Here is a 57671-nt window from a genome sequence, read left to right as displayed (position 1 = left end):
CGCGCGCGGGCGGCATGCGGCTGGCGTACGTCACCAACAACGCGCTGCGCACGCCCGACGCCGTGGCGGAACACCTCACCGAGCTGGGCATACCGACCGGGGCGGACGAGGTCATCACCTCGGCGCAGGCGGTCGCCCGGCTGATCAGTGAGCAGGTGCCGGCCGGTGCGCGGGTCCTGGTCATCGGTGGCCAGGGGCTGCGGGTCGCACTGCGCGAGCGCGGGCTGGAGCCCGTCGAGTCGGCGGACGACGATCCGGCGGCCGTGGTGCAGGGGTACGGCGGACCCGACCTGGCGTGGGGGCGGTTCGCCGAGGCGTCGTACGCCGTCGCGCGCGGGGTGCCGTGGTTCGCGTCCAACACCGACCTGACGATTCCCAGCGGGCGGGGGATCGCGCCGGGGAACGGCGCAGCGGTGCAGGTCGTGCGGATCGCCACCGGTGCCGAGCCGCAGGTCGCGGGCAAGCCGTTGCCGCCCATGCACCGGGAGACGATCCTGCGGACGGGCGCCGAGCGGCCGTTGGTGGTCGGTGACCGGCTGGACACCGACATCGAGGGCGCGTTCAACGGCGGAGTGGACTCGCTGCTCGTGCTGACCGGGGTGACCGACGGGGCGCTGCTCCTCGCGGCCCCGCCGCAGCACCGGCCGACGTACGTGGACGCCGATCTGCGCGGCCTGCTGACCGGGCAGCCGGAGGTGGTGCAGGAGGGCGGTGGCTTCCGGTGCGGAGGATGGACGGCGTCGGCGGGCGCGACGGAAGTCCGCCCGGGGGAGCGCGGTCCCGTGTCGGGGAGGCTGGAACTCGACGGTGACGGTGCCGTCCTGGACGGGCTGCGGGCGCTGTGCGCGGCGGCCTGGACCGCGGCGGGCGAGGGATCGTGCGGCCTGGACGGCGGGAAGGCGCTGGCCCGGCTGGGGTTGTGAGCGCGGCGGTGTGGGCCGCGGTGGTGACAGGGGTCGTCGTGCTGGTCGCCCGACGGCCGTGAGAGGCGGCGCGTAGCCGTGACCAGGGATCGGGGCGGGATGGCAGGGTAGGCTAACCTAACCGCGTGTTGGTCGACAGTGTTCCCGAACAGCGCGCGGAGACCGCCCCCGCGCCCCCAACCCGCCGGGCGATACGTTCCCTCGGGTTGCTCGCTTCCCTCGTGGTCCTGCTACTGGTGGCGCTGGCGAGCATCGCCATCGGCGCCAAGGAGCTGTCCTTGGACCAGGTGTGGCACGGGCTGTTCCAGGACACCGGGACGTACGGCGATGTCGTCGTCGGGGAGCGCGTGTCGCGGACGGTGCTCGGACTGCTGGTCGGTGCCGCACTGGGGCTGTCCGGAACCGTGCTCCAGGCACTGACCCGCAATCCGCTCGCCGACCCCGGACTGCTCGGCATCAACGCGGGCGCGTCGGCCGCGGTGGTCACCGCCATCACCTACTTCGGCGTGACCAGCCTCAGCGGCTATGTGTGGTTCGCGTTCTTCGGCGCCGCGACGGTCGGCGCGCTGGTCTGGTTCCTGGGCGGCAGCCGGGGGGCCACGCCGGTGCGGCTCGCGCTCGCCGGGACCGCGCTCAGTGCCGCGCTCTTCGGGTACGTCCAGGCCGTGATGATCATGGACAAGGCGGCGCTGGCCCGGATGCGCTTCTGGACGGTCGGCTCGCTGACCTCGGCGACCGAGGACATGATCTGGCAGGTCCTGCCCTTCCTCGCGGCCGGCACCGTCCTCGCGTTCGCCCTCGCCCGGCCGCTGAACGCCATGGCCATGGGCGACGACACCGCCAAGGCCCTCGGCGCGCACCTCAACCGCACCCGGGCGCTGTCCATGCTCGCCGCCACCGTGCTGTGCGGGGCCGCGACCGCCGCCTGCGGGCCGATCGTGTTCGTCGGCCTGATGGTCCCGCACGTCGTCCGCTCCTTCACCGGGCCCGACCTGCGCTGGATCATGCCGTACGCGGCGATCCTGTCGCCCGTGCTGCTGCTGGGCTCCGACGTGATCGGCCGGGTCGTCGCCCGCCCCTCGGAGGTCCAGGTCGGGATCATCACCGCGATCATCGGCGGCCCGGTCTTCATCTTTCTCGTACGACGGCGGAGGACGGCCCAGCTGTGAAGACCGCACCCAAGTCCACATCCGAGTCCACATCCGAGTCCGCATCGAAGACCGCACCCGGCACGGCGCCGGGGACCGCGCGGACCGGTCCTGCCGTCACCCGGACCGTGGGCACCCGCCGTGCCCTGCGCACTCCCGGCGGGCTGTCCCTGCGGATGGACACGCGCGCGCTGATCGTCGTGGTCGTGCTGGCGCTGGCCGCGTGCGCCGCGAGCGTCGTGCTGATCGGCACCGGCGACTTCCCGATCTCCACCGGCGACGTACTGAAGACGCTCGTGGGCGACGGCACCGAGGGCCAGGAGTTCATCGTCAACGACCTGCGGCTGCCGCGGGTGATCGTCGGTCTGCTGGTCGGCGCCGCGCTGGGGCTCGGCGGCGCGGTGTTCCAGGCCGTCTCCCGCAACCCGCTGGGCAGTCCGGACATCCTCGGGCTCGGCCAGGGAGCCACGGCCGGCGCGCTCGTCGTGATCGTCCTGATGTCCGGCTCCGCCAACCAGGTCGCCGTCGGAGCGCTCATCGGCGGACTGGTCACCGGCGCCGCCATCTACCTGCTCGCCTGGAAGCGGGGCGTGCACGGCTACCGACTCGTCCTCGTCGGCATCGGCGTGTCGGCGATCGCGACCGCGGTCAACGGCTACCTGATCACCAAGGCCGACCTCGTCGACGCCGCCCGCGCGGTCGTGTGGATGACCGGCTCGCTCGACGGCCGGGACTGGAAGCAGGTCTGGCCGCTGCTCGTCCTGTGTTGTGTGCTCGTCCCGCTCGTCCTCGCCAACGCGCGCGGGCTGCGGATGATGGAGATGGGCGACGACGTCTCCAACGCCCTCGGGGTGCGCGTGGAGCGCGTACGGCTGCTGCTCATGGTGTGCGCCGTCCTGCTCACCGCCTCCGCCACCGCCGCCGCGGGACCCGTGGCCTTCGTGGCGCTCACCGCGCCGCAGCTCGCCCGGCGCCTCACCCGCTCACCCGGACCGAACCTCGTGCCCGCCCTGTTCATGGGCGCCGCCCTCCTCGTGACCGCCGACTGGGCCGCGCAGCGCCTGTTCGGTGACGGACAGCTGCCCGTCGGCGTGGTCACCGGCGTCCTCGGCGGGGTCTACCTGCTGTGGCTGCTGGTCACCGAGCGCAAGGCGGGCCGGATATGAGCAGCGCCACCACCCGTGTCAGCCGCGGGCTGAACAACCGAAGGAGCACCGTGAACCGCCTGTCCGCCGAGAACGTCACCCTCGCCTACGACCAGCGGGTCATCGCCGAACAGCTGTCGGTGGAGATTCCCGACAACTCGTTCACCGTGATCGTCGGCCCCAACGCGTGCGGCAAGTCGACGCTCCTGCGGGCGCTGTCGCGGATGCTGAGGCCGAGCGAGGGCCGGGTGCTGCTCGACGGGCAGGTCATCCAGTCGATGCCCGCGAAGAAGGTCGCCCGGACGCTGGGCCTGCTACCGCAGTCCTCGATCGCACCGGACGGCATCACGGTCGCCGATCTGGTGGGCCGTGGCCGCTACCCGCACCAGGGCATCCTGCGCCAGTGGTCGACCGACGACGAGCGGGTCGTCCAGGAGTCCATGGCCCGGACCGGCGTGGCCGAACTCGCCGACCGGTACGTCGACGAGCTGTCCGGCGGTCAGCGCCAGCGCGTGTGGATCGCCATGGCCCTCGCCCAGCAGACTCCGCTTCTGCTGCTCGACGAGCCGACCACCTACCTCGACATCCAGCACCAGATCGACGTCCTGGACCTGTGCGCCGAGCTGCACGAGGAGCAGGGCCGCACCCTGGTCGCCGTCCTGCACGACCTCAACCACGCCGCCCGGTACGCCACCCACCTCATCGCGCTGAAGGAGGGCACGGTCATCGCGCAGGGCGCACCCGAGGACGTCGTCACGGCCGGGCTGGTCGAGGAGGTCTTCGGGCTGCGCTGCCAGGTCATCGACGACCCGGAGACGGGCACGCCGCTGGTGGTGCCGGCCGCGCGGAAGGCCCGCGCGCGCGTGGCGGTCACGGAAGCCTCCTGACGGCCGGGGAAAGCCGCTGACCGCCGAGGAAGCTGCTGACGACGAAAGGCTTCTGACCGCCGAGGAAGCTGTGGACCGCCAAGGAGGCATCCTCGGCGGTCAGGGAGCGTCACGGGCGCCGGGATTCGCTGACGCCCCACGCTCGCGGGAACTGCCGGACGGTCAGAGGAGTTTCCTGAGCTGGAGCAGGTCCCTGATGCCCGCCTCCAGCCGCACCCGTCCCGCCCCCCAGGCCTTCGCGAAGTTCAGCTCACCGTCGACCAGCGCGACCAGGTCGTCGCCGGTCATCCGCAGCCTGATGCCGGCCCGCTCGCGAGGAGGACCCTGCAAGGTGTCGCGCACCACGATCCGGCCGCCCGTCATCCGGCCGACGAACGTGACATCCAGGTCGGTGATCCAGCAGCTCACCGAGCGGTCCAGGGTGGCGGCAGCCCGGACGTCCCCCTCGGCGCTGCCCATGTTCTCCGAGAGCTTCTCGAGTGCGGCGCGGCACTCCTCGATCGTGGCCATCGCGCTCGACGGTACCGCAGCGGTTCGGGGTAGCGTCGGGGCATGAGCGACACAGTTCCGCAGGCGGAGGCCGCGGCCCAGGAGCAGGAGTACGACCCCTCCGCTCCGGCCCCGCTCCAGGTGCCCCGTACGCCCACCGGCGACGCCGGGGTGGACGCCCACCTGGACCGGCTGGCGGAAGCAGACCACCTCGCCACGGACGGACACCTGGAGGTGTACGAGGATGTACACCGGGGGCTGCGCGACGCGCTCACCGCGCTCGACGCCCGCCCGGGACCTCCGGTGCCCCCATCGACGTACAGCAGGTAGGAGCTGAACCGAACGTGGCAGGAGTCGCACGTCGTCGTCTGGACGCGGAGCTGGTGCGCCGCAAGCTGGCGCGCTCGCGTGAGCACGCCGGCCAGCTGATCGCCGCGGGGCGGGTCTCGGTCGGGAAGACCGTCGCCACCAAGCCCGCCACACAGGTGGAGACGGCGGCGGCGATCGTCGTCTCCGTCGACGACAGTGATCCCGACTACGTGTCGCGGGGCGGGCACAAACTCGCCGGTGCCCTGGAGGCGTTCGTGCCGCAGGGGCTTCTCGTCGAGGGGCGGCGGGCGCTGGACGCCGGTGCGTCCACCGGCGGATTCACCGATGTGCTGCTGCGGGCGGGGGCCGTGCACGTGGTCGCCGTCGACGTCGGTTACGGCCAGCTCGCATGGTCTCTGCAGAGCGATGAACGCGTCACCGTCAAGGACCGTACGAACGTACGCGAGTTGACGCTCGAAGCGATCGATGGGGAGCCAGTGGATCTTGTCGTGGGGGACTTGTCCTTCATCCCGCTCGGGCTGGTGCTGCCGGCCCTGGCGCGGTGCACCAAGCCGGACGCGGACCTGGTGATGATGGTGAAGCCGCAGTTCGAGGTGGGTAAGGAACGGCTGGGCAGCGGGGGTGTCGTGCGCAGTCCGCAGCTGCGGGCCGAGGCGGTGCGGGGCGTGGCCCGCAAGGCGTGGGACCTGGGACTCGGCGTGAAGGGCGTCACGGCCAGTCCGCTGCCGGGACCCTCGGGCAACGTCGAGTACTTTCTGTGGCTCCGGGCCGGGGCGCCTGCCCTGGACCCGGCCGATGTTGACCGTGCAGTGGCGGAGGGGCCGCGTTGACACAGAACCGAGCTCGTACTGTTTTCCTCCTGGCCCACACCGGGCGGCCCGCCGCGATCCGCAGCGCGGAGCTGGTGGTGAAGGGGTTGCTGCGCGAGGGCATCGGGGTGCGCGTCCTGGAGTACGAGGCCGCCGACCTGCCCCTCCCCAAGGAGGTGGAGCTGGTCAGCGAGGCCACCCCGCAGTGCCTGGAGGGCTGCGAACTGCTCATCGTCCTCGGCGGTGACGGGACCTTGTTGCGCGGCGCTGAGTTCGCGCGGGCGTCCGGGGTGCCGATGCTCGGCGTGAACCTCGGCAGCGTCGGCTTCCTTGCGGAAGCCGAGCGGGACGACCTCGACAAGGTCGTCGACCGGGTGGTGACGAGGTCGTACGAGGTCGAGGAGCGGATGACCGTCGACGTCGTCGTGCACCGCAACGGGGACATCGTGCACACGGACTGGGCGCTGAACGAGGCGGCCGTGCAGAAGGCCGGCGCGGAGAAGCTGCTCGAGGTGGTGCTGGAGATCGACGGGCGGCCGGTCACCGGGTTTGGCTGCGACGGGATCGTACTGTCGACGCCGACCGGGTCCACCGCCTACGCGTTCTCGGCGGGCGGGCCCGTGGTGTGGCCCGAGGTCGAGGCGTTGCTGATGGTGCCGATCAGCGCGCACGCCCTGTTCGCCAAGCCGCTGGTGACCTCGCCGAACTCGGTGCTCGCGGTGGAGCTGCTGCCGCACATTCCGCCGGGGGTCCTGTGGTGCGACGGCCGGCGGACCTTCGAGCTGCCGCCGGGGGCCCGGGTGGAGGTGCGGCGGGGTGCCGTGCCGGTGCGGCTGGCCCGGCTGCATCACGCGTCCTTCACCGACCGGCTGGTGGCCAAGTTCGCGCTGCCCGTCTCGGGATGGCGCGGGGCCCGGCACTAGGGCCTCTCGTTCGGATCATGCCGGCGTCGCGGGGTCCGGCACGCAATCCCCCACTGCCTCAAGGGCGTGGGGGGACCCCCAACCGCGTTGTCGTCGGTCTCCCCCACTCTCGGCTCCGTTCGAGCGGGAGGGGCCCCACCGGCTCCGCCATCCCTCCCTCCTCCGCCTTGCAGCTGCACGCACCAGACCCCGCTCGGGTCAGCCGGGAGGAACCGTCGGTCACTGCCGGCCTGATCCGAACGAAAGACCCTTGCCGCACGGACGGTGCCGGGGGAGGAAGGCCGGCTCGTCCGGTTGACGGGGTGCCTCGCACTTCCTCCCTCCGACCTCGTAAGGTCGTGTCCGTGTTGGAGGAGATGCGGATACGGTCGCTCGGAGTCATCGACGACGCTGTCGTCGAGCTGTCGCCAGGCTTCACCGCGGTCACGGGTGAGACGGGCGCGGGCAAGACCATGGTGGTCACCAGCCTCGGGCTGCTGCTGGGCGGGCGCGCCGACGCCGCGCTCGTGCGGCTCGGTGCCGACAAAGCGGTCGTGGAGGGGCGGATCACCGTGCCCGCGGGCACTTCGGTGGCCGCGCGCGCCGAGGAGGCCGGGGCCGAACTCGACGACGGGGCGCTGCTGATCAGCCGTACCGTTTCGGCCGAGGGGCGGTCGCGGGCGCATGTCGGCGGGCGGAGTGTGCCCGTCGGGGTGCTCGCCGACCTCGCGGACGAGCTGGTGGCCGTGCACGGACAGACCGACCAGCAGGGGCTGCTGAAGCTGTCCCGGCAGCGGCAGGCGCTGGACCGGTACGCGGGCGACGCGGTCGCCGCGCCCCTCGCCAAGTACACGGAGGCCTACCGGCGGCTGCGGACCGTCTGCGGCCGGCTCGAAGAGATCACCACGCGCGCGCGTGAACGGGCCCAGGAGGCCGACATGCTGCGCTACGGCCTCGACGAGATCGCCGGTGTCGAACCGCGCGCGGGCGAGGACACGGAGCTGGCGGAGGAGGCGGAGCGGCTCGGGCACGCGGAGGCGCTGTCCTCGGCCGCCACGGCCGCCCACGCGGCCCTGGCGGGCAACCCGGAGGACCCAGAGGGCATCGACGCCGCCACGCTCGTCGCGGGCGCCCAGCGGGCCCTGGAGGCCGTGCGGTCGCACGATCCGGCGCTGTCCGCGCTCGCCGACCGGATCGGCGAGATCGGGATCCTGCTCGGCGATGTCGCGGGGGAGCTGGCCGGCTACGCCGACGACCTCGACGCCGATCCGCTGCGGCTGGCGGCCGTCGAGGAGCGCAGGGCCGCGCTGACCGGGCTGACCCGGAAGTACGGCCAGGACGTCGACGAGGTCCTCGACTGGGCCGAACGCGGCGCCGCGCGGCTCGGGGAACTGGACGGCGACGACGAGCGGATCGGCGAGCTGACCGCCGAGCGGGACGCCCTGCGCGCCGAGCTGAGCGGGCTCGCGCAGGCGCTGACGGACGCGCGGACGGAGGCCGCCGAGCGGTTCGCCGCAGCCGTGACCGCCGAGCTGGCCTCGCTGGCGATGCCGCACGCGCGCGTGTCGTTCGAGATCCGGCAGACCGACGACCCGCTGGGCGTGGAGGTCGGCGGCCGCACCGTCGCCTACGGACCCTCCGGCGCCGACGAGGTCGAGCTGCTGCTCGCCCCGCATCCGGGGGCTCCGCCGCGCCCCATCGCCAAGGGCGCCTCCGGCGGTGAGCTGTCGCGCGTGATGCTGGCCGTGGAGGTCGTGTTCGCGGGGACGGACCCGGTGCCGACGTACCTCTTCGACGAGGTCGACGCGGGCGTGGGCGGCAAGGCCGCGGTGGAGATCGGGCGGCGCCTGGCGCGGCTCGCGAAGACCGCGCAGGTCGTCGTCGTCACCCACCTGCCGCAGGTCGCCGCCTTCGCCGACCGGCAGTTGCTGGTCGAGAAGACCAACGACGGGTCCGTGACCCGGTCCGGTGTGAAGGTCCTGGAGGGCGAGGACCGCATTCGGGAGCTGTCCCGGATGCTCGCGGGCCAGGAGGACTCCGAGACGGCACGGGCCCACGCGGAGGAACTCCTGGAGACGGCACGCGCGGACGCGTGACGGCTGTCGGGCGGTTGCCGGGCCGAGAGGGCGGGAGGGCTACCTGCGGGGTGGCCGTCCCGCCCTCCCGGCTTCCTGGAGTGGCCCGATGATCACACGAAGGAGCGGCAGCAGGAGTGCCGCGTTCGCCGTGGCGGCCGGCGTCGCGCGCGGGGGAGCGGCGGCCCTGCGCGCGGCGGCGCCCGGTGGGCGGGCACGCTGGGAGCGGACGAACTTCGCCGGCCGGACCGTGGAGTTGTACGCCGGTCCTGCCGCCGTCCTCGCGGCCGTGGCCGGGGCGGCACGGGTGCGCCCGGCGGTGGCCGGGGCGGTCCTCGCCGCCGGGGCCTGCGGGGCGTACGACGACCTCGTGGGCGCCGGTGATCCGCGGCGCGGCTTCCGGGTGCACCTGGGGGCGCTGCGGCGGGGCGAGGTCACCAGTGGGACCGTCAAGCTGGGCGGGATCTGCGCGGCGGGGCTGCTGGCCGGGGCCCTGCTGAAGGAGCGGCCCGTGGACAGGGTCCTCGCGGGTGTCGTGATCGCCGGGGCGGCGCACTTCGTCAACCTCGTGGACGTACGTCCCGCACGGGCCGCCGGTGCCGTGCTCGCGCTGGCCGCGCCGGGGCTGCTGCGGTCGGGGCCGGCCGGTGAGCTGGCCGCGGTGGCGGCGGGGGTCGCGGCGGCGGTGCTGCCCGACGATCTGAGGGAGCGCGCGATGCTCGGTGACACCGGGGCGCACGCCCTCGGCGCGCTGCTGGGCGCGGCGGTCGTGGTGGGGAACGGGCGCCCGGGGCTCGCGGCGCACGCGGCCGCGTTGGTGGGCGCTGCGGTGTACGGGGAGCGGGTGAGCGGGGTGGCGCGGGTCCCCTGGGGGGTGCGGGCGCGGGGGCGCGAGCCGGTGTGAGCGGGGTGACGCGGTCGGCCGTGACCCACCCCGTCGGTCCTTTCGGACACGCCGGGAGGCCGGGCCGCGTGTGCCGCGGTGCCGTCAGCCGCGCACGGGCAGGCTTCCGCCGCACCCCGCGAAGGGCTCCCGCGCCGCCCCTGGCAGGCCGTCACCGAGCCCGGCCGACCGGCTCACCCGTCGAACGGAACCCCGCCCTCCTTCACTCGTGTGGGTGACATGCGGAGGCGTGTTGCCGGGGCCGCGGGTGCTCGGCGGCACGGAACACCCGTACGTCCTGGCATCCTTGGGCGGAGGACATGGAGGAGCGCGAGCGGTCCACCCCTGTGCCCGAGTCCCTTCTGTACGTTCCTTCGTGACCGACCGACGCCGAACCAGGAGCCCCGGCCACGTGAGCAGCCACTCACCGCACGGCCAGTCGCCGCTGCGCACCGTGCAGGTGCTGGGCGGCGGCAATGCCGCCAGCAGCGCCCATGTGCGCTCCCTGGCCGCGGGGCTCGTCGCGCGGGGCGTGCGGGTGACGGTGTGCGCCCCCGCCGAGTCCGATCACGCCTACGACTTCACGGGCGCCGGAGCCGACCACGTGCCCGTGCCGCGCAGCAGCGATCCCTCGTCCGTGGCCGCGCTGCGGGCGGCCTGCACCGACGCCGACCTCGTCCACGCGCACGGACTGCACGCCTCCTTCCGGGCCGTGCTCGCGCTCGGCGGGCGGCGCACCCCGCTCGTCGTCACCTGGCACAACCGGGCCCATGCCGAGGGCGCCCGCGCCCATCTGCTGCGCCTGCTGGAGCGGCGGGTCGCCAGGGCGGCCGCCGTGGTGCTGGGCACCACCTCCGACCTCGTGGACCGGGCGCGCCGCACCGGTGCCCGGGACGCCCGGCTCGCCGCGGTGGGACTCCCCGGACCCCGCAGGGCCGAGGAGGATCCCGAGCGGCCGCGTGCGAAGGTGCGGGCCGAACTCGGCGCGATCGGCCGCCCGTTGCTGATGGCGGTCGGCTCCCTCGAACGCCCCCGCGGTTACGACGTCCTGCTCGACGCCGCCCGCGTGTGGGGCAGGCTGGACCCCGTGCCACTCGTCGCGGTCGCCGGGGAGGGGCCGCTGCGGGCGGAACTCCAGCGCCGTATCGAGGACGAGGCACTGCCCGTCCGGCTCCTCGGGCGGCGGGACGACGTGAGCGAACTCCTGGCCGCCGCCGACCTCGCCCTGCTGCCCGGCGCGGGCGAGTCGCGCTCGGTGCTGGCGCAGGAGGCCCTCCACGCGCGCGTGCCGCTCGTGGCCGCGCTGACCGGCGGCGTGCGCGAACTCGTCGGCGACGCGGCCGAACTCGTGCCGCACGGCGACGCGGACGCCTTCGCCGACGCCGTCGTACGCCTCCTCGCGGCCCCCGAACGCTGCGACCTGCTCCGGGAGTCGGGCATTCGGCAGGTGGCCACCTGGCCGAGCGAGGACGAGACCGTCGCCCAGGTCCTCAGCGTGTACGACGAGTTGACGCGGCCGCTGCCGATGATCTGACGCGTGCCCGCGTGGCCCCGCCGACGGGTCGGGGGAACGTCAGGGCACGAGCCGTCGGGCCCGCAGCGCCAGGCTCAACGCCAGGACCGTCTGCGGGTCGTCGAGGTCGGTGCCCAGCAACTCGCCGATGCGGGCGAGGCGGTTGTAGAGCGTCTGCCGGTTGAGGTGCAGCTCGCGGGCCGTCTCCGCCTTGCGCCCCGCGTGCGCCAGGTAGGTCTCCAGGGTGGGCAGCAGGGGCGGCCTGGAGCGGCGGTCGTGGTCGCGGACCGGACCGATCGCGCGGTCCACGAAGGCCGCGAGATCGGGATGGTCGCGCAGCCGCCACAGCAGCAGGTCGATGTCGAGGCGGCGGGCGTCGTACCAGGGCCGGTCCGACAGGCCCTGCGCCGCCGTCGCCGTCTCCGCCGCGTGCCGAAGGCCCGCCGAGGCCGCCGCCCAGCCGCCCGCGACGCCGACCACCACGACCGGCGGCTGAGCGCCCGGCCGCTGGATCCCGGCCCGCTCCACCCCGGCCCGCAGCGCCGCCGCGACCCGGTCGGCGACCGCCGACCGCTCCGACTCCGAGCGCAGACCCACCAGCAGCGGTACCCGGCCCTCCACCGGCCGTACGCCCAGCAGTACCGGCACCCCCACCGAGGCCAGCTCCTCCGCGACCGCCCGCGCCAGCACCGCCCAGCCCCCGCCGGGGGACAGCGTGTCGCCCAGGCGCATGACGACCGGCAGCAGCGGGCTGTCACCGGGCTTGAAGCCGAGGACACGCGCCTGCGCCGGAGCGTCCTCCGCCGCGATACGGCCCTCGGCGAGGTCGGTCAGGAAGTCGCCCCGGCCGCGCGCCGCCAGCTCCTCCTCCTGCCGTGCCTGCATCAGCACCACGGCGAGGATCCCGGCCGCCCGCTCGGCGGCGATCCTGTGCACCGGCGCGAGCGGCGCGCGCACCGGCAGCAGCGCGAGCCGGGCGCGCACCGCACCCGCCCCCGGCCCGCCGCCCGGCACGTCCACCAGCACCGAATCGGCCGGCGCCTCCTTGTGCGGGCCACGCAGCCCTTCCCACACCTGGAGCGGATCGGCTCCCTCGGGTCCGGACCCGGCCGCGTACAGCAGCTGCCCGTCGGTGGTCTCCAGGAACACCGGGTTGTCGCTGAAGTCCGCCAGGATGCCCAGCACCTGGGGGATGCCGCCGCCGCCCAGCAGCGCCTGGGTGCAGCGCCGGTGCACCTCCTCCGCCTGCTGGAGCAGGGCGTAGTGACCGTTGACGATCTCGGTGTGGATCTCCTCGGTGACCGCGACGAACGGCACCTCCCGGTGCAGCTGGACCAGTGGCAGACCGGTCGAACGGGCCGTCTCCACCAGCGCCACGGGCAGCCGGTCGAAGCGCGGACCCAGCTCGATCACCAGCGCCGCGATGCCCCGCTCGGCGAGGGTGCGCACGAACGCCCGCTGCTCGGCCGGGCGGGTGCCGAGGCCGTAGCCGGTGGTCAGCAGCAGTTCGCCGCCCTTGAGCAGGGAGGCGATGTTGGGAACCTCACCGGCGTGCACCCAGCGCACCGTGCGGCCCAGCCGCTCCGCGCCCGCGAGGATCTCCGGCAGGCCGCTGCGCAGGCCGGGCAGCTCCAGTGCCCGCCGCACGGTGATGCCGGCGCCCCGGCTGTCGAATCGTGGGTCCGCGTGGCTGTCCATGCAGCGGACGCTACCCGCGGACCCGGCCGGGCCACATCTCCCGGCCGGCCGCGGACCCGCCTCAGCCGCCGTACGCCCCCGAGGCCGTCAGGCGCAGGGCCGTGTCGATGAGGGGGACGTGGCTGAAGGCCTGGGGGAAGTTGCCCACCTGGCGCTTCAGCCGGGGGTCCCACTCCTCGGCGAGGAGGCCCAGGTCGTTGCGCAGGGCCAGGAGCTTCTCGAAGAGCTTGCGGGCCTCGTCGACCCGGCCGATCATCGCCAGGTCGTCCGCCATCCAGAACGAGCAGGCCAGGAAGGCGCCCTCGTCGCCGGGGAGGCCGTCGACGCCCTCGCTGTCGCCCTCGGTGGGGTAGCGCAGGATGAAGCCGTCCGAGGTGGACAGCTCGCGCTGGATCGCCTCGATGGTGCCGATCACGCGCTTGTCGTCCGGGGGAAGGAAGCCCATCTGGGGGATGAGCAGCAGGGAGGCGTCCAGCTCCTTCGAGCCGTAGGACTGCGTGAAGGTGTTGCGCTCCTTGTCGTACCCCTTCTCGCACACGTCCCGGTGGATGTCGTCGCGCAGCTCGCGCCAGCGCTCCAGCGGGCCGTCCGCGTCACCGGACTCGATCAGCTTGATGGTGCGGTCCACGGCCACCCAGGCCATCACCTTGGAGTGCACGAAGTGGCGGCGTGGGCCGCGCACCTCCCAGATGCCCTCGTCCGGCTCGTCCCAGTGCCGCTCCAGGTAGCGGATCAGCTTGAGCTGGAGCAGGGAGGCGTAGTCGTTGCGTGCCAGTCCGGTCATGTGGCCCAGGTGCAGGGCCTCGGTGACCTCGCCGTACACGTCCAGCTGGAGCTGGTGCGCCGCACCGTTGCCCACCCGGACCGGGGCGGAGCTCTCGTAGCCGGGCAGCCAGTCCAGCTCCGCCTCGCCCAGCTCACGCTCGCCGGCGATGCCGTACATGATCTGGAGGTTCTCCGGGTCGCCCGCGACCGCGCGCAGCAGCCACTCGCGCCAGGCGCGGGCCTCCTCGCGGTAGCCGGTGCGCAGCAGCGAGGACAGGGTGATGGCCGCGTCGCGCAGCCAGGTGTAGCGGTAGTCCCAGTTGCGGACGCCGCCGATGTCCTCGGGCAGGGAGGTGGTGGGGGCCGCGACGATGCCGCCGGTGGGGGCGTACGTCAGCGCCTTCAGCGTGATCAGCGAACGGATCACCGCCTCGCGGTAGGGCCCGTGGTACGTACAGTGCTCGACCCACTCGCGCCAGAAGTCCTCCGTGGCCTGGAGCGACTGTTCCGGCTCCGGCAGCGCGGGCGGCTCCTTGTGCGAGGGCTCCCACGAGATCGTGAACGCGATGCGGTCACCGGGGGCGACCGTGAAGTCGGCGTACGTCGTCAGCGACTTCCCGTAGGTCTCTGCCTCCGTGTCGAACCACACGGAGTCCGGACCGGCGACGGCGACCGTACGGCCCTCGTGCTTGTGCACCCAGGGCACGACCCGGCCGTAGGAGAAGCGCATCCGCAGGGTCGAGCGCATGGGGACGCGGCCCGAGACGCCCTCGACGATGCGGATCAGCTGGGGGGCGCCGTCACGCGGGGGCATGAAGTCGGTCACCCGGACCGTGCCGCGCGGGGTGTCCCACTCGGATTCCAGGATCAGTGAGTCGCCCCGGTAGCCGCGCCGGGCCGCGCGCGGTGGCTCGGCGTCGGAGGCGTGCGCCGGACCGAGCCGCCAGAAGCCGTGCTCCTCGGTGCCCAGCAGCCCGGCGAAGATCGCGTGGGAGTCGAAGCGGGGCAGGCAGAGCCAGTCCACCGTCCCGTCGCGGCAGACCAGAGCGGCTGTCTGCATGTCTCCGATGAGTGCGTAGTCTTCGATGCGCCCGGCCACGTGCAACTCCAGTCGAACGGCCACGTAGGCCCCCATGAGGGGGCTGTCGCTTGGTGCGGTCAAGGGGGAATGTGTTGTCTTGAGTCGTTGAGCGGTGAAGCAAAGCAGTCGCTCAGCCGAGTTGGCAAAACGCCAATTCTTGCTCAACGAACTGACGAGCTCTCATTGTTCCGGTGGGTACGGGCTGGGGTGTGCCGTCTTGCCGGCCGGGCTCGGCAGCGAGTGTCCGAGCAGGATACGACGCACGTAGATGATCCGCGTGCCGCTCCGGACAACGCGGGTGGGCCGAACGGGTGAGCAGTGGGTGAGGACCCGGTAAGGGTGTGTCCCGGGGTGCCCGGCCGTGCGCGGAGCGTGGTCGGAAGCCATCTCCCCGAGGCGCTGATACCCTGGTGGCCCGTGGACCGGTGGGCACGAAACCCCCGAACCGCAGCGACGGCACCCCCGGAAATCTCCGGCAAGAACCGCTGGTGAAAGCCTCCGGGAGCCGCTCCGCACCCCCAGATCGCGACCACGGGAGCCCCCTCTTGGCCATGCCGCCCGCTGCTTTCCGAAACAGCTCCGCCACGACGACCAAGCACATCTTCGTCACCGGGGGTGTCGCCTCCTCCCTCGGCAAGGGGCTGACCGCCTCCAGCCTCGGCATGCTGCTCAAGGCGCGGGGCCTGCGCGTCGTGATGCAGAAGCTCGACCCGTATCTCAACGTCGACCCCGGCACGATGAACCCCTTCCAGCACGGTGAGGTGTTCGTCACCAACGACGGCGCCGAGACCGACCTGGACATCGGGCACTACGAGCGCTTCCTCGACCGCGACCTCGACGGCTCCGCCAACGTCACCACCGGCCAGATCTACTCGACCGTGATCGCCAAGGAGCGCCGCGGCGAGTACCTGGGCGACACCGTGCAGGTCATCCCGCACATCACCAACGAGATCAAGCACCGCATCCGCCGGATGGCGACCGACGAGGTCGACGTGGTGATCACGGAGGTCGGCGGCACGGTCGGCGACATCGAGTCGCTGCCGTTCCTGGAGACCGTCCGCCAGGTCCGCCACGAGGTCGGCCGGGACAACGTCTTCGTCGTTCACATCTCGCTCCTGCCCTACATCGGTCCCTCGGGCGAGCTGAAGACCAAGCCCACCCAGCACTCCGTGGCCGCCCTGCGCAACATCGGTATCCAGCCGGACGCGATCGTGCTGCGCTGCGACCGCGAGGTCCCCACCGCGATCAAGCGGAAGATCTCGCTGATGTGCGACGTCGACGAGGCCGCCGTCGTCGCCTGCCCGGACGCCCGCTCGATCTACGACATCCCCAAGACCGTGCACGGCGAGGGCCTGGACGCCTATGTCGTCCGCAAGCTGGACCTGCCGTTCCGTGACGTGGACTGGACGACCTGGGACGACCTGCTCGACCGCGTCCACAACCCCGACCACGAGATCACGCTCGCCCTGGTCGGCAAGTACATCGACCTGCCCGACGCCTACCTCTCGGTCACCGAGGCGCTGCGCGCCGGCGGCTTCGCCAACAAGGCCCGCGTGAAGATCAAGTGGGTCACCTCGGACGACTGCAAGACCCCGGCGGGCGCCAAGGCACAGCTCGCCGACGTCGACGGGGTCTGCATCCCCGGCGGCTTCGGCGACCGCGGTGTGCTCGGCAAGGTCGGCGCGATCCGTTACGCCCGCGAGAACAAGATCCCGCTGCTCGGGCTGTGCCTCGGCCTCCAGTGCATCGTGATCGAGGCGGCGCGCGACCTGCTCGACATCTCGGACGCGAACTCCACCGAGTTCGACCCGGCCACCGCCCACCCGGTCATCTCCACGATGGCCGAGCAGCTCGACATCGTCGCGGGCGAGGGCGACATGGGCGGCACCATGCGGCTGGGCATGTACCCGGCGAAGCTGGCCGAGGGCTCGATCGTGCGCGAGGTCTACGACGGCAAGGAGTACGTCGAGGAGCGGCACCGGCACCGTTACGAGGTGAACAACGCCTACCGCGCGGAGCTGGAGAAGAAGGCGGGCATCCTGTTCTCCGGCACCTCGCCGGACGGCAAGCTCGTCGAGTACGTGGAGTACCCGCGTGACGTCCACCCGTACCTGGTCGCCACGCAGGCCCACCCCGAGCTGCGCTCGCGGCCGACACGTCCGCACCCGCTGTTCGCCGGGCTGGTGAAGGCCGCGGTCGAGCGGAAGACTTCGAAGTAACACACCAGCTTGTACGGTGGCCGGGGTGCTTCTCCTCAAAGGTGAGCACCCCGGCCTCTTTTTATCGGTTCGATGTGGCCGGGTTTCCGCTGGCCCGACTACTTTCGGCCGGTTTCTTTTGTGCGTGTGGAAGGACAGGGCATGACGATCAAGGACACCGCGCAGGCGTGGGAGATCCGGGCGACGGAGACCCCCTTCGTGGGCAACAAGACCTCCGTGCGTACGGACGAGGTGCTCATGCCCGACGGCTCCCTCGTGCGCCGTGACTACCAGGTCCACCCCGGCTCCGTGGCCGTCCTCGCCCTGGACGGCGAGGACCGTGTCCTGCTGATCAAGCAGTACCGCCACCCCGTGCGGCAGAAGCTGTGGGAGATCCCGGCCGGCCTGCTCGACGTGCCCGGCGAGAACCCGCTGCACGCCGCGCAGCGCGAGCTGTACGAGGAGGCGCACGTCAAGGCCGAGGACTGGCGGGTGCTGACCGACGTCTACACCACCCCCGGCGGCTGCGACGAGGCCGTACGCATCTTCCTGGCCCGGGGTCTCGCGGAGGCCGACGGGGAGCGCTTCGAGGTCGAGGACGAGGAGGCCGACATGGAGCACGCGCGTGTGCCGGTCGACGAACTCGTCCGGGGGGTGCTTGCCGGCGAACTGCACAACAACTGCCTCGTCGTGGGCGTCCTCGCGCTGGTCGCCGCCCGGAGCGGTGAGGGGATCGACGCGTTGCGCCCGGCGCAGGCACCGTGGCCGGCCCGTCCCTTCGAGGCGTGACCGCCTCGGCGCACCTGCTACCGACGTGTGCGGTATGACGATCGGCTGATCCGATCGGGGGATGTCACCGCCGCGCTCCTCACGGAACGTCGCAGAGCGTGAACTAGGCTCGGGAATCGCCCGATCCGGAGTCCCGGCGGGCTTGCGCGTGCGGTGGGACGGGAGTGTGGCCCGTGACGGATCAGGCAGTGGACACAGGCGGCGTGCAGCTGTCCGGACACGCTGCGACGGAGGGCCATTTCCTGGGCCGCACCCGGGAGTTGAAGGAACTGCGCGCCGACATCGAGCGCGCGGGACTGGACACCCTCTCCGGGAGGAAGGCCCCCCGCGCGCGTGTGCTCCTCATCGCCGGACGGCCCGGTTCCGGCCGTACGGCGCTGGCCGAGGAGTTCGTCCGGCAGGTCGCCGAGCGTTACCGGGACGGCGTGCTGCGCGTCCGGCTCGGCGAACCCGACGGCACACCCGTTCCCGTCGAGCGCGCCGCCCGTGAACTGCTCGCCGCGCTCGGCCGGCCGGTCCCGCCCGGCGCCGGTGAGGAAGACCTCTCGGCCACTTTGCGCGAGGCCCTCACCGAGCGGCGCGTGCTGCTCCTGCTCGACGACGCGGCCGGTGCCGACCAGGTCGACGCCCTCCTCCCGGACACCCCCGAGTGCCTGGTCGTCGCCGTCTCGGCGGGCCCCCTCACCGGAATCTCCGACGTACGGCCCTGCACCCTGGGCGGCCTGGACACCAAGTCCGCCCTCGACCTGCTCACCCGCCACACCGGCTCGGTCCGCATCACCGTCGACCCGCGGTCCGCCGAGGGCCTCGTCGAGGCCTGCCAGGGGCACCCCGCCGCCCTGATCCTGGCCGGCGGCTGGCTCGCCGCGCGGCCCAAGTCGGCGGTCGCCGACCTCGCCAAGCAACTGCACGCCGAGGGCGACGACGGATCCCCCCTCAGCCGGGTCTTCCGGCTCGTGCACGCCACCCTGCCCGCGGCCGCCGCGCGGATACTGCGACTGCTCAGCCTGGCGCCGGCCGGCCTCGTCGACCCGCACACCGCCTCCGCGCTCGCCGGCTGCTCGATCGGCGCCGCGCGCACCACCCTGGACGACTTCGTCGCCCTGGGCCTGCTGCGGACCGTCGCCTCGCCGCTGTCCCAGTACGAGGTCCCCGGCTGCCTCCAGCCCCTGCTGCGGACGGCCGCCGAGACCCATGAGCGGCCGGCCGAGCTCCAGCTGGCCCGCGCCCGCATGCTGGAGCGGACGGTACGGCTGCTCCAGTCCTGCCGGGCGATCACCGAGACGGACAACCCGCAGGCCAGAGAGAAGCTCCAGGGCATGCCCCGCGCCCTGCGCTTCGCCACCCCGCGCGCCGCCGCCGACTGGCTGCGCGCCCGCCGGCCCGCCCTGCTCGCCTCCGCCCGCCTCGCGGTCGCCGACGGCGAGCTGGACACCCTGGCCAGGCGCCTGATGTCCCAGCTGGTCAGGGCGATGGTCGCGCACTTCGGCACCCAGGGCGCCGCGCCCGACCTGTACGGCATCCACCAGCTCGTCCTGGACGTCGCCGAGCGCCGCGATCTGCCCCGCGAGAAGGCCGCCGCCCTGCTGAACCTGGCCGACGTCGACGCGCGCACCGGGCGCACCGCCGAGGCTCTGGCGCGCTACCGGGCCGCGCTGGACGCCGGACGGGAGGCGAACGACCCGTACGCGACGGGCCGCGCGATGGAATCCGTAGGCGGCGCCCATCTGGAGCTGGGGGACTACGACCGGGCCGCCGACTGGTTCGGCCGGGCCCTCGCACAGCGGCAGGCACGCGACGAGCGCGCGGACGCCGCCCGGCTGTACGGCCGTATCGCCACCGCCCACACCTACGCCGGCCGGTACGGCGAGGCGCAGCGGGGCTGGCGGGCCGCGGCCGCCGGGCACCGGAAGAGCGGCGATGTCGCCGCCGCCGCGCGGGCGTTGAGCGAACTGGCGCGAGTGCAGGAGTACGCCGGCCGGCCCGAGGAGTCGCTGCGCACCTGCCAGGAGGCGGTGGAGTGGGCCAAGCGCGCCGACGACATCCGTCTCCAGGCCGCTCTCCAGCTCCGGCTGGCCGACACGCTGGAGCACCTCGACGACCCCGAGGCGGCCCGTCTGCACCGGGCCGCGGCCGAGCGCATCCTGGAAGAAGAGCCCGGAGACCGTGATCCGGAGCCGGAAGATGGAGCTAACGCCTGCGAAATCCGCAGTGCACCCGCTGAAGGTTGATGCAATGAAAGGCTAGACAGCAGGAACACCTTCATTAGACTGGCTCTGCCGCACGTTCTCCTGCGGTGCATCCCGGTGCGTCCGCTACCTCCGGGTATGTGTTGCTGTTTCCCCCTCTGAGCCAAGGACCGTGATCGACGTGAAGGTCGGCATCCCCCGCGAGGTCAAGAACAACGAGTTCCGGGTGGCCATCACCCCCGCCGGCGTGCACGAGCTGGTGCGCAACGGCCACCAGGTCGTCATCGAGCGCAACGCCGGTGCCGGGTCGTCGATCACCGACGGCGAGTACGTCGCCGCCGGTGCGCAGATCCTGGAGACCGCCGACGAGGTGTGGGCCACCGCCGACCTGCTGCTGAAGGTCAAGGAGCCCGTCGCCGAGGAGTACCACCGCCTCCGCAAGGACCAGACCCTCTTCACCTACCTGCACCTGGCCGCGTCCAAGGAGTGCACGGACGCCCTCGTCGCCTCCGGCACCACCGCGATCGCCTACGAGACCGTCGAGCTGCCGAACCGCGCCCTGCCGCTGCTCGCCCCGATGTCCGAGGTCGCGGGCCGGCTGGCCCCGCAGGTCGGCGCCTACCACCTGATGCGAGCCAACGGCGGCCGTGGCGTCCTGCCCGGCGGCGTCCCCGGCGTGACCCCCGCCAAGGCCGTGGTCATCGGCGGCGGCGTGTCGGGCTGGAACGCCACCCAGATCGCCGTCGGCATGGGCTTCGACGTGACCCTGCTGGACCGCGACATCAACAAGCTGCGCGAGGCCGACAAGATCTTCGGCACCAGGGTCAAGGCCGTCATGTCCAACTCCTTCGAGCTGGAGAAGGCCGTGGTCGAGGCCGACCTCGTCATCGGCGCCGTGCTCATCCCGGGCGCCAAGGCCCCCAAGCTGGTCACCAACGAGCTGGTGTCCCGGATGAAGCCCGGGAGTGTCCTTGTCGACATCGCGATCGACCAGGGCGGCTGCTTCGAGGACTCCCACCCGACCACCCACGCCGAGCCGACCTTCCCGGTGCACAACTCGGTCTTCTACTGCGTCGCCAACATGCCGGGGGCGGTGCCCAACACCTCCACCAACGCCCTCACCAACGCCACGCTGCCGTACATCGTCTCGCTCGCCAACAACGGCTGGGTCGAGGCGCTGCGCCGTGACCCCGCGCTCGCCAAGGGCCTCAACACCCACGACGGCCAGGTCGTTTACCGCGAGGTCGCCGAGGCGCACGGCCTGGCCCACCTGGAGCTGGACACGCTCCTCGGCTGACCCGCCGGGCAAGTCACCTTGCCGTAAAGGCGATACGTCAACACGCCGCGTCAAAGGCGTGGCCCCGGCCGGACCTTGCCCGACAAGGTCCGGCCCGATGTGTGTATGGTCACTTTGCGGCTCTCGGTCAACTCGCCGCGAACGTAACCCTTCGACCGATTCGCACGCCGGTGAAGCCTGCTGTGCGACGGTCGTACGCCCTTGACAGTGGGATGTTTCATTGTCGACACATCGAGTCGGGTACGGCGGATTGTGTTGCTGCGAACACCCGACACGCCATAGAGTCGCCAACCGTCGGCATGGTGCCACGCTGACCTTGTCTAGAAGTTTCCTGGTCACCAAGGAGGTAAGACGACTTGTGAATGAGTCGACATTTGCTCCCGGGGGTGGTCAACCAGGAATGCCTACGCGGAGTCAGGGCTCCACGGGGCTCGAGGCTGTCGGCTCCGTCGCTGTCCGAACCTTCGCAGCCCACCAGAGCCAGTCAAGCCCCCACACGGCTCTGCAAGCACACCAGAGCATGGATGGCCATCACGTGAACGCCATGGCCGGCGACGGAAGTGGCGCGCCCCGCAACCACTTCGCCGACTACGACGAACTGCCCGAAGGGCACTTCTACGATCCCGACGCCGAGTACGAGCCCGACCCCGAGTACGCGGCCACACTCGCGCCCGACGCTGCCCGCCAGCGCCGCGAGCGCATCGGCCCGACCGGTCGCCCGCTGCCGTACTTCCCGATCCCGGGACCGCTGACCAACCACGGTCCCGCGACGATCATCGCCATGTGCAACCAGAAGGGCGGCGTCGGCAAGACCACGTCGACCATCAACCTGGGTGCGGCGCTTGCGGAGTACGGACGCCGGGTACTGCTCGTGGACTTCGACCCGCAGGGCGCGCTGTCGGTCGGTCTGGGCGTCAACCCCATGGAGCTCGACCTCACGGTCTACAACCTGCTCATGGAGCGGGGCATGTCGGCCGACGAGGTGCTCCTGAAGACGGCGGTCCCCAACATGGACCTGCTGCCCAGCAACATCGACCTGTCCGCCGCCGAGGTCCAGCTGGTCTCCGAGGTCGCGCGCGAGTCGACGCTCCAGCGGGCGCTGAAGCCGCTGATGGACGACTACGACTACATCGTGATCGACTGTCAGCCCTCGCTCGGCCTGCTCACCGTCAACGCGCTCACCGCCGCCCACAAGGTGATAGTGCCGCTGGAGTGCGAGTTCTTCGCGCTGCGCGGTGTCGCCCTGCTGACGGAGACCATCGAGAAGGTCCAGGAGCGGCTCAACCCGGAGCTGGAGCTCGACGGGATCCTGGCGACCATGTACGACTCGCGCACGGTGCACAGCCGCGAGGTGCTCGCACGGGTGGTCGAGGCCTTCGACGACCACGTCTACCACACGGTCATCGGACGCACGGTCCGCTTCCCGGAGACCACGGTCGCCGGTGAGCCGATCACCACCTACGCCTCCAACTCCGTCGGTGCCGCCGCCTATCGCCAGCTCGCCAGGGAGGTGCTCGCCCGGTGTCCCGCCGAGTGAGTCTGCCGGGGGCCGACGAACTCTTCCGTACGACAGGGGGAATGGCGCTCCAGCCGTCCGCACCCCGGCGCCCCGCCAACGGCGAGGCCCGGGTTCCCGCTCCGGCGGGGGACAGCGACGGTACGGCGCCCGGTTCCGCCGAGGACGCGCCGCACGCCGTGCCCGCCCAGGGCGGGGACGGCGGGGGTGCCGAACACGCGGCGGCCGGAGCCGAGCAGGGCGGCACCCGCGGCGCCGGGGAACGTCCCGGTCCCCGGCAGGGCACGCAGGAAGGGTCGGCCGCCCAGGCCGACGCCCAGTCGCGCAAGCGCGGACGGGCCCCCGCCCGCCGGCCCAGCGGCCGGGAGCGGCACGACGAGAAGATCACCGTGTACGTGTCCGCCGAGGAACTGATGGACCTGGAGCACGCCCGTCTGGTGCTCCGCGGCGAACACGGACTCGCGGTCGACCGCGGGCGCATCGTCCGCGAGGCGGTCGCCGTGGTCCTCGCCGACCTGGAGAGCCGCGGAGACGCCAGCATCCTCGTACGACGGCTTCGCGGGCGGTAGCGGTAGCCTGCGGGGGCCATGACCTCGAACGATCCCGTCCCCGCCCCCGGCGCACCGGCCGGCCGTCGGCGTGCGCTGGGGCGGGGACCGGGCGTGGCACCTCCAGAACCCCAGGAGCGGCCCGAGGCGGTCGTACCGGAACCCGTTCAGGAGCCGGAGCCGGAGCAGGTACCGGTCGCCGATCCCGTAGGCGGCTCCCCGGAGGTGCCCGACGGCGTCTTCAAGGTCCGGCTCGCCAACTTCGAGGGTCCCTTCGACCTCCTGCTCCAGTTGATCTCCCGGCACACGATGGACGTCACCGAGGTGGCGCTGTCCAAGGTGACCGACGAGTTCATGGCGCACATCCGGGCGATGGGACCCGACTGGGACCTGGACCAGACGACCGAGTTCCTCGTCGTCGCCGCGACGCTGCTCGATCTGAAGGCGGCCCGCCTGCTGCCCGCCGCGGAGGTCGAGGACGAGGCCGACCTGTCCCTCTTCGAGGCCCGTGACCTGCTCTTCGCCCGGCTGCTGCAGTACCGCGCGTACAAACGGATCGCCGACATCTTCCAGGAACGGCTGGAGGTGGAGGCCCGCCGCTATCCGCGCACCGTCGGCCTGGAACCGCACCACGCCGAGCTGCTGCCCGAGGTCGTCATCAGCATCGGCGCCGAGGGCTTCGCCAGGCTCGCGGTCAAGGCGATGCAGCCCAGGCCCAAGCCGCAGGTGTACGTCGACCACATCCACGCCCCGCTGGTCAGCGTGCAGGAGCAGGCCGGGATCGTGGTCGCGCGGCTGCGCCGGTTCGGCGAGGTCAGCTTTCGCACGCTCGTCGAGGACGCCGACGACACCCTCACCGTGGTGGCGAGGTTCCTGGCCCTGCTGGAGCTGTACCGGGAGAAGGCCGTCGCCCTCGACCAGGAGACCGCCCTCGGGGAGCTGCTGGTGCGCTGGACGGGCGGGGACGGGGACGACCAGCCCAGGGTGACCGACGAGTTCGACCGGCCGCCCGAGAGGACCGAGGAGGAGAAGAAGGCGTGAGCGAGGACACCGCACAGGCCCCGGCCGGGCCGCGTACCGCCGCCGGCCTCGATCTCAAGCCCGCCCTGGAGGCCGTCCTGATGGTCGTGGACGAGCCCGCGACCGAGGAACATCTCGCGAAGATCGTGGAGCGCCCGCGCCGCCAGGTCGCGGACGCACTGCGGGAACTGGCCGACGAGTACACCGTGCAGGGGCGCGGCTTCGAGCTGCGGTTCGTCGCGGGGGGCTGGCGTTTCTACACCCGCGGCGAGTACGCCCCGGCCGTCGAGCGGTACGTCCTGGACGGCCAGCAGGCCCGGCTCACCCAGGCGGCGCTGGAGACCCTCGCGGTGGTCGCCTACCGCCAGCCGGTCAGCCGCAGCAGGGTCTCAGCGGTGCGCGGAGTCAACTGTGACGGCGTGATGCGCACCCTCCTCCAGCGCGGTCTGGTCGAGGAGGCGGGCGCGGAACCCGAAACAGGTGCGATCCTGTACAGGACGACGAACTACTTCCTGGAGCGGATGGGCCTGCGCGGTCTGGACGAGCTCCCGGAGCTCGCGCCCTTCCTCCCGGAGGCGGAGGCGATCGAGGCCGAGACCCAGGAAGCCGTACCGTCGTTCGATCCGGACGCCCCGGATTCCGAGGACGCAGACGACAAGACGGAACTTTGATGCGAAGCAGCAGCGGCAGGAACAGCAGCGGAAACAACGGCGGGAGCCGTGGTGGCAACAGCGGCGGCCGCGGCGGGAGCGGCGGTGGCCGCGGCGGGACCAGCGGTGGCCGCGGCGGGACCAGCGGTGGGGGGAAGGGCGGTGGTCGCGGCAACTTCCGCGGTGCCGGGAACAACCGCGACGACAAGCAGGGCGGCCGGCCGCAGAACCCCCGCCCCGAGGAGCGCCGCTACGACGTGGGTCCCGGCGGCACCCATGAAGGCCCCAAGTCCGGGCGCGGTGCCTCCGCGCGCGGCGGCGCGAAGGGCGGCCCCAAGCAGGGGCAGGGCACCGGGCGCGGCCGTTCGGTCCCGGCGACCTCGCGCGAGTACGAGACGCGGGCCGAGGAGCGCAACCGCGAGCGGTACGCGAACAAGAAGGACATCAAGCTGCCCAAGACCTTCCCGGGCGCCGAGCAGGAGGGCGAGCGGATCCAGAAGATCCTCGCGCGCGCCGGCTACGGCTCCCGGCGGGCCTGCGAGGAGCTGATCGAGCAGGCGCGGGTCGAGGTCAACGGCGAGATCGTCCTGGAGCAGGGCAAGCGGGTCGACCCGGAGAAGGACGAGGTCAAGGTCGACGGCCTCACCGTGGCGACGCAGTCGTACCAGTTCTTCTCGCTGAACAAGCCCGCCGGTGTCGTCTCCACGATGGAGGACAACGAGGGCCGGCAGTGCCTCGGCGACTACGTCACCAACCGTGAGACCCGGCTGTTCCACGTCGGTCGGCTCGACACCGAGACCGAGGGCGTCATCCTGCTCACCAACCACGGTGAGCTGGCACACCGGCTGACGCACCCCAAGTACGGCGTGAAGAAGGTCTACCTCGCACACATCGTGGGTCCGATCCCGCGTGACCTGGGCAAGCGGCTCAAGGACGGCATCCAGCTGGAGGACGGGTACGCGAAGGCGGACCACTTCCGGGTCGTCGAGCAGACGGGCAAGAACTACCTCGTCGAGGTCACCCTCCACGAGGGCCGCAAGCACATCGTGCGCCGGATGCTCGCGGAGGCCGGTTTCCCGGTCGACAAGCTGGTGCGCACGGCCTTCGGCCCGATCACCCTGGGCGACCAGAAGTCGGGCTGGCTGCGCCGGCTGTCGAACACCGAGGTCGGCATGCTGATGCAGGAGGTCGACCTCTAGAGCGCTGCCTCTGGAGCGTTGCCTCTGCTGCGCGCCCCTCGAAGAGCCTTGTGGGAGCGGCCGGTTCCGGGATTTCCGGGCCGGCCGCTTTCTTGTGCCCGGACAGTGGCCAGGTTTATAGTCGGTACGACTATTAAAGGGGGGGTGGGTGGATGCGGGGCTACGACAAGTACGCCTTCGAACCCTTCGCCGTCACCGTGGACCTCGCCGTCCTCACCCTGCGCGCGGGCGCCCTGCACGTCCTGCTCGTCGAGCGCGGGCAGGAGCCGTACCTCGGCCACTGGGCGCTGCCCGGCGGGTTCGTGCTGCCGGACGAGTCCGCCGAGACCGCCGCCCGGCGCGAACTCGCCGAGGAGACCGGCCTCGCCGACGTCTCCGGACTCCACCTGGAACAGCTGCGCACCTACAGCGAACCCGGCCGCGACCCCCGGATGCGGGTCGTCTCCGTCGCCTTCGCCGCCCTGCTCCCCGACGCACCCGAACCACACGGGGGCGGCGACGCGGCCCAGGCGCGCTGGCTGCCGTACGACGGCACCGAGCCGCTCGCCTTCGACCACGACCGGATCCTGGCCGACGCCCACGACCGGGTCGGCGCCAAGCTCGAGTACACCTGCCTCGCCACGGCCTTCTGCCCGCCCGAGTTCACCCTCGGCGAGCTGCAGCAGGTCTACGAGACGGTCTGGGGCACCGGCCTGGACCGGCCCAACTTCCGCCGCAAGGTGCTCGCCACCCCCGGCTTCGTCGAGCCCGTCCCCGGCGGCGGCGCACGGCTGACCGGCGGGCGCGGCAAACCGGCCGCCCTCTACCGCGCGGGCACCGCCACCACCCTGCACCCACCCCTGCTGCGACCGCCCCGGGAAGGACGTTCCGCATGACCACCACGACCGTCAGGAAGCGCGCCGCGACGGGGGCCCTGCTGGGCCTCGCCCTCGGGGACGCGCTCGGGTTTCCGACCGAGTTCAACGACGTCCCCTCCATCCTCGCCAAGTGCGGACCCTGGCGGGAGATGGAACTGCCCAGGCGTGCCTTCGTCTCCGACGACACCCAGATGACGCTGGCCGTCGCACGGGCCCTGCGCACGGCCATGGACCGAGGGCTGCTCGTGCCGGCCCGGCTGGAGCGGCCGCTGCGCGAGGAGTTCGTGGACTGGTACCAGTCGCCCGAGAACAACCGCGCCCCCGGCCGGACCTGCCTGACCGCCTGCAACCTGCTCAAGGACGACCGGCGGCTGTGGCAGGACGCCAGCCAGATCGGCTCCAAGGGCTGCGGCGCCAACATGCGCGTCGCGCCCCTCGGGCTCGCCCCCGGCCTCAGCGACGAGCAGCGGGCCGGTGCCGCCCAGCTCCAGTCCGGCCTCACCCACGGCCACCCCACCGCGCTCGCCGCCTCCGACCTCACCGCCCACGCCGTACGGCTGCTCGCACAGGGCGCCGAACCGGTCGGCCTGGTCGGGCTGCTGCGGTCGTACGCACTCGACAACCGCACCCGCTACCACCACCGCTGGCTCGGCGACCTGTGGACCCGCTCCCAGGACCCGACGCCGGAACACTTCATCGCGCGGGGCTGGGACGACTGCCTGGGCGCCTTGGAGCGGCTCCGGGAGGCTCTGCGCAGCCCCTCGCCGGAGACGGACCCGTGCCTGGCCACCGGGGACGGCTGGATCGCCGAGGAGGCGCTGGCGACCGGGCTGCTGTGTTTCCTGCTCTTCCCCGACGAACCGGTCACCGCGCTGCGCCGGGCCGCCTGCTCCGCCGGCGACTCCGACTCCATCGCCTGCCTGGCCGGCGCCTTCGCGGGCGCGTACGCCGGGGCCGACGCCTGGCCGACGGAGTGGGCGGACCGGATCGAGCACCAGAGCGAGCTGGTCACCCTCGGGGCGCTGTGGGACCACTGAGCCCGCTCACGCCAGCGTGATGGAGTCGCCCTTCACCGTGATCTTCTGTGCGGGCAGCGGCTCGGTCGCCGGGCCGCCCGCCACCGCGCCGTCGGCGATCTCGAAGCTGCTCCGGTGGCAGGCGCAGTTGATCGTGCCGTCGGCGACGGTCGCCACGATGCAGCCCTGATGGGTGCAGACCGCCGAGAACGCCTTGAAGTCGCCCTGCGTCGGCTGCGTCACCACGACCTTCTCGTCCTTGAAGATCTTGCCGCCGCCGACCGGGATGTCGGCCGTCCGCGCCAGTTCCTGACCGGCGGAGACGGACGCGCCGGACGAGTCGCCGCCGGAGTCCTGATCGCCACAGCCGACGGCGAGCGCCGCCGCGCCCGTCGCGAGGAGAACCGTCCGGCGCGAGGCGGGGTGGGTCATGTCGTCACTCCGAAAGTGCGAAGGAAACCAGAGGGACCCTGAGGATGAGCCCGAGGGACAGAGTGGCACAGAACACCCGACTCGTTCCGGCGGCGGCCGAGCGCGTACGGGACGCGTCTCAGCGGGCGGGCGCCGTGTTCCGGGCCGCTCCGGGCTGACTACGCTGGACGGCGAAGACGGACAGAGAGCCGTCACCTATGTCAGCGAGGAGCAGCGCCGTGGCGGTACGAGCGGTCCGGGGGGCCGTCCAGCTGGACAGGGACGAAGCCGGACACATGGACGAGCAGGTCGGGGCGCTGCTCACCGCCGTGATGGAGCGCAACTCCCTCAGCGCGGACGACCTGATCAGCATCTGGTTCACGGCCACCCCCGACCTGCACAGCGACTTCCCGGCCGCCGCCGCGCGCAAGCTGGGCATCGTCGACGTGCCGCTGATCTGCGCCCAGGAACTCGACATCCGGGGCGCTCTGCCCAGGGTCGTCCGCATCCTCGCGCACATCGAGTCGGACCGGCCCCGCTCGGAGATCAACCACGTCTACCTCGGCGCCGCCGCCGCCCTGCGCAAGGACATCGCCCAGTGAGAACCGCGCTCGTCATCGGAACCGGCCTCATCGGCACCTCCGCGGCCCTCGCCCTCGTCCAGCGGGGCGTCGTCGTCCACCTGGAGGACCACGACCCCGAGCAGGCCCGTACGGCGGCGGCGCTCGGCGCGGGCACCGACGAGGCCCCCGACCACCCGGTCGACGTCGCCATAGTCGCCGCCCCGCCCGCCCATGTGGCCGCCGTGCTCGCCGACGCCATGCGCCGGGGTGTGGCCCGCGGCTACCTCGACGTGGCCAGCGTCAAGGGCGGACCACGCCGGGAGCTGGAGGCGCTCGGCCTGGACCTGTCGGCCTACCTCGGCACCCACCCGATGTCCGGCCGGGAGAAGTCCGGCCCGCTGGCCGCGACCGCCGACCTCTTCGAGGGCCGCCCCTGGGTGCTGACGCCGACCCGCGACACCGACACCGAGGTGCTCAACCTCGCCCTGGAGCTGGTCTCGCACTGCCGTGCCGTCCCCGTGGTCATGGACGCCGACGCCCACGACCGGGCCGTGGCGCTCGTCTCCCACATGCCCCACCTGGTCTCCAGCATGGTCGCCGCCCGCCTCCAGAACGCCGAGGAGGCCGCCGTACGGCTGTGCGGGCAGGGCATCAGGGACGTTACCCGGATCGCCGCCTCCGACCCCCGCATGTGGATCGACATCCTCTCCGCGAACCCCGGGCCGGTCGCCGACCTGCTCGGCGACGTCGCCTGCGACCTCGACGAGACGGTCCGGGCGCTGCGGGCCCTGGAGTCCTCGGACGAGGACAAGCGTCGCGAGGGCGCCGGCGGCATCGAGGACGTCCTGCGGCGCGGGAACGCCGGCCAGGTCCGGGTCCCCGGCAAGCACGGGTCCGCCCCGCGGACGTACGAGGTCGTGGCGGTGCTCATCGACGACCAGCCGGGGCAGCTGGCCCGCATCTTCGCCGATGCCGGGCGGGCGGGGGTCAACGTCGAGGACGTACGCATCGAGCACGCGACGGGGCAGCAGGCCGGCCTGGTGCAGTTGATGGTCGAGCCCAAGGCGGTGGCTGTGCTGAGCGCCGCGCTGCGGGAGCGGGGATGGGCGCTGCGGCAGTAGACACCCGGCGCTTCGATGGGCGTTGCCGGGGGCTGCGGCCCCCGGACCCCCCGTGTCGGGCCTGAGGGGCCTCGTCCTCGAACCCCCGGAGGGGGACCCCCCAGACGGGCTGAAATCACGCGGCCTGCGTGGGAAAGGGGCCGCTGGACGGCCCTGGACAGGGCCTCGCGGTGGCCGTAGGCCGGATGAGTGACCCGCACACAGTAACCTTGTGCGGGGCGCATTCTCGTCCCGCAGCCCACCACCTCGCACCAGGAAGGTGTCCTCCCGTGGAAAACGGCGCCGCCCAGCCCGTGATTGTCGCCATCGACGGTCCCTCCGGCACGGGCAAGTCGAGCACGTCCAAGGCCGTGGCCGCCCAGCTCGGGCTGAGCTACCTGGACACCGGTGCGCAGTACCGGGCGATCACGTGGTGGATGGTCAGCAACGGGATCGACATCGAGGACCCCACGGCGATCGCCGCCGTCGCCGGGAAGCCCGAGATCGTCTCCGGCACCGACCCGGCCGGCCCGACGATCACCGTCGACGGCACGGACGTGGCCGGCCCGATCCGCACCCAGGAGGTCACCTCCAAGGTCAGCGCGGTGAGCGCCGTACCGGAGGTGCGGGCGCGGATCACCGAGCTGCAGCGGTCGCTGGCGGCCTCCGCCGAGCGGGGCATCGTCGTCGAGGGGCGTGACATCGGGACGACCGTGCTGCCCGACGCCGATCTGAAGATCTTCCTCACCGCCTCGCCCGAGGCCCGCGCGGCCCGCCGCAGCGGTGAGCTGAAGGGCGCGGACGTGCACAGCACCCGCGAGGCGCTGATCAAGCGGGACGCGGCCGACTCCTCGCGCAAGACCTCCCCGCTCGCCAAGGCGGACGACGCCGTGGAGGTGGACACCACCGAGCTGACGCTGACCCAGGTCATCGAGTGCGTGGTCACCCTCGTCGGGGAGAAGCGGGCGGCGAAGTGAGAGAACTGCCCTCGGAGAGGGGCGCGGAGGTCGGTCGGCGCATCGGCGTCGGCCTGATGTACGGCTTCTGGAAACCGCGGGTGCTGGGCGCCTGGAAGGTACCGGCGACCGGTCCCGTGATCTTCGCCGTCAACCACTCCCACAACATCGACGGGCCGATGGTCATGGGCGTGGCGCCCCGGCCGACGCACTTCCTGATCAAGAAGGAAGCGTTCATCGGCCCCCTGGACCCGTTCCTGACGGGCATCGGGCAGGTCAAGGTCGACCGGGACACCACCGACCGCAAGGCCATCACCCGCGCACTGGGTGTGCTGGAGGCGGGCGGCGTTCTCGGTATCTTTCCGGAGGGCACGCGGGGCGAGGGCGACTTCGCCTCGCTGCGCGCGGGGCTCGCCTATTTCGCGGTGCGCAGCGGGGCGGCGATCGTCCCCGTGGCCGTACTGGGAAGCACCGAGCGCCGCGGACGGTTGTTCAAGGGTCTGCCCCCGCTGCGGTCCCGGGTCGACGTCGTCTTCGGTGACCCGTTCGAGGCGGGCGACGGCAGCGGGCGGCGTACGCGCAAGGTGCTGGACGAGGCCACCGAGCGCATCCAGAAGCAGTTGGCCGCTCACCTGGAGCACGCCAGACGGCTCACCGGCCGGCCGGCGGACGCGGGCTAGCGGCACGAGGAACGAAAACGCCGGGCGTCCGGGCGGACACTGGGCGACACTGAGTAGTGGATCAAACCGCCGAAAACGGGTGCTCCACCGATCACCACGAATGAACGCAGAGGTACGGACTTCATGAACGACCACATCCAGCCCGACGGCTCGGACTCCTTCGAGCACGACCACGGGGCACTCGGCGACGCCGAGTACGCGGAGTTCATGGAGCTCGCCGCGGTAGAAGGCTTCGATGTCGAGGACGTCGAGGGAGCGATCGAGGCCGCCGGGCACGGACCGCTGCCGGTCCTCGCCGTAGTCGGCCGCCCCAATGTCGGCAAGTCGACCCTCGTCAACCGGATCATCGGGCGGCGCGAGGCGGTTGTCGAGGACAAGCCGGGCGTCACCCGTGACCGCGTGACCTACGAGGCCGAGTGGGCGGGCCGCCGCTTCAAGGTCGTCGACACCGGCGGCTGGGAGCAGGACGTCCTCGGCATCGACGCCTCCGTGGCCGCCCAGGCCGAGTACGCGATCGAGGCCGCCGACGCCGTCGTCTTCGTCGTCGACGCCAAGGTCGGCGCGACCGACACCGACGAGGCGGTCGTACGACTGCTGCGCAAGGCCGGCAAGCCCGTCGTGCTGGCCGCCAACAAGGTGGACGGCCTCAGCGGCGAGGCGGACGCGTCCTACCTGTGGTCCCTGGGCCTCGGCGAGCCGCACCCCGTCTCCGCGCTGCACGGCCGCGGCACCGGCGACATGCTGGACGCCGTCCTGGAGGCGCTGCCGGAGGCGCCCGAGCAGACCTTCGGCACGGCGGTCGGCGGCCCGCGCCGCATCGCTCTCATCGGCCGCCCGAACGTCGGCAAGTCCTCACTGCTGAACAAGGTGGCCGGCGAGGAGCGCGTCGTCGTCAACGAGATCGCGGGCACCACCCGTGACCCGGTCGACGAGCTGATCGAGCTGGGCGGTGTCACCTGGAAGTTCGTCGACACGGCCGGTATCCGCAAGCGGGTCCATCTCCAGCAGGGCGCCGACTACTACGCCTCGCTGCGCACCGCGGCCGCGGTGGAGAAGGCCGAGGTGGCGGTCATCCTGATCGACTCCTCCGAGTCGATCTCCGTGCAGGACCAGCGGATCGTCACCATGGCGGTGGACGCGGGCCGCGCGATCGTCCTCGCCTTCAACAAGTGGGACACCCTCGACGAGGAGCGCCGCTACTACCTGGAGCGGGAGATCGAGACCGAGCTGGCCCAGGTGGTGTGGGCGCCGCGGGTGAACGTCTCGGCGCGCACCGGACGGCACATGGAGAAGCTCGTCCCGGCGATCGAGACGGCCCTGGCCGGCTGGGAGACCCGCGTCCCCACGGGCCGGCTGAACGCCTTCCTCGGTGAGCTGGTCTCGGCCCATCCGCACCCCGTCCGGGGCGGCAAGCAGCCGCGCATCCTCTTCGGCACCCAGGCCGGCACCAAGCCGCCGCGGTTCGTGCTGTTCGCCTCCGGCTTCATCGAGGCGGGCTACCGGCGCTTCATCGAGCGCCGCCTGCGCGAGGAGTTCGCCTTCGAGGGCACGCCGATCCACATCTCGGTGCGGGTGCGTGAGAAGCGCGGCAAGAAGAAGTGACCTGAGGAGACGACACGGCCGGAGGGCGGCACCCATCGCGGGTGCCGCCCTCCGGCCGTGTCACGCCCTGTGTCCGTCCGCCTCCGTCCGCCCGGCTGCCTCAGCCGCTCCGCCGGGGCGCCGGGGGCAGCGCCGGGACGTGGTGCATCCCGGTGGGCGTCTGCCGCTGCCCGGTCTGCGAGGTCTGCGAGGTCTGCGTCGTCTGCCCGAGCGGGCCCACCCGCTGCCACTGCGACTGCGACTGCGACTGCACCTGTCCCTGCGACTGTCCCTGAGCCCGGCCCTGGCCCTGCGACGGCTGTCCGCCGAGCCGGGCGCTCTGCGCGCCCGCGCTGTAGGCGCTGTACGAGCTGCTGAACGATCCCGGCCGCGGTACCGCGTACGACCCCGTGCTGTACGGGATGTTCCCGAAGGCGGTGAACCCCAGTTCCTCCTCGCCGCTGCGGTCACCCGGCAGCGAGCGGAACGACTTGACGTACTCGGCGTAGAGCGTGTCGTAGATCGGCGTGGCCGAAGGGCCGACATGGGAGTCGTGGGACGGTCGCGCGGACGGGATCGGGTAGGGCTGGCGGCGGGGAACGTCGTAGGTGTGCACGTATGTCCAAACGACGTGTGAGGTCAAGGGATGCGGCCGGTGACCGGCCTTCGGGGGCGCGGCGGTACGGCCGCGTCCCCCGGCCGAGGGCCCAGGGCTCAGGTTCCGGCGAGCGGCATGGCCGCCCCCACCAGCTTTCCGTTCGCCGCCGCCTTGTCCAGCGCGCCCCGCAGCAGGTCCTCCCGGGGCTGGCGGCCGATCGAGCCCACCGGGGCCGCGAACATCAGTACCTGCTGGTGCTTGTTGGCGGCGGCCCGCCAGCCCTCCGTCACCTGCAAGGGCTGGTGGGCCTGCCACCAGGCCACCGGCTGGCCGCCGTTGACCGAGGGCTGGAGCACCGCGTGCAGCTGCCCCATCGCCAGCAGCACCGACCAGCCGTGCTGTACGGGCGGTACCTCGGACAGCTCGGACAGCGGCATGAAGCCCTGCTCGATGAGCAACGGCAGGAAGTCGTCGCCGATGTCGGTGGCGCCGGGCCGCACGATGGGCGCGGTCGGCTCCACGACCAGGGCCGGGTGCAACTCCCCGGCGATCAGGACGAGTCCGCTCGTCACACCGAGCACGGCCTGCTCGGGCACGACCTTGTCGGGGTCCAGGTCGACGGTGTCGCCGCTGATCGAGCGGACCGCGCCCTGGAGCTGCTCCTCGGTGACCTGGACGACCTGGGAGGGCAGGCAGGAGGAGTGGGCGAAGGCGAGGACGGCGGTCTCGTCCCCGATGAACAGGACGGTGCTGGTGCGCTCGTGCTCGGAGTCGCCCGGGGTGCGGCAGGACGTGCAGTCGTAACTGCCCGGGGCGTTCTCTCCGGCGAGCAGCCGGTCGGCTTCTTCGGCGCCGATCTCGGCGCGTACCTCGTCGCTGACGTCGAGCATGCGCGGCACGGGTGACTCCCTCGGATGCGGTGCGTGGGCGGGCCGGGTGGCTCCCCGGCTCATGCAGAAGACAACGGGCGAGCTGTGGCGGGGGTCACGCTGCCCGGCGAAGGGAATCGAACCGGCCCGCGCGCAGGGTCACCTGACGTGCGGAATCGGCCACTCACCGTCAAGTAACGAGTGGGTTACGGGGGTTGGGCGCGTGAGGTGGGACACAGGGCACCCGGGAGGTTGGTCGACAAATACGGAAATCACGGAATGAAATAGGTGTCCGGATCTGGACGATACCGGCGGTAACGGGGAACTGGCCTGCGGAGAAGGCCAGTTGATTGATGACGGGCCGTCGGAGACCTAGATTGCTCGGCTGTGTGCAGCGAGCACCGCCCGGGTACGTCCGCCGGCCGCGCAGAGCCAGACAGCGCGCAGCGCCACCGCCGGCGGACGGGACGGAGCACGACGACCGCGTTCCCGCGTGGACGGCGTACTCCGCTCAGGGGGAGACCCGGGTTCGTAGAGAGGGATCCACATGTCCCAATGTGCCGACAACACCCGCGCCGACGCTCGCGCCACCAAGGCGCGTACGACAGCGGTCCTCGCCGGGGCGGCGCTTCTCGCCCCCCTCGGACTGCTGGCCGCGGGAGGCAACGCCGCCGCGGCGGACGCCGGGGTGTGGGACCGCATCGCCCGGTGCGAGAGCGGCGGCAACTGGCACATCAACACCGGTAACGGCTACTACGGCGGACTCCAGTTCTCCGCGTCCACCTGGCGCGCCTTCGGCGGCACGGCCTACGCGCCGACCGCCGACCGGGCCACCAGGGCACAGCAGATCGCGGTCGCCACCAAGGTGCAGCGCTCCCAGGGATGGGGCGCGTGGCCGACCTGCTCGACCCGAGCCGGGGCCTCCGGCGGCGCCCCCACGGCCGAGAACGGATCGGTCAGGAGCGGGTCGTCGAAGAGCGGCTCGTCCACGAACAGCTCGTCCACGAACGGCTCGGCGAAGAGCAACTCCTCGAAGGGCGGTTCGTCCACGAACGGGCCCGCCGGCAACGGCTCCTCGAAGGCGGCCGGTGCCGCTGAGCGTTCCACCGGGCACGGCTCCCGCGGCACGGCTCCCCGCGACGGCGACGGCGACCACACCGTCCGCGCGGGCGACACGCTCAGCACGATCGCCGCGCTGCACGGAACCACCTGGCAGCGCGTCTACGCCGCGAACAGGTCGGCCATCGGCGAAAACCCCGACCTGATCATGCCGGGCCTGCGGCTCAACTTCTGACACGGCAGGGGCCCCGCCGGACCGGTCCGGCGGGGCCCCGCTCACGAGCCCGCCTGGTGCTTCTCCGGCTCGGGCTGCGGGATCTCCGCCGCGAACTCGGGATAGTGCAGGTCGAACGCCGGGGACTCCGAGCGGATCCGGGGCAGCGCGGTGAAGTTGTGCCGGGGCGGCGGGCAGGAGGTCATCCACTCCAGGGAGCGGCCGAAGCCCCAGGGGTCGTCGACCTCGACCTTCTCGCCGTACCGGGCGGTCTTCCACACGTTGTAGAGGAACGGCAGCGTCGACAGGCCGAGCAGGAACGCGCCGATCGTGGAGACCGTGTTGAGGGCGGTGAAGCCGTCCGCGGCCAGATAGTCCGGATAGCGGCGCGGCATGCCCTCGGCGCCCAGCCAGTGCTGCACCAGGAACGTGGTGTGGAAGCCGACGAACAGCGTCCAGAACTGGATCTTGCCGAGCCGCTCGTCGAGCAGCTTGCCGGTGAACTTCGGCCACCAGAAGAAGAACCCGGCGAAGATCGCGAAGACCACCGTGCCGAAGACGACGTAGTGGAAGTGTGCGACGACGAAATAGGAGTCGGTGACGTGGAAGTCCAGCGGCGGCGACGCCAGGATGACCCCGGTCAGCCCGCCGAACAGGAACGTCACGAGGAAGCCGGTCGCCCACAGCATCGGCGTCTCGAAGGACACCGAGCCCTTCAGCATGGTCCCGGTCCAGTTGAAGAACTTCACGCCCGTCGGCACCGCGATCAGGAACGACATGAAGGAGAAGAACGGCAGCAGCACCGCCCCGGTGGCGAACATGTGGTGGGCCCATACGACGACCGAGAGTCCGGTGATCGCCATCGTCGCGCCGACCAGGGTCAGGTAGCCGAAGATCGGCTTGCGGCTGAAGACCGGGATGATCTCCGTGATGATCCCGAAGAACGGCAGCGCGATGATGTACACCTCGGGATGCCCGAAGAACCAGAACAGGTGCTGCCACAGCAGCGCCCCGCCGTTGGCCGACGCGAACACCTGCGAGCCGAACCGGCGGTCCGCCTCCAGTACCAGCAGTGCCGCAGCCAGCACCGGGAACGCCATCAGAATCAGGATCGACGTGAACAGGGTGTTCCAGGTGAAGATCGGCATCCGGAACATCGTCATGCCGGGCGCACGCATCCCGATGATGGTGGTGACGAAGTTGACCGCGCCCAGGATCGTGCCGAAGCCGGCCAGCGCCAGCCCCATGATCCACAGGTCGGGGCCGATGCCGGGGGAGTACGTCGAGCTGTTGAGCGGCGCGTAGGCGAACCAGCCGAAGGCGGCCGGCCCGTCGGGCACCAGAAGCGAGCCCATCACGATGAGTCCGCCGAACAGGAACAGCCAGTACGACAGCATGTTCAGCCGGGGAAAGGCCACGTCAGGGGCGCCGATCTGGAGCGGCATCAGTTCGTTGGCGAAGCCCGCGAAGGACGGGGTCGCGAACAGGAGCAGCATGATCGTGCCGTGCAGGGTGAACAACTGGTTGAACTGCTGGTTGTCCACGATCTGCAGCCCGGGGCGGGCCAGTTCGGCGCGCATGATCAGCGCCATGACCCCGCCGATCAGGAAGAACGCGAACGACGTGATCAGGTAGAGGTGGCCGATCTTCTTGTGGTCGGTGGTGGTCAGCCAGTCGATCACGACCCGGCCCCGCCTCCCGCCCGCGGTGCGCACCGCCGCCGGTACGGTCTGCGTCCCCATCGCTCGCTCGCCCCTTCACTCGTCGCGCCCCGGGCCTGCCTCGCCCGCGCCGCACGGGTGCCCGCGAGCTGTCGCCATGATGCTCGCGCCGCCACGCGCCCGACAGGGGGCGTACGGAGGTTGTGTGGGGAAGCCGTGTATTTCCTATGAGTATTCGGCCCCCGTGAACCCTGCGGAATCGGAATGGAACGGAGTCCGGGGAACGGTTCTCCGGGAACTCTCCGCCGGGTAATTGAACGGGCCGGTACGACACGCGGAAATGGCGATCGAATACCTGCGAAAGGCGTACGGAATCGCTCGTTCGTGTGACGGATGCGAACTGAAACGCGTGTCGTGGTCCTGTGACAGAAGTGTGACCGGAGTGATCCACATCTCCCGTTCGGGGTTCCCGGAACGACGGCCCCGGCCTAGCGTTACGGGTATGGCACCGATTCCCACTCCGCCTGCGGAGCCCCAGGACAGTCCGGACGGATACGTCGGCCTCGAGAGCGACCGGGCCGAGCGGCTCGCCCGGGAGCGGGGGTGGTCGGCGGTGCGCTCGCTGGCACCCGGAACGATCATCACCATGGAGTACCGGGTGGGGCGGCTGAACTTCGAGGTGCGCGAGGGCAGGGTGACGCGGGCCTGGAAGGGGTGAGGCGCGCGGGACCGGGTCTGTGCGTACCGTGGTCCCGCGCGAGCCGGTCAGCCGCCGGTCAGGGGGCGGCCGGCCGGGGTGGTCGGCGTGTTCGGGCCGTGCGGAATCCGGTCCGCGTGGGCCGGACGGCGACTGCCGACCGGGGTGACGGGGGCACGCTCCCCGCGGGCCGTGTGCGGACCGGGGGCGAGGTGGAGCGGCGCCCTGGACGGCCGCGGCGCCGTCTCGCGGGCGGCGGTGGTCGTCTCGTCCTGCCGGCCGGCCGGCGAGCGCTGCTTGAGCGGTACGGCCACCGGGACCGGGACGGGGGTCGGGGCCGGCGTCGTACCGGCGCGGCGGGTGCGCCGGCGGTCGCGCAGCGTGAAGATCCAGACCTCGGTGCGGGCGATCAGCGGCTCGCACCAGGGCAGGGCCAGCAGGATGAGCAGGCCGGCGGCCCAGCCGAGGAGCACGTCGCTCAGCCAGTGCGTACCGAGGTAGACCGTGGCGAGGCCGACACCGAGCGAGGTCACCGCGGAGAGTGCCGACAACCAGCGCCGGGCTCGCGGGGTGGACGCCAGATAGGCCAGGATTCCCCAGGTCACGACCGCGTTGGCGGTGTGGCCGCTGGGAAATATATCGCCGCCGAGACCCATCTCGTTCGAGCCGATGGTGATGGCGTAGTGGGGGCCGAGACGGCCCATGCCGATCTTGGCCGCGCCGACCGTGATGTTCAGCAGCAGCAGTGAGGCACCGAGCGTGAGCAGGGGCCGCAGGGTGTGCTGGCGCCAGGATCTCCAGCCGAGCCAGGCACAGATCATGACGGCGGTCGGCCCGCGCTGGCCGAGGACCACGTAGTAGTCGACGAACCAGTGGATCTCGGACCACTGCTGGTACGGCCGGAAGAACATGACCTGCCAGTCGAGGCGGACCAGCCACGAGGTGGTCACCACGAGCCACACGATGGCCAGGTAGAAGGCCAGGGTCGCCGAGAACAGCGCGACCCGGTGCCTGCTCATCCGTGGCATGTCGATGTGCGCCGGCCGTTCCGGCTCACGGTCCAGCCTTGCGAACACCCGGTCCAGACGGGTGAGGTTATGTTCGGTACGCACCCAATCGACGTTACAGCGGGTGAGCGCAGTTCCCCGCCGAATCCACGGCTTTGTGATGACGATGTGATGTGGGATTGCTCTCAGAAGGGCACTTATTCCACCGGATTCCGTAATCCCCGAACGTTGCTCCGTTCAATTCTTTTGATCATTTTGGAGCGTGGTTCTGGTCGGCTTATGAATGCGTTCACCGAATGCATGGCAGCCATTCTCCGCCCGCACGCCCGGCCGTCCCGGACGGTCAGGGCGGACCGGAGCCGTTCAGCCACCACGCGCCGTACACCGCCGACGCCACCGCGACACCGCCCACGATCAGCGCCGATCGCCGGGGGCGCAGCCGGGCGAGGGCCAGGGCGAGGGGGAACAGCAGCGGGAAGGCGGGCAGCAGAAGGCGTGGTTTCGAGCCGAAGTAGCTCGAGGCGCACAGCGCGAGGGCCAGGACGATCCCCGTGTACACCAGCAGGGGGAGCGGTTGCCGTCCGCGCACACCGGCGACGTACAGCCGGATCAGCAGGGCGACGCCGATGATCAGGGCGAGACCGGCGAAGGCCGACGGAATTGACGTGAACTTGTCGATGATGAAGCGGGCGAAGGCGTAGCCGCCGTCGAAACCGTTGCGCCAGCCCGCCTGCACGTCGAGGTAGCCGAGAGGGCCCTTCCCGGTGCGGTGGCCGACCCAGAGGACGTAGCCGGCGGCACCGAGGGGCGCGAGGAGGAGACCGAGGGCGCGCGGGACGACACGCGCGCCCCGCGGGTGCGCCGCACCCCGCTCTCGCCCGAACGAGACGACGCCCGCCACCCACACCGCGGCCACCACGGCAAGTCCCACCGGGCGGGTCAGGCCGGCCAGCGACGCCAGCAGACCGGCGGTCACCCAGCGGCCGGTGAGGACCGCGTACAGCGCCCAGGCGGCCAGCGCGGTGAACAGGGACTCGCTGTACGCCATCGACTGCACGATCCCCACCGGCAGCACCGCCCACAGCAGGACCGCGCACACCCCGGCCCGGCGCCCGTACAACCGGTCGGCGACCGCGAAGATCCCCCAGGCCGCGGCGAGCGAGGCGAACACGGAGACGGCGAAGCCCGCGTCGGCGTACGACAGCGGGGTCACCGCCGCGACCAGACGCTCCAGCCAGGGCAGCAGCGGGAAGAACGCCAGGTTGGAGTGGACGTCGCCGTTCGGCAGCCGCACCTCGTAGCCGTAGCCCAGCTCGGCGACCCGGGTGTACCACAGGGAGTCCCAGCGGGCCGTCAGCAAGGTGTACGCGCTCTTGTCCCGCGCGGCGCTCCACACGGCGAGGGCGAGCAGCCCCAGGACGCGCACGGCCGCGTACCCCAGGAGGGCGGGGGCCGCCCGGCGCAGGGGCGCGGAGCCGGGCGGTGCCACGCGGGTGTCGAGATCGGTCACCGGACGATTATCGGAGGGGCCCGGAAGCGGAGGGTGCGCCGGGGTGCGACGGGCCGTGAGGGGAGTGGCGTACGCCACATGGTTGTCCGAGGGCTGTGAGAGGTCCGCCACGTGGACGACGGACGAACTCGCGTACGCTGCGTGTCACTCGTCGTTCAGTGCGCGGGCCGGAGACCACCGCTCCTCTCCGGCCGAGCCCCGGGGAGTCCCCACCCCGCGAGCCCGCCGAACCCGAGGGAACTCTGGGAGGTACGTTCATGTCCGGGACGACCACGGCCGCCGTTCGGCTGCGCCGTCGGGCGGCCGGGGCCGGTGCCAACCGCTGGGTCGTGCTGGTGGTGCTGTGCGTCAGCCTGCTCCTGGTCGCCGTCGATGCGACCGTGCTGCACGTGGCGGTGCCCGCCGTCACCGAGGACCTCCGGCCCGGCGGGATCGAACTGCTCTGGATCGTCGACACCTATCCGCTGGTCTGCGCCTCGCTGCTGATCCTGTTCGGCACGCTCGGCGACCGGGTCGGCCGAAGAAGGATCCTGCTGCTCGGCTACACGCTGTTCGGCGTGGCCTCCGCGATGGCGGCGTTCGCCGGCACCGCCGAGGTGCTCATCGTCGCGCGGGGGCTGCTGGGCGTCGGCGGCGCCATGATCATGCCCGCCACGCTGTCGATCCTGCGCCAGGTCTTCCCCGACCGGCGGGAGAGAGCGCTCGCGATCGGCATCTGGAGTGCGGTGGCCGCGGTCGGCGCGGCGGTCGGTCCGCTGCTCGGCGGCTTCCTGCTGGAGCACTTCTGGTGGGGCTCGGTCTTCCTCGTCAACATCCCCCTGATGCTGGTCAGCCTGCCGGTGGGACGGCTGCTGCTGCCCGAGTCGAAGGGCTCGGGGGAGGGGCCGTGGGACGTGGTCGGGGCGATGATGGCCGCCGCCGGACTGTTCGGAGCCGTCCTGGGCGTCAAGCGGCTGGGCGGCGGCGAACTCGGCCCCTCCACCCTGGCGCCGCTGGCGGCGGGCGCGCTGCTGATGGTGCTGTTCGTACGGCGTCAGCGACGGCGCAGGCATCCACTGGTGGACCTGCGGATGTTCGCGCGGCCGGCGTTCAGCACGGCGGTGGGGTGCATCGTGCTGGCCATGCTGGCGCTGGTCGGTCTGGAACTGATCGCGGCGCAGTACCTCCAGCTGGTCCTGGACCTGTCCCCGCTGGAGACGGGCCTGCGGCTGCTGCCGCTGACCTTCGCCGCGATGTCCGCCGGGCTCGCCGGGGCGCGGCTGCTGCGGCGCTTCGGGCCGCGGCGGATGGTGTGCGCCGGGTTCTGCCTCACGGCCGTCGCGGTCGTCCTGCTGACCTCGATGGGCGGGACGGACAACGCGGGGCTGATGCTGGCCGGGTTCCTGCTGCTGGGCTTCGGGCTGGAGACGACGCTGTTCGGGGCGTACGAGTCGATGCTGAGCGAGGCTCCGCCGGAGCAGGCCGGCGGGGCGGCGGCGATCGGGGAGACCTCCTACCAACTGGGCGCCGGGATCGGGATCGCGCTGCTGGGCAGCGTGATGAACGCGGCCTACGCGCCGGGGCTGTCCTCGGTGCCGGGGGTGCCGGCCTCGGCGTCGGCCGCCGCGGGGAACTCGCTGGGCGAGGCCTACGAGGTCGCCGGGCGGCTCGGGGGCCCGGCCGGGGAGGTTCTGCGGCAGACGGCGCGGGACTGCTTCGTGCACGGACTGCATGTGACGCTCGTGGTGAGCGCGGGGCTGCTGCTGCTCGGCGCGGTGATGGCGCTGCGGCTGCCGCGGGTGATGCAGTGCGAGGCACCCGCGGTGGAGCTGCCGGCGCCCCGGGAAGCTGTGCACTCGAGGGTTTCGGCCTGACGGCCGGCCGGCCGTATCTCCCGCGGGTGCTGGGGGAGTGGGGGCTGGACGGGGTTCGCCAGGCGTCGTAACGTCGGGGAAGTTACGTGACTAGCGGTGCTAGTTTTCTGGTTTCGGAGGGAATCATGTCGTCGTCCTCAGGGTCCGTGCTGCCTCCGTTCGATCCGTCCGACCCCCTCGGGATCGACGATCTCCTGAGCGAGGAGGACCTCGCCGTACGGGACACCGTGCGTGGCTGGGCCGGTGACCGGGTGCTGCCGTATGTCGCCGAGTGGTACGAGAAGGGCGAGCTGCCGCAGCTCCGGGAGCTGGCGCGGGAGCTGGGCGGGATCGGGGCGCTCGGGATGTCCCTCACGGGATACGGCTGCGCCGGGGCCAGTGCCGTGCAGTACGGGCTGGCCTGTCTGGAGCTGGAGGCCGCCGACTCCGGGATCCGCTCGCTCGTCTCCGTCCAGGGCTCCCTCGCGATGTACGCCATCCACCGGTTCGGCAGCGAGGAGCAGAAGCAGACCTGGCTGCCGCGCATGGCCGCCGGTGAGGTCATCGGCTGCTTCGGGCTGACCGAGCCCGACCACGGCTCCGACCCGGCCGGCATGCGGACCCGCGCCAAGAGGGACGGCTCCGACTGGGTCCTCGACGGACGCAAGATGTGGATCACCAACGGGTCCGTCGCGGGCGTCGCCGTGGTGTGGGCGCAGACGGAGGACGGCATCAGGGGCTTCGTCGTGCCCACCGACGCCCCCGGCTTCTCCGCCCCCGAGATCAAGCACAAGTGGTCCCTGCGGGCCAGCGTCACCAGCGAACTCGTGCTGGACGGCGTACGGCTGCCCGCCGACGCCGTACTGCCGGAGGTCGTCGGGCTCAAGGGGCCGCTCAGCTGTCTGTCGCACGCCCGGTACGGGATCGTGTGGGGCGCCATGGGCGCGGCACGGGCCTGCTTCGAGACCGCCGTCGACTACGCGAAGTCACGCGAGCAGTTCGGGCGGCCGATCGGTGGCTTCCAGCTCACCCAGGCGAAACTCGCCGACATGGCGGTGGAACTGCACAAGGGGATTCTGCTCGCCCACCATCTGGGGCGGCGCATGGACGCCGGCCGCCTGCGTCCCGAGCAGGTCAGTTTCGGCAAGCTGAACAACGTACGGGAGGCGATCGAGATCTGCCGTACGGCGCGGACGATCCTCGGGGCCAACGGGATCTCCCTCGAATACCCCGTCATGCGGCACGCCACCAACCTGGAGTCGGTGCTGACCTACGAGGGCACCGTCGAGATGCACCAGCTCGTGCTGGGCAAGGCGCTCACCGGACTCGACGCCTTCCGCTGACCCCGGGCGGGGGCAGGGCCGGCGAGCGGCCCTGCCTCAGCTCTGGTTGAAGAAGCCGTCCGCGCGGTGCGCGGCCGGGTCGCCGTTGACGATCTCGGTGTTGGCGGGGCTGAGCAGGAACACGCGGGTCGACACCCGCTCGATGGAACCACGCAGGCCGAAGATCAGCCCGGCCGCGAAGTCGACGACGCGCTTGGCGTCGCCGGCCTCCATGGCCGTGAGGTTCATGATGACCGGGACACCGTCGCGGAACAGTTCTCCGATCGCCCGTGCGTCCCGGAAACTGTCCGGGGTCACGGTGCCGATCCGGCGGCCCTTCTGCTCGGCCGTGTCGCCCGCGACCTTGACCCGCGGGTCGGTGACCCAGGCGTCCCCGGAGTCGGTCCCCTCGGAATAGTCGTCGTCGTAGTAACGCTCGTCATCGTTGTTGTCGTCGACGAGGCCAAGCCAGGCGCTCGCCTTGCGTACCGATCCCATGGACGCCTCCTCTCACAGCGGTCTTCTTGCTTTCCGCATTCCCCATGGTCGTCCATGATGCGGATGTCGCGCCAAGTGGATAGACGCCGCGCGGGGGGTTTGTGACGGTACTGGTGCACAGCCGATCCGTCGAGAGTCCAGGTGCCCCAAGGGTCGCGACCCACACGGCTGCTGACTGTGAGTGAAATATGATTCTTCGCGGCGTACGGGTGAGTGGCGGTGCGGACGGGTGAACGGGGTGGCCATTCCCGCGTGACAACCGGTCGATACGATGCGGCAGCTCATGGCGGTGTCCATGGCCGCCCGATGTCGTGGGCATCAACAAAAAATCACGGGGGATCGGGACATGTTCGGGATCGTGAGGCCGTGCCGGCACCGGCTCGGGGAAGGGCTCAAAACCCAGTGGATGGCGCACTTGTGCGGACTCTGCCTCGCCCTGCGGCGCGACCACGGACAGTTCGCGAGGATCGTCACCAACTACGACGGCCTGCTCGTCTCGGTTCTGACGGAGGCTCAGACCGAACGGTCCGACGGATCGCGGCGTACGGCGGGGCCCTGTCCGCTGCGCGGTATGCGCTCCGCGTCCGTCGCCCAGGGCGAGGGGGCCCGCCTCGCGGCGGCCGTCTCCCTGGTGCTGGCCGCCGCCAAGGTGCGTGACCATGTCGCCGACGGGGACGGGCTGCTGGCAGGCCGGCCGGTCGCTCTGGCCGCGCGCCGGGTGGCCACGAGCTGGGGGCGGGCCGGTGCGCGCGGCGGGTCCGCCGTCGGATTCGACACGGCAGTCCTGGTGGACGCCGTGGACCGGCAGATCGGCATCGAGACCCTCGCCGGGCCCGGCACACCGCTGCTGACCGTCACCGAACCGACCGAGACGGCCACCGCCGCGGCCTTCGCACACACCGCGATCCTGGCCGGCCGGCCAGGCAACGCCCAGCCGCTCGCCGAGGCCGGCCGCCTCTTCGGCCGGCTCGCCCATCTCCTCGACGCCGTGGAGGACCGGGAGACCGACGCCGCCTCGGGTGCCTGGAACCCGCTCACCGCCACCGGGACCTCGCTCGTCGAGGCCCGGCGGCTCGCGGACGACGCCGTGCACGGCATCCGCCTGGCCTTGCGTGACGCGGAGTTCACGGACGCCAAGCTGGCGCATGTCCTGCTCGTGCACGAACTGCGCACCTCGGTGGACCGGGCCTTCGGCACCGCCTCGTGCGGACACGCGCACGCGCCGGAGCAGCACGGACTCGAACTGTACGGGCCGCCGCCGGGCAATCCGTACGCCCCGTCCGGTCCCGGCGGTCCGCCGCCGCCCCCGCAGCCGCCGCACCGCAACCGGCGCGGCCTCCTCGCCGGATGCCTGGTGTGGTCGGGCCTCGCCTGTTCGTGCCAGATGTGCTGCGGTTCGTACGAGGACCCGTGGACCCGGGAGTCCAAGGAGGGGCTGTGCCGGCGCTGCGACTGCGGCGACTGCTGCGAGGGCTGTGACTGCTGCTCGAACTGCTGCGACAGCTGCTGTTGTGACGGCTGCGGCTGCGACTGCTGATGTAGGTGACGAAGTCGACGGTTCTCAGGCGCTCGGTGGTGACGCCGAAGTTGCCGATGCCGACGTCGTACTTGCCGCTGTCGAGGGCGGGCAGGAGCGCCTCGGTGACGACGAGTACGCCGCCGAGCCCGGCCATGGCGGGGGCGGTCCCCGGCGAAGCGCGCGGGGCCCCTCCGCCGGCGCGGCCCCGTCGACCTCGCCGACCTGATCACCTCCTGGCACCGGGACGGTGTCGTCGAAGGCTTCCACCTGATCCCCGTCGGACCGCGCCGCGATCTGAAGCGACTGGTCAACGGCACGGTGGCGCTGCTCCAGCACCGGGGGCTGTTCCGCACCTTCTATCCGGGCGGCACCCTGCGGGAGCACTTGGGCCTGGCGCGGCCGGTCGGGCAGATCGCGGGAGAGCGGAGGTGAGCGGACGTGAGCGGACGTGAGGTTCCGGAGGGGCGACTTCCGGACATCCCGGAGCCCGGGTGGCCGAAGGTGCAGGGGTGCGGCCCAAGATGCCGGTCCCGGGTGCGGACGTCACTCCGTACGGCTCGACTTGGTCCGTACCGGGGCGCTTTCCGCTGTGCGGCACACCAGGTTCGCGGCAGGCCACCGGTGGCCGGCTCGGCCGGTTGATTCAAAGCTTGACGGCCGAAAGGCGCCCTTGCGCCGACCGGCCGTTCGGCCGAATACTCCCCCTCAGCGCTTGTCAGGAGCATGGCGTGTCCGGAATCCGGAGGAAACCCCGAACGGAATCCGAACGGCCGATGCCTCCCGACTGCGCCTCACGGGCCCCGACCCCACGCGGGCCCCCCGAATTCCCCTGGGAGGGAACGAAACGTGAGGATCAAGCGCACCACCACCAGCGGCATCACGAGACGCACCCGGCTGATCGCCGTCTCCACCGGCCTCGTGGCCGCCGCCGCCATCGCCATCCCCCACGCGAACGCCGCGGACACCACCCCCTTCAGCGCCGCGGAACTCAAGAGCGCCGGTAACTCGGTGCTCAAGGCTGACATCCCGGGCACTGCCTGGGCGGTCGACAGCAAGACCAACCGGCTCGTCGTCACCGTCGACAGCACGGTGTCGCAGGCCGAGATCGCGAAGATCAAGAAGGAGGCCGGCGGTGACGCCGACGCTCTGACGATCAAGCGCACCGAGGGCACGTTCCAGAAGTACATCCAAGGTGGCGACGCCATCTATGCGAGTAGCTGGCGCTGCTCCCTCGGCTTCAACGTCCGTGACAGCGCGGGCAACAACTACTTCCTGACCGCCGGTCACTGCACCGACGGCGCCGGCACGTGGTGGTCCAACTCGTCCCACACCACGACGCTCGGCACCACGGCGGGCTCCAGCTTCCCGACGAACGACTACGGCATCGTCCGGTACACCAACACCTCGGTCACCAAGTCGGGCACCGCCGGGGGCGTGGACATCACCCGCGCGGCCAACCCGACCGTGGGCACCACCGTCTACCGTGACGGCTCGACCACCGGCACCCACAGCGGACGGGTCACCGCGCTCAACGCGACCGTCAACTACGGTGGCGGCGACGTCGTCTACGGCATGATCCAGACCAACGTCTGCGCCGAGGGCGGCGACTCCGGCGGCTCGCTCTACGGCAGCAACGGCGTGGCCTACGGTCTGACCTCCGGCGGCAGCGGCAACTGCAGGTCCGGCGGCACGACGTTCTTCCAGCCCGTCGTCGAGGCACTGAACGCGTACGGCGTCAGCGTGTTCTAGTCCGTCACGGCCTGTTCCGTCTCGCAGGAGAGCCCCCGCACGCGACCGGGCGGATTCCAGTGGTCGTCGCAACACGTGATCACTGACGTGTGGTGGCGAGCAGTTTAGATAGACGCTCGGTTGGGGTTTCCCAGCCGAGCGTCTTGCGCGGGCGGCTGTTGAGTTCGGCGGCAACCGCGGCGAGGTGCTCACGGGTGTGGCGGGACAGGTCGGTGCCCTTGGGGAAGTACTGCCGCAGCAGGCCGTTCGTGTTCTCGTTCGAGCCGCGCTGCCAGGGGCTGCCGGGGTTGCAGAAGTAGACCGGGACGCCGGTGGTGACACTGAACGTGTGGTGGCCGGCCATCTCGGAGCCCTGGTCCCAGGTCAGGGACTTCTTCATGTGCTCCGGCAAGGTCTGAACAGTGTCCACCAGGGCGTCGCGGACGGCGGACGCGCTGGTGCCCTGGGGCAGGTGTACCAGCATGAGGTAGCGCGTGCTGCGCTCCACCAGCGTGGCGATGGCCGAGCGGTGGTCCTTGCCGACGATGAGTCGGGTAGCGGGGACGCATTGCTGCGTCCCCGCCCCCTCAGAACCGTGCAAGCAGCTGTTCACCGCACACGGCTCAAGCAAGCCTCAGGGGCTCGCGGTCAGGAGAAGGTGCAGGATTCGTCAGTCCGGCGGCTCCATCCGCCGTTGACAGAGGGTGTGAAGGAGACGGAGCCGTTGATCGCCCGGTGAGCCGCCGCCTGGGAAAGCGATGTACTGCTTGGAGATCGCCTTCCTGATGACGGCCCGCCACGCTTCCCACTCCTGAGGGCTTCGCGGCGGGTGATCGGCGTGCAACAGAAGCCCTCGACAGATCGGGCAACGACCTTGCTGTGCCTGGAGAAGGCGCACGGTCATGCCGTCGACCGGTGGAGGCGGTCCCTTGCGACGCCGTTCGGCCCAGTACGGCTCCAGCGCCGGGTCGTCGGGAGACGCCCTGCCCTTGACCAACTGGTGCCGGACGATCTTCGTCCAGGAGAACTTGAGCAGGTAGGCGCCGCTATCGCGGTCGCCGAACACCCACCGGTCCTTCCTGGACTTGTTGAACCGGCCGAAGTACTTGTCGGATATCCAGTGCTTCGGCTTGTTCGGGTGGCTGTGCTTGGCCCACTTGTAAGCGAGCTTCCACATGTGGTTGTCCAGCGCGGTGAAGATCTCGCTGGACACCACCGTCCGGTAGTAGGCAGACCAACCCCTCACGATCGGGTTGATCTTCTTAAGCACCGCTCCCGCGTTGGCCCCTCGCAGGGCGAGCATCTCGGCACTCAGCCGTTCCCGGATCCGTCGTTGAGCCGCTGTGCTCGGCTTGATCAGCAGCTTGCCGTGATAGCGGCGGACGTTGAACCCCAGGAAATCGAACCCGCTCTCCGCGTGGACGATGCGTGTCTTGTCCTCGTGGAAGACGAGCCCTCTGGGCGTCAGCCATGTGGTCAGCCGTTCTTTGACCTGTTCGGCCTGTTCACGGCTGGTGCACATCGCGACAAAATCATCTGCGTACCTCACCAGCACGGGGCTCCCGCTCTGCGCGCTTCCGGCGTCTCTGCCGGTCGTGTAGTAACGGACCCCTGCGGCTTCCTCCATCCCGTGCAGGGCCACGTTGAAGAGCAACGGGCTGATCACTCCGCCTTGCGGAGTCCCCGCTTCGGTCGGGGCGAACCGACCTCGATCCACTGCCCCGGCCTGCAGCCACTGCCGGACCAGTCCCCGGGCGGGGAAGGTGCCGAGCGCGGCCATCAGCCGTTCGTGGTCGATTCGGTCGAACGCCGCCGTCAGGTCCGCGTCGAGCACCCACACACGCTGCGGGTTCTTCCCGTTGAGCGTGGAGTAGATGGCCCCGATCGCATCGTGACAGCCGCGGCCGGGCCGGAAGCCGTACGACTTCGGCTCGAACCGCGCTTCCCACTCGGGTTCCAGTGCCCCCAGTGCCCCAGCTTGCAGGCACCGGTCAACGATCACGGGAATCCCGAGTCCGCGCTTCTTCGTCGTCCCTGGCTTGGGGATGAACACCCGCTTGACGGGCTTGGGAATCCACGGCCGGGCACGGTGCTGGACCCAGTCGGCCAGCGCGGCCTTGGACTGGGGCAGAAGCACCACCTTCCCGTCGGCTCCCGCCGTCGCGCGTCCCGCATTGATCTCCGTGACCCGCCGCACGCTCAGGAGCGTGTTCGACCGGGACCGGAGCATCAGCTTCTGCAAGTTGCGGACCTTCTTCAGGTCCCCTGCCTGCGACGCCGTGAAGATTCTCTGCCGCAGACGCCGTACGTCTTCCTCGGCCCGGCGCCAGTCGATCGACGCCCAGTCCAGGTCTTCGTCCTCGGGTCCGTTCACCGTCGCGACGGCGGGCGGGACGGCCGAGACCGCTCCGGCCGTGTCCGTCATGGTGTCCAACTTGCCCCTCAGTTCCGTCGCCCTTGTCCAGTGAGTCCGCACAGACTCACCTGGCCCACGTCAGCACCCTTTCGAGTCCGGGCAGCACACCCGTATCCGGACGGTTATGCGGGGCGACCGGCGGAGAGGCCGGTCATCGTGCCCCGGGTTCCCGTTTCCTTTCGGCTTCCGGCATTAGCTTCTTGGGCCATCCTGTTCCCGCTGGGGAGTTGAGCCTTCCTCACGGTCGGCCGACCGGGCCACGACGGCCCGGACTCCAACGGGGTTTCCACGTTCCACACGAATGAGATACGACCGGGGTGGGTGCTCCCTTTACCCCGAGGCGGCGGTGTCCACCTGGCCGGAGTGACCTCTGCCGGCCAGCGCCTGCCGCTTCTCAGCGGCCAGCCATGCACCCCGCTGGGACTTCCCATCGGCGGGGCTTGGGATCACGAGGCATCATCGGGAGTTCATGTGACTTCACCCGTCCGGTCTTCCCCTTGCCGGTAACTCCCGGATGGAACGGGAGTCCTTGGGCTTTCCCCTGAGCTTCGCACCACGCCGTTACCGGCGTCGCACGTCAAGGGCGGGGACGGGTCATACGGACACGGACCCGTGACTGCGCCTACGGCCCCACCTTCAGCCGCCTCTCCAATCGGTCAGCCCACTCAAATTCGTGCAACTTCGTGTCGCACGGTCGCCCTCCCAGTGGCCGGGCACGGCCCGGTCGTCGGCCTCGGCCGGCCGGTCACTGATCATCACCATGGGATGTGTGAACCGCTGCTGACGGCTGTGGGCCTGGCGCTGAGGGCGGCGCATGGCGCGTCCTGTCCGCAGGGCCCGGGTCAGCTCCCGGCGGAGTTCTCCGCGGCCTTGGACGTAGAGGGCCTGGTAGATCGTCTCGTGGACCACGTGCATCTCCGGCCGGTCGGGAAAGCGCCTGCGCAGAGCGTGACAGATCTGCTCTGGGCTCCACCGCCTGGTGAGGTGGTCCTGGATGAAGTCTCGCAGCTCAGGGTTCTGACCGATCTTGCCGGGCTTGGGACGCGGGCGGCGCTGTTCAGCCCGACGCTGAGCGGCATGCGGCCGGTAGGCCCAGCGGGAGCGGTCGCCGCGCAGAGGCATGCCGTTGCGGCGTATCTCCCGGCTGACGGTGGACGGGCTGCGGCCCAGCTCGGCAGCGATGGCCCGGACTGTCGCCTTCTCCCGGAACCGGTCGGCGATGTGGATCCGCTCGTCTTCCGTCAGGTACCGGGACGGCCCCGAGGCCACCCGCACGGCATTCGCGGGTGGCCTCGGACGCTTCTTACGCCCCTCGGGCCGGCCGTTGCGCCACTCACGACCGGTCCGAGGGTTGACCCCTACGCGTCTGCACGCCTCAAGATTGCCGAACCCCAGCTGCATGAGCCGGAAGTATTCCTCCCGCTCTCGTTGCAGCTTGCGGGGCCCTTGCTCCTTGCGGCTCTCCCGGACCTTGAAGTCCATCGCATCCCCTGAACTGGGGTGTTGCGACGACCACTAGAACGGAAGCCGGCGTGCGGGGGCTCTCGCGTGCCCGACGCGCGGGCTGATGTGACGCGCGTAGTATTTGCAAACTGAACTACCGGTGATTTACCCCGTGTTGGCCCCCGGGGTGGTGAAGGTGTGGAGGGCGCGGGGTGCTCACCCTGTGCGCGTCCTTCGTTCGACCTTGTGTGCGCCCTGTGCGGTTAGGAAGAGTTAACGCCCGTCAACCCAGCCTTCCGGGCCGCGACGGCCCCCATAGCCGTCCGGTCCGTCCCCCACAGGAGGACCCGAGTTGAAGCACCGACGCATACCCAGGCGACGGGCCGTCATGACGGGAGCGGGCATCACCGCTCTCGTAGCCGCAGGAGTCACCTTCCAGACTGCGAACGCCAGCGAAACCCCGGCCACCCCCGAGCCCCGGCTCCTCTCCGCCTTCGCGGCCGGAAAGCTCGGCTCGACGCTCGGCGAGGACCTCGGCGCCGACGCGGCAGGCGTCTACTACGACGCGCAGAGCAAGAGCCTCGTGGTGAACGTGCTCGACGAGGCGGCCGCGAAGACCGTCGAGGCGGCCGGCGCCGAGGCCAGACTCGTTCAGAACTCCCTCGCCGAGCTGACGAGCGCCCGTACGACGCTCAAGAAGGACGCGACCATCCCGGGCACCGCCTGGGTGACGGACCCGACCACCAACAAGGTCGTCGTCACCGCCGACCGCACGGTCTCCGCCGCCGAGTGGGCCAAGCTCACCAAGGTCGTCGAGGGCCTCGGCGCCAAGGCCGAACTCCAGCGCAGCAAGGGGGAGTTCAAGCCCCTGGTGGCGGGCGGCGACGCGATCACCGGCGGCGGCGGGCGCTGCTCGCTCGGCTTCAACGTGGTCAAGGGCGGCGAGCCGTACTTCCTGACCGCCGGTCACTGCACCGAGTCGGTCTCGACCTGGTCGGACTCCTCGGGCGCCGAGATCGGCACCAACGAGACCTCCAGCTTCCCCGGCGACGACTACGGCCTGGTCAAGTACACGGCCGAGGTCGCCCACCCGAGCGAGGTGAACCTCTACAACGGCTCCGCCCAGGCGATCACCGGCGCCGCCGAGGCCACCGTCGGTATGAAGGTCACCCGCAGCGGCTCGACGACCCAGGTGCACGACGGCACGGTCACCGGCCTGGACGCCACCGTGAACTACGGCAACGGCGACATCGTCAACGGGCTCATCCAGACCGACGTCTGCGCCGAGCCCGGCGACAGCGGCGGCTCCCTCTTCTCGGGCGGCAGCGCGATCGGCCTCACCTCGGGCGGCAGCGGCGACTGCACCTCGGGCGGGGAGACGTTCTTCCAGCCGGTGACGGAGGCGCTGTCGGCGACGGGCACCCAGATCGGCTGACGTAGCGGCCTTCGGTCCTCAGGAGTCCCGCCCCGCGCGCGAGGGGCGGGACTTCCGCGTGGTGCGGGGGTGGTTTTGAGCGGCGGCCCGCCGTGTGCGCAGTGCCGCCGCCAGCAGGGTGATCGCGGTTCCGGCGAGCGCCCATGCCGACAGGACCAGCAGGGCGGCCGTGACGGCGTTGCCCTCGAAGTAGGCGATCGACCGTGCGGCCCAGGTTCCCGCGCCGGGCGGCAGTGCCGGGCCGATCGCCTTCCAGAAGGGCGGGAGCAGCGGGGGCGGGAGGGCGCCGCCCGCGCTCGGGTTGCCCAGGATCACCACGATCAGGATGACCAGGCCGATACCGGCGAGCCCGAACAGGGCCTGGCAGGCGAGCGTGGCCGCGCCGACGGCGAAGACGACCAGGGCGCCGAGCCCCCAGAGGGCCGGGAAGCTGCCGGGCAGCGCCCCCAGGACCGGTCCGACGATCAGGGCGCCGCCGAGTCCGCCGACGAGCGCGACGAGGGCCATGGCGACGAGGCGGATCACCGCCCGTCTCGGCGTGGAGCGGGCGGCGCCCGCGCTGATCGTCATGATCGACGCGCAGAGGTAGCCGCCCACGCACCAGCCCACGGTCACGTAGAAGGACGACAGGCCGTTGGCGTCGCCGGTGTCGGCCGGGGCCACGTCGACGGTCCGTACCGTGCGGCCCTCGGACTTCGCCACGCGGGCGGTGAGTGCCTCCAAGGTGGTGGCCAGCACCCGGCCGCCTCCGGTGGCGACCAGGAGGGTGTCGGTGGTGCCGGCCGGGTCGACGACCAGCGCGCCGTCGATCCTCCTCTCCAGGATTTGCTTGCGGGCCGTCGCCCGGTCGGCCACCGTGCGCGGATCCAGCGGCGCGCCCGGTAGCCGCTCCAGCCGGGTGACCGTCCGCTGGGCCGAGGCCCCTGCCGCGACGACCCCGAAGGGCACGTCCTCGGGCGTGGGGTCGTGCAGCGCGCCCACGTAGGAGGCGATGAAGAGCAGGTGGAGGGCGAGCACGCCGATGACCAGCAGGGTGGCGCGCGGAGTGACCGCGTCCTTCACCTCCGCGAGGAACGAACGGTCGGGTTCGCCGGCGGCCTGTGACATGTCCTCACCGTCCGGTGCCGGGGGCGTTTGCGCAGGTGGGAGGCGGCCGAACGGATGTCGTACACACGTTCGGGATTTGGTCTATGGTGGGGGTGAGAGAGTTGGGAACAAACGTTCGAGAGTCTGTTTCCGGGACCTGGCACCCGGACCCGGCGGGCTCGGTCGGACTCACGAGTGCGGGAGGTGCGTGTGCCGGGTTTCACGCATCTGCACACCGTCTCCGGGTTCTCTCTGCGCTACGGCGCCTCCCACCCGGAGCGGCTAGCCGAGCGTGCCTTCGAGCGGGGCATGGACGCCCTCGCCCTCACCGACCGTGACACCCTCGCCGGTACGGTCCGCTTCGCCAAGGCCTGCGCGAAGGCGGGCGTACGTCCGCTGTTCGGGGTGGACCTGGCGGTGGCCGCCCCCGAGCCGGTGCGCAAGGAGAGGCGCCGCAACCCTGTCCGCGGAGGCGCCTTCGTCGACGAGTCGGCACCCCGTGTCACCTTCCTCGCCCGCGACGGCGCCCGGGCCTGGGCCGACCTGTGCCGCGTCGTCACCGCCGCCCACACCGCCCCGGACACCCCTCTGCTCACCTGGGAGGACAACCACGGCGACGGCCTGACCGTGCTGCTCGGCCCCGCCTCCGACGTCGGCCGCGCCCTCGCCGCGGGGCGGCCGGACCGCGCGGCCCGGCTCCTCACCCCCTGGCGGGAGGCCTACGGCGACGCCCTGCGTCTGGAGGCCGTCTGGCACGGCCGGACGGGCACCGGACCCGGCTCCCTGCGCCTCGCCGCCCGTACCGTCGGATTCGCCGCCGAACAGCGGATCCGCCCGGTGCTCAGCAACGCCGTCCGGTACGCCGACCCCGGCCACGGCCCGGTCGCCGACGTCCTGGACGCCGCCCGCCGCCTGGTGCCCATCGACCCGGCCGGGGAACTGGACTCCGGCGAGGCCTGGCTGAAGGACGCGGACGCCATGCTGCGCGCCGCCGAGCGGATCGTGGAGGCCGCGGGCTTCCGGCGGGACACCGCCCACCGGCTGCTGGAGCAGACCCGGGCGACGGCCGCCGAGTGCCTGGTCGACCCGGAGGACGACCTCGGCATCGGCACCGTCCACTTCCCCGAACCGCACCTCGTCGGCGCCGGCCGCCGCACCGCCCAGCGGACCCTGGCCTCGCGGGCGGCGGCGGGAATGGTCCGGCGCGGCTACGACGGGCGGCGCGACTACTGGGAGCGGATGCACCACGAGCTGGACATCATCGCCCACCACGGCTTCGCCTCCTACTTCCTGACGGTCGCTCAGGTGGTGGACGACGTACGGGACATGGGCATCCGGGTCGCCGCGCGCGGCTCCGGCGCGGGCTCGCTGGTCAACCACCTCCTCGGCATCGCCCATGCCGACCCCGTCGAGCACGGGCTGCTGATGGAACGCTTCCTGTCCAAGGAGCGGGTGGTGCTGCCCGACATCGACATCGACGTGGAGTCCGCGCGCCGGCTGGAGGTCTACCGCGCGATCATCGGCCGGTTCGGCACCGAGCGGGTCGCGACGGTCGCGATGCCGGAGACGTACCGCGTCCGGCACGCGATCCGGGACGTCGGCGCGGCCCTGTCCATGGACCCCGCCGAGATCGACCGCGTCGCCAAGTCCTTCCCGCACATCCGGGCGCGGGACGCCCGCGCGGCCCTGGCTGAGCTGCCCGAACTGAGGCCGCTCGCGGCGGGGCGGGAGAAGTACGGAAAGCTGTGGGAGCTGGTCGAGGCCCTCGACGCCCTCCCGCGCGGAATCGCCATGCACCCCTGCGGGGTCCTGCTCTCCGACGCCTCCCTCCTCTCCCGTACGCCGGTCATGCCGACCAGCGGCGAGGGGTTCCCGATGGCGCAGTTCGACAAGGACGACGTCGAGGACCTCGGGCTGCTCAAGCTGGATGTGCTCGGGGTGCGGATGCAGTCGGCGATGGCGCACGCGGTCACGGAGGTGGAGCGCGCGACGGGGGAGCGGATCGACCTGGACGCGGTGCCCCCCGGCGACCCGGCGACGTACCGGCTCATCCGTTCCACCGAGACGCTGGGCTGCTTCCAGATCGAGTCGCCGGGCCAGCGTGATCTGGTCGGGCGGCTCCAGCCGGCCACCTTCCACGACCTGGTCGTCGACATCTCGCTGTTCCGTCCGGGGCCGGTCGCCGCCGACATGGTGCGGCCGTTCATCGAGGCGCGGCACGGGCGGGCGCCCGTCCGCTACCCGCACCAGGACCTGGCGGAGCCGCTGAAGGGGACGTACGGGGTCGTCGTCTTCCACGAGCAGATCATCGACATCGTCGCGATCATGACCGGCTGCGGGCGCGGCGAGGCGGACCGGATCCGGCGCGGGCTGTCCGACCCGGAGTCGCAGGGGCGGATCAAGGTGTGGTTCGGGCAGCGGGCGGCGGCGAACGGCTATGACGCGGAAACGATCCGGCGGACCTGGGAGATCGTCGAGGCCTTCGGGTCCTACGGCTTCTGCAAGGCGCACGCGGTCGCCTTCGCCGTACCGACGTACCAGTCGGCCTGGCTGAAGGCGCACCACCCGGCCGCCTTCTACGCCGGGCTGCTCACGCACGACCCCGGGATGTACCCGAAGCGGCTGTTGCTGGCGGACGCACGGCGGCGCGGGGTGCCGATCCTGCCCTTGGACGTGAACCGGTCGGGCGTCGCCCACTGTATCGAACTGGTGTCTGAATCCCCTGTGGTCTGGGGTCTGCGGCTCGCCCTCTCCGACGTGCACGGCATCAGCGAGGCCGAGGCGAAGCGGATCGCGGACGGACAGCCGTACGCCTCGCTGCTCGACTTCTGGGAACGGGCCCGGCCCAGCCGCCCGCTCGCCCAACGACTGGCCCAGGTCGGCGCGTTGGACGCCTTCGGCGCCAACCGGCGTGATCTCCAACTGCATCTGACGGAGCTTCACCGAGGCTCGCGAGGTGGTGGCGGAGGCCAACTCCCCCTGGCGGGAGGCCGGAAGACCGCTCCCGCCGGGCTGCCCGACCTCTCCTCGGCGGAGCGGCTCAGTGCCGAGCTGGGGGTGCTGTCGATGGACGCCTCGCGCAATCTGATGGACGACCACCGGGAGTTCCTCAACGAGCTGGGCGTGATGTCGGCGCGGCAACTGCGCGAAGCGCGGCACGGCGAGACGGTGCTGGTCGCGGGCGCCAAGGCGGCCACCCAGACCCCGCCGATCCGCTCCGGCAAGCGGGTCATCTTCTCCACGCTGGACGACGGCACCGGGCTGGTCGACCTCGCCTTCTTCGACGACTCCCACGACGCCTGCGCCCACACCGTCTTCCACTCCTGGCTGCTGCTGGTGCGCGGGGTGGTGCAGCGGCGCGGGCCGCGCAGCCTCAGCGTGGTGGGCGCCGCCGCCTGGAACCTCGCCGAACTCGTGGAACTCCGCGCCGAGGGAGGCCTCGACGAGGTCGCGGCACGGCTCGCGGAACCGCCGCCCGCACCGGTAGGCACGGAGAGCACGGAGAGCACGGAGAGCACGGAGGGACCGGAAGGCCCCGACGGGCAGGGCGGGCAGGGCG

46 protein-coding genes and 4 pseudogenes (1 of these 50 running past the window's edge) are annotated in these 57671 nt (G+C 71.6%); 35 read left to right on the top strand and 15 right to left on the bottom strand.

Going from position 1 to position 57671, the window contains the following annotated elements; translation table 11 throughout:
- From P1P75_RS06340 to P1P75_RS06325, 4 genes are all read left to right on the top strand, one after another.
- Window positions 1–923: the 3' portion of an HAD-IIA family hydrolase gene (locus P1P75_RS06340; protein WP_319252407.1), read on the top strand. Its footprint begins 142 nt before the window's first position; 923 of the gene's 1065 nt are visible here — the last part of the coding sequence; its start codon lies beyond the left edge, outside the window; it ends in the stop codon at window positions 921–923.
- A gap of 125 nt (window positions 924–1048) precedes the next feature.
- Window positions 1049–2092: an iron ABC transporter permease gene (locus P1P75_RS06335; protein ID WP_319252406.1), complete on the top strand. Its 1044-nt coding sequence runs from the start codon at window positions 1049–1051 to the stop codon at window positions 2090–2092.
- A gap of 107 nt (window positions 2093–2199) precedes the next feature.
- Window positions 2200–3237 (top strand): iron chelate uptake ABC transporter family permease subunit, encoded by a 1038-nt coding sequence (locus P1P75_RS06330; RefSeq protein ID WP_319252412.1) that lies wholly within the window; start codon window positions 2200–2202, stop codon window positions 3235–3237.
- Window positions 3234–4103 carry an ABC transporter ATP-binding protein gene (locus P1P75_RS06325; protein ID WP_319252405.1) on the top strand — a complete coding sequence of 290 codons (870 nt, stop codon included), beginning with the start codon at window positions 3234–3236 and terminating at the stop codon, window positions 4101–4103. Before P1P75_RS06330 ends, P1P75_RS06325 begins: the two co-directional genes overlap by 4 nt.
- Before the next feature lie 162 nt (window positions 4104–4265).
- Here P1P75_RS06325 and P1P75_RS06320 read toward each other — a convergent pair whose 3' ends face one another.
- Window positions 4266–4613, bottom strand: coding sequence for a sterol-binding protein (locus P1P75_RS06320; protein WP_319252404.1), 348 nt, complete (start codon window positions 4611–4613; stop codon window positions 4266–4268).
- Window positions 4614–4655: 42 nt separating this feature from the next.
- On the opposite strand from P1P75_RS06320, the gene P1P75_RS06315 reads away from it, so the two are divergent.
- The 6 genes from P1P75_RS06315 (at window position 4656) to P1P75_RS06290 (ending at window position 11125) form a co-directional block, all read left to right on the top strand.
- Window positions 4656–4922: a hypothetical protein gene (locus P1P75_RS06315; protein WP_319252403.1), complete on the top strand. Its 267-nt coding sequence runs from the start codon at window positions 4656–4658 to the stop codon at window positions 4920–4922.
- Window positions 4923–4936: 14 nt separating this feature from the next.
- A complete protein-coding gene (locus P1P75_RS06310; RefSeq protein WP_319252402.1) occupies window positions 4937–5752 on the top strand; it encodes a TlyA family RNA methyltransferase in 816 nt (271 codons plus the stop codon).
- Entirely contained in the window at window positions 5749–6654 is a 906-nt protein-coding gene (locus P1P75_RS06305; RefSeq protein WP_319252401.1) for an NAD kinase, read from the top strand. The genes P1P75_RS06310 and P1P75_RS06305 overlap by 4 nt, the downstream gene beginning before the upstream one ends.
- Window positions 6655–7010: 356 nt before the next feature.
- A complete protein-coding gene (gene recN, locus P1P75_RS06300) occupies window positions 7011–8729 on the top strand; it encodes a DNA repair protein RecN (protein WP_319252411.1) in 1719 nt (572 codons plus the stop codon).
- Between the two features lie 88 nt (window positions 8730–8817).
- Window positions 8818–9612 (top strand): hypothetical protein, encoded by a 795-nt coding sequence (locus tag P1P75_RS06295; RefSeq protein WP_319252400.1) that lies wholly within the window; start codon window positions 8818–8820, stop codon window positions 9610–9612.
- 391 nt (window positions 9613–10003) lie between these two features.
- Entirely contained in the window at window positions 10004–11125 is a 1122-nt protein-coding gene (locus tag P1P75_RS06290) for a glycosyltransferase family 4 protein (protein ID WP_319252399.1), read from the top strand.
- 39 nt (window positions 11126–11164) lie between these two features.
- On the opposite strand, the gene P1P75_RS06285 is transcribed toward P1P75_RS06290, so the two are convergent.
- Window positions 11165–12802, bottom strand: coding sequence for a PucR family transcriptional regulator (locus P1P75_RS06285; protein WP_319252398.1), 1638 nt, complete (start codon window positions 12800–12802; stop codon window positions 11165–11167).
- 61 nt (window positions 12803–12863) lie between these two features.
- Complete coding sequence (locus tag P1P75_RS06280; RefSeq protein ID WP_319252410.1) at window positions 12864–14666, bottom strand: glycoside hydrolase family 15 protein; 1803 nt, start codon at window positions 14664–14666, stop codon at window positions 12864–12866.
- Between the two features lie 533 nt (window positions 14667–15199).
- Between P1P75_RS06280 and P1P75_RS06275 the strand changes: the two genes are divergently transcribed.
- The 11 genes from P1P75_RS06275 (at window position 15200) to P1P75_RS06225 (ending at window position 27948) form a co-directional block, all read left to right on the top strand.
- Window positions 15200–16867, top strand: a complete 1668-nt coding sequence (locus P1P75_RS06275; RefSeq protein ID WP_086768859.1) for a CTP synthase — start codon at window positions 15200–15202, stop codon at window positions 16865–16867.
- A gap of 141 nt (window positions 16868–17008) precedes the next feature.
- The gene (locus P1P75_RS06270; RefSeq protein ID WP_319252397.1) at window positions 17009–17635 is read left to right on the top strand and encodes an NUDIX hydrolase; all 627 of its coding nucleotides are present in this window, start codon (window positions 17009–17011) and stop codon (window positions 17633–17635) included.
- Between the two features lie 173 nt (window positions 17636–17808).
- A complete protein-coding gene (locus P1P75_RS06265; protein ID WP_319252396.1) occupies window positions 17809–19866 on the top strand; it encodes a tetratricopeptide repeat protein in 2058 nt (685 codons plus the stop codon).
- A gap of 139 nt (window positions 19867–20005) precedes the next feature.
- Window positions 20006–21121: an alanine dehydrogenase gene (gene ald / locus P1P75_RS06260; protein WP_319252409.1), complete on the top strand. Its 1116-nt coding sequence runs from the start codon at window positions 20006–20008 to the stop codon at window positions 21119–21121.
- Between the two features lie 400 nt (window positions 21122–21521).
- Entirely contained in the window at window positions 21522–22658 is a 1137-nt protein-coding gene (locus P1P75_RS06255) for a ParA family protein (protein ID WP_167396128.1), read from the top strand.
- Window positions 22643–23206: a hypothetical protein gene (locus P1P75_RS06250; RefSeq protein ID WP_167534845.1), complete on the top strand. Its 564-nt coding sequence runs from the start codon at window positions 22643–22645 to the stop codon at window positions 23204–23206. The genes P1P75_RS06255 and P1P75_RS06250 overlap by 16 nt, the downstream gene beginning before the upstream one ends.
- Before the next feature lie 18 nt (window positions 23207–23224).
- On the top strand, window positions 23225–24226 hold the full coding sequence (locus tag P1P75_RS06245) for a segregation/condensation protein A (RefSeq protein WP_319252395.1): 1002 nt from the start codon (window positions 23225–23227) through the stop codon (window positions 24224–24226).
- Complete coding sequence (gene scpB / locus P1P75_RS06240) at window positions 24223–24876, top strand: SMC-Scp complex subunit ScpB (protein ID WP_319252394.1); 654 nt, start codon at window positions 24223–24225, stop codon at window positions 24874–24876. The genes P1P75_RS06245 and scpB overlap by 4 nt, the downstream gene beginning before the upstream one ends.
- Window positions 24876–26054 (top strand): pseudouridine synthase, encoded by a 1179-nt coding sequence (locus P1P75_RS06235; protein ID WP_319252393.1) that lies wholly within the window; start codon window positions 24876–24878, stop codon window positions 26052–26054. The genes scpB and P1P75_RS06235 overlap by 1 nt, the downstream gene beginning before the upstream one ends.
- Before the next feature lie 152 nt (window positions 26055–26206).
- A complete protein-coding gene (locus tag P1P75_RS06230) occupies window positions 26207–26929 on the top strand; it encodes an NUDIX domain-containing protein (protein WP_319252392.1) in 723 nt (240 codons plus the stop codon).
- The gene (locus P1P75_RS06225) at window positions 26926–27948 is read left to right on the top strand and encodes an ADP-ribosylglycohydrolase family protein (RefSeq protein WP_319252391.1); all 1023 of its coding nucleotides are present in this window, start codon (window positions 26926–26928) and stop codon (window positions 27946–27948) included. The genes P1P75_RS06230 and P1P75_RS06225 overlap by 4 nt, the downstream gene beginning before the upstream one ends.
- Before the next feature lie 6 nt (window positions 27949–27954).
- Here P1P75_RS06225 and P1P75_RS06220 read toward each other — a convergent pair whose 3' ends face one another.
- Window positions 27955–28359: a Rieske (2Fe-2S) protein gene (locus P1P75_RS06220; RefSeq protein ID WP_319252390.1), complete on the bottom strand. Its 405-nt coding sequence runs from the start codon at window positions 28357–28359 to the stop codon at window positions 27955–27957.
- Between the two features lie 218 nt (window positions 28360–28577).
- Between P1P75_RS06220 and aroH the strand changes: the two genes are divergently transcribed.
- The 5 genes from aroH (at window position 28578) to der (ending at window position 33239) form a co-directional block, all read left to right on the top strand.
- Window positions 28578–28940 carry a chorismate mutase gene (gene aroH / locus P1P75_RS06215; protein ID WP_319252389.1) on the top strand — a complete coding sequence of 121 codons (363 nt, stop codon included), beginning with the start codon at window positions 28578–28580 and terminating at the stop codon, window positions 28938–28940.
- The gene (locus tag P1P75_RS06210; protein ID WP_319252388.1) at window positions 28937–30022 is read left to right on the top strand and encodes a prephenate dehydrogenase; all 1086 of its coding nucleotides are present in this window, start codon (window positions 28937–28939) and stop codon (window positions 30020–30022) included. The genes aroH and P1P75_RS06210 overlap by 4 nt, the downstream gene beginning before the upstream one ends.
- Window positions 30023–30291: 269 nt before the next feature.
- Window positions 30292–30978 (top strand): (d)CMP kinase, encoded by a 687-nt coding sequence (gene cmk / locus P1P75_RS06205; protein ID WP_319252387.1) that lies wholly within the window; start codon window positions 30292–30294, stop codon window positions 30976–30978.
- Window positions 30975–31637, top strand: a complete 663-nt coding sequence (locus P1P75_RS06200) for a lysophospholipid acyltransferase family protein (RefSeq protein WP_319252386.1) — start codon at window positions 30975–30977, stop codon at window positions 31635–31637. Before cmk ends, P1P75_RS06200 begins: the two co-directional genes overlap by 4 nt.
- A 123-nt stretch (window positions 31638–31760) precedes the next feature.
- Window positions 31761–33239 (top strand): ribosome biogenesis GTPase Der, encoded by a 1479-nt coding sequence (gene der / locus P1P75_RS06195; RefSeq protein WP_319252385.1) that lies wholly within the window; start codon window positions 31761–31763, stop codon window positions 33237–33239.
- Window positions 33240–33339: 100 nt separating this feature from the next.
- On the opposite strand, the gene P1P75_RS06190 is transcribed toward der, so the two are convergent.
- Both P1P75_RS06190 and P1P75_RS06185 read right to left on the bottom strand, forming a co-directional pair.
- Window positions 33340–33834 carry a hypothetical protein gene (locus P1P75_RS06190; protein WP_319252384.1) on the bottom strand — a complete coding sequence of 165 codons (495 nt, stop codon included), beginning with the start codon at window positions 33832–33834 and terminating at the stop codon, window positions 33340–33342.
- 98 nt (window positions 33835–33932) lie between these two features.
- On the bottom strand, window positions 33933–34715 hold the full coding sequence (locus tag P1P75_RS06185) for a hypothetical protein (RefSeq protein WP_086768890.1): 783 nt from the start codon (window positions 34713–34715) through the stop codon (window positions 33933–33935).
- Window positions 34716–35232: 517 nt separating this feature from the next.
- Here P1P75_RS06185 and P1P75_RS06180 point away from each other — a divergent pair.
- Window positions 35233–35979 (top strand): transglycosylase family protein, encoded by a 747-nt coding sequence (locus tag P1P75_RS06180; RefSeq protein WP_319252383.1) that lies wholly within the window; start codon window positions 35233–35235, stop codon window positions 35977–35979.
- 41 nt (window positions 35980–36020) lie between these two features.
- Here P1P75_RS06180 and ctaD read toward each other — a convergent pair whose 3' ends face one another.
- On the bottom strand, window positions 36021–37700 hold the full coding sequence (gene ctaD / locus P1P75_RS06175; RefSeq protein ID WP_319252382.1) for a cytochrome c oxidase subunit I: 1680 nt from the start codon (window positions 37698–37700) through the stop codon (window positions 36021–36023).
- A 421-nt stretch (window positions 37701–38121) separates the two neighbouring features.
- On the opposite strand from ctaD, the gene P1P75_RS06170 reads away from it, so the two are divergent.
- Complete coding sequence (locus P1P75_RS06170) at window positions 38122–38337, top strand: I78 family peptidase inhibitor (RefSeq protein WP_319252381.1); 216 nt, start codon at window positions 38122–38124, stop codon at window positions 38335–38337.
- 47 nt (window positions 38338–38384) lie between these two features.
- Here P1P75_RS06170 and P1P75_RS06165 read toward each other — a convergent pair whose 3' ends face one another.
- Both P1P75_RS06165 and P1P75_RS06160 read right to left on the bottom strand, forming a co-directional pair.
- Window positions 38385–39428, bottom strand: a complete 1044-nt coding sequence (locus P1P75_RS06165; protein WP_319252380.1) for a phosphatase PAP2 family protein — start codon at window positions 39426–39428, stop codon at window positions 38385–38387.
- 238 nt (window positions 39429–39666) lie between these two features.
- A complete protein-coding gene (locus tag P1P75_RS06160; RefSeq protein ID WP_319252379.1) occupies window positions 39667–40833 on the bottom strand; it encodes a glycosyltransferase family 39 protein in 1167 nt (388 codons plus the stop codon).
- A 257-nt stretch (window positions 40834–41090) separates the two neighbouring features.
- Here P1P75_RS06160 and P1P75_RS06155 point away from each other — a divergent pair, with 257 nt between their 5' ends.
- Complete coding sequence (locus P1P75_RS06155; RefSeq protein WP_319252378.1) at window positions 41091–42686, top strand: MFS transporter; 1596 nt, start codon at window positions 41091–41093, stop codon at window positions 42684–42686.
- A 125-nt stretch (window positions 42687–42811) separates the two neighbouring features.
- On the top strand, window positions 42812–44008 hold the full coding sequence (locus tag P1P75_RS06150; protein WP_319252377.1) for an acyl-CoA dehydrogenase family protein: 1197 nt from the start codon (window positions 42812–42814) through the stop codon (window positions 44006–44008).
- Window positions 44009–44044: 36 nt separating this feature from the next.
- Here the strand turns inward: P1P75_RS06150 and P1P75_RS06145 are convergent, their stop codons facing one another.
- The gene (locus P1P75_RS06145; RefSeq protein ID WP_086768906.1) at window positions 44045–44485 is read right to left on the bottom strand and encodes a cell division protein SepF; all 441 of its coding nucleotides are present in this window, start codon (window positions 44483–44485) and stop codon (window positions 44045–44047) included.
- A gap of 346 nt (window positions 44486–44831) precedes the next feature.
- Here P1P75_RS06145 and P1P75_RS06140 point away from each other — a divergent pair, with 346 nt between their 5' ends.
- Entirely contained in the window at window positions 44832–46022 is a 1191-nt protein-coding gene (locus P1P75_RS06140) for a DUF5685 family protein (RefSeq protein WP_319252376.1), read from the top strand.
- Here P1P75_RS06140 and P1P75_RS06135 read toward each other — a convergent pair.
- A pseudogene (locus tag P1P75_RS06135) lies at window positions 46018–46125 on the bottom strand (transporter substrate-binding domain-containing protein); the annotation flags it as partial. The gene P1P75_RS06140 and the pseudogene P1P75_RS06135 sit on opposite strands and share 5 nt — an antisense overlap.
- Between P1P75_RS06135 and P1P75_RS06130 the strand changes: the two are divergent.
- Both P1P75_RS06130 and P1P75_RS06125 read left to right on the top strand, forming a co-directional pair.
- Window positions 46117–46436, top strand: a pseudogene (locus P1P75_RS06130) (FMNH2-dependent monooxygenase); the annotation flags it as partial. The pseudogenes P1P75_RS06135 and P1P75_RS06130 sit on opposite strands and share 9 nt — an antisense overlap.
- Window positions 46437–46850: 414 nt before the next feature.
- The gene (locus P1P75_RS06125; RefSeq protein WP_319252375.1) at window positions 46851–47753 is read left to right on the top strand and encodes a S1 family peptidase; all 903 of its coding nucleotides are present in this window, start codon (window positions 46851–46853) and stop codon (window positions 47751–47753) included.
- A gap of 79 nt (window positions 47754–47832) precedes the next feature.
- Here P1P75_RS06125 and P1P75_RS06120 read toward each other — a convergent pair.
- The 3 genes and pseudogenes from P1P75_RS06120 to P1P75_RS06110 form a co-directional block, all read right to left on the bottom strand.
- Window positions 47833–48282 (bottom strand): annotated as a pseudogene (locus P1P75_RS06120) (IS30 family transposase); the annotation flags it as partial.
- 120 nt (window positions 48283–48402) lie between these two features.
- Window positions 48403–50157 (bottom strand): group II intron reverse transcriptase/maturase, encoded by a 1755-nt coding sequence (gene ltrA, locus P1P75_RS06115; protein ID WP_319252374.1) that lies wholly within the window; start codon window positions 50155–50157, stop codon window positions 48403–48405.
- A gap of 684 nt (window positions 50158–50841) precedes the next feature.
- Window positions 50842–51630 (bottom strand): annotated as a pseudogene (locus P1P75_RS06110) (IS30 family transposase); the annotation flags it as partial.
- Window positions 51631–51943: 313 nt separating this feature from the next.
- Here P1P75_RS06110 and P1P75_RS06105 point away from each other — a divergent pair.
- Window positions 51944–53026 (top strand): S1 family peptidase, encoded by a 1083-nt coding sequence (locus P1P75_RS06105; protein ID WP_319252373.1) that lies wholly within the window; start codon window positions 51944–51946, stop codon window positions 53024–53026.
- Window positions 53027–53044: 18 nt separating this feature from the next.
- Here the strand turns inward: P1P75_RS06105 and P1P75_RS06100 are convergent, their stop codons facing one another.
- Window positions 53045–54133: a DUF3533 domain-containing protein gene (locus tag P1P75_RS06100; RefSeq protein WP_319252372.1), complete on the bottom strand. Its 1089-nt coding sequence runs from the start codon at window positions 54131–54133 to the stop codon at window positions 53045–53047.
- Between the two features lie 189 nt (window positions 54134–54322).
- Between P1P75_RS06100 and P1P75_RS06095 the strand changes: the two genes are divergently transcribed.
- The coding region (locus P1P75_RS06095) for a DNA polymerase III subunit alpha (protein WP_319252371.1) at window positions 54323–57671 on the top strand (3349 nt) is incomplete at its 3' end.

It is taken from the genome of Streptomyces sp. ID05-39B (assembly GCF_033794725.1).
In the GTDB taxonomy this organism is placed as follows: domain Bacteria; phylum Actinomycetota; class Actinomycetes; order Streptomycetales; family Streptomycetaceae; genus Streptomyces; species Streptomyces bobili.
This window is presented reverse-complemented; position numbering and strand designations above follow the sequence as displayed.

What these genes read in the sequence shown, in the direction of transcription:
- P1P75_RS06155 (WP_319252378.1), top strand. Translation starts at nt 41,091, where the DNA reads ATGTCCGGGACGACCACGGCCGCCGTTCGGCTGCGCCGTCGGGCGGCC.
- P1P75_RS06170 (WP_319252381.1), top strand. Translation starts at nt 38,122, where the DNA reads ATGGCACCGATTCCCACTCCGCCTGCGGAGCCCCAGGACAGTCCGGAC.
- P1P75_RS06320 (WP_319252404.1), bottom strand. Translation starts at nt 4,613, where the DNA reads ATGGCCACGATCGAGGAGTGCCGCGCCGCACTCGAGAAGCTCTCGGAG.
- P1P75_RS06225 (WP_319252391.1), top strand. Translation starts at nt 26,926, where the DNA reads ATGACCACCACGACCGTCAGGAAGCGCGCCGCGACGGGGGCCCTGCTG.
- P1P75_RS06220 (WP_319252390.1), bottom strand. Translation starts at nt 28,359, where the DNA reads ATGACCCACCCCGCCTCGCGCCGGACGGTTCTCCTCGCGACGGGCGCG.
- P1P75_RS06285 (WP_319252398.1), bottom strand. Translation starts at nt 12,802, where the DNA reads ATGGACAGCCACGCGGACCCACGATTCGACAGCCGGGGCGCCGGCATC.
- P1P75_RS06270 (WP_319252397.1), top strand. Translation starts at nt 17,009, where the DNA reads ATGACGATCAAGGACACCGCGCAGGCGTGGGAGATCCGGGCGACGGAG.
- ltrA (WP_319252374.1), bottom strand. Translation starts at nt 50,157, where the DNA reads ATGACGGACACGGCCGGAGCGGTCTCGGCCGTCCCGCCCGCCGTCGCG.
- P1P75_RS06255 (WP_167396128.1), top strand. Translation starts at nt 21,522, where the DNA reads ATGCCTACGCGGAGTCAGGGCTCCACGGGGCTCGAGGCTGTCGGCTCC.
- P1P75_RS06325 (WP_319252405.1), top strand. Translation starts at nt 3,234, where the DNA reads ATGAGCAGCGCCACCACCCGTGTCAGCCGCGGGCTGAACAACCGAAGG.
- P1P75_RS06150 (WP_319252377.1), top strand. Translation starts at nt 42,812, where the DNA reads ATGTCGTCGTCCTCAGGGTCCGTGCTGCCTCCGTTCGATCCGTCCGAC.
- P1P75_RS06275 (WP_086768859.1), top strand. Translation starts at nt 15,200, where the DNA reads ATGCCGCCCGCTGCTTTCCGAAACAGCTCCGCCACGACGACCAAGCAC.
- P1P75_RS06295 (WP_319252400.1), top strand. Translation starts at nt 8,818, where the DNA reads ATGATCACACGAAGGAGCGGCAGCAGGAGTGCCGCGTTCGCCGTGGCG.
- P1P75_RS06180 (WP_319252383.1), top strand. Translation starts at nt 35,233, where the DNA reads ATGTCCCAATGTGCCGACAACACCCGCGCCGACGCTCGCGCCACCAAG.
- ctaD (WP_319252382.1), bottom strand. Translation starts at nt 37,700, where the DNA reads ATGGGGACGCAGACCGTACCGGCGGCGGTGCGCACCGCGGGCGGGAGG.
- recN (WP_319252411.1), top strand. Translation starts at nt 7,011, where the DNA reads ATGCGGATACGGTCGCTCGGAGTCATCGACGACGCTGTCGTCGAGCTG.
- P1P75_RS06140 (WP_319252376.1), top strand. Translation starts at nt 44,832, where the DNA reads ATGTTCGGGATCGTGAGGCCGTGCCGGCACCGGCTCGGGGAAGGGCTC.
- P1P75_RS06100 (WP_319252372.1), bottom strand. Translation starts at nt 54,133, where the DNA reads ATGTCACAGGCCGCCGGCGAACCCGACCGTTCGTTCCTCGCGGAGGTG.
- P1P75_RS06235 (WP_319252393.1), top strand. Translation starts at nt 24,876, where the DNA reads ATGCGAAGCAGCAGCGGCAGGAACAGCAGCGGAAACAACGGCGGGAGC.
- P1P75_RS06230 (WP_319252392.1), top strand. Translation starts at nt 26,207, where the DNA reads ATGCGGGGCTACGACAAGTACGCCTTCGAACCCTTCGCCGTCACCGTG.
- P1P75_RS06245 (WP_319252395.1), top strand. Translation starts at nt 23,225, where the DNA reads ATGACCTCGAACGATCCCGTCCCCGCCCCCGGCGCACCGGCCGGCCGT.
- der (WP_319252385.1), top strand. Translation starts at nt 31,761, where the DNA reads ATGAACGACCACATCCAGCCCGACGGCTCGGACTCCTTCGAGCACGAC.
- P1P75_RS06145 (WP_086768906.1), bottom strand. Translation starts at nt 44,485, where the DNA reads ATGGGATCGGTACGCAAGGCGAGCGCCTGGCTTGGCCTCGTCGACGAC.
- P1P75_RS06315 (WP_319252403.1), top strand. Translation starts at nt 4,656, where the DNA reads ATGAGCGACACAGTTCCGCAGGCGGAGGCCGCGGCCCAGGAGCAGGAG.